This window comes from Palleniella muris (assembly GCF_004792655.1).
In the GTDB taxonomy this organism is placed as follows: Bacteria; Bacteroidota; Bacteroidia; order Bacteroidales; family Bacteroidaceae; genus Prevotella; species Prevotella muris_A.
Map to the genome: position 1 here is coordinate 1 of NZ_SRZC01000027.1, position 48,063 is coordinate 48,063.

Here is a 48,063-nt window from a genome sequence, read left to right on the forward strand (position 1 = left end):
AATAATATAATAAACCTTTTGGAAAATACGCTGTATTTTTTGTATTTTAGCGAATAATTAACGAATATAAATTAGTTTGAACAAGTTCATTTTGTAACTTTGTCAACTGAAAAGATTCTGCAATATGACTAAAGACTCAAACAACATATTCGGGCGTCGGCTAAATCAAGCCCGCCTTATCAAAGGGCTTACGATGGATGAACTTGGGAAAGAAGTTCAGCCCGCCGTGACCCGTCAGGCCATAAACAAGTACGAGAAGGGACTGACCATGCCAGACAGCCGGATGCTGATAGCCTTCAGTATGGCGTTGGGAGTGAAACCGGATTATTTCTTCCGTCCGTTTACCGTCGCCGTTGACAAGATAATGTTCAACAAGAAGACCGGAGTATCGGAACGTGCAGTCTCATCAATACGCGAAAAAGTCAGGGAGGAATTGGAAAGATACCTCGAAATCGAGGAATTATGCGGAATCAGAACTGATTACACCCTTGAAAAAAGAGATGTGGAGAATGCTGACGATGTGAGGAGATATGCCGGTGAGGTGCGATCTATGCTCGGACTCGGGCATGACGGCATTTCAAACGTGATAGAGGTATTTGAAGATAACGGCATAAAGATTATCGAGATCTCCGAAAACAAGTCATTCGGAGGTCTCAGCGGCTATGCCAACGACAATATACCTGTAATTGTCGTAAACAGGAATCTGCCTTCGGAGGAGAAGCGTTTTACGCTGCTCCACGAACTCGGACATCTTATTATCGGGCTTCCCGCAGGATACGATGTAAAAGAGATTGAACGTCTGTGCAATGTGTTTGCCTCGGAAATGCTGGTGCCGTCATCGGTGCTGAAAGGACGCCTCGGCAATACTCGCCATGACATCTCATTGGCTGAATTATGCGATATTCAGAAACAGTATGGTGCTTCGATAGATACCATCATGTTGTCGCTGAAAGAACTCGGAGTGATAACCGGAAGAAGATATGAGGGATACCTTAAAAAGAAAAAGCTCTTCCCGGATTTCAACGCGATAGTCGAGAAATCGCTTTTTATCTCGGAGACGTCAGGCCGATTTGTGAGGATGGTATATCGCGCGGTTGCCGATGAGATTATCTCGCTGTCGAAGGCGGCATCGCTTCTCAACACCTCTGTTGACAGAGTGAGATCACAACTCCAGCTTGTATAAACGATGAAGATATTAGTCAACGATACAAATATCTTCATTGACCTCCATTCGGTAGGTCTATTGGAAGAAATGTGCAGGCTGCCATACGAAATTCACACTGTGGATTTAGTGGTGGCGGAAATTGCAGATGCCGACCAGCGAAGAATTTTTGATGAACTTGTTGCCCGAGGGGAAATATCCGTCGATGGATTCACTGCTGATGAAGTGATTGAAATTGTTGAGGAACACTCGTCAGTTTCCGGCAATCTCTCCATACCCGATTGCTCGGTATGCTATTTCGCAAGAAAGCATAACGTACCAATGTTGACGGGCGACCGACGGCTTAGACGCTATGCAGAAGAACAGTCAATCGAGGTGCATGGCATCCTCTTCATATTCGATGAGTTGGTCAGGCATGACATCATATCGACATCAATGGCGGCAGACCGACTTGAAGAATTATTCGCCATCAACGCCCGACTACCGAAGGCTGAAATCCGGGATCGTATCAACCGTTGGAGAAACAATTGAGATTACAAAATAAGAGCTTGATATGATAAACGGGAAGATACGATAATGAACCGAATAAGATTTTGTTAATTCGGCAATTATGATTACCTTTGCAGCAAATACGAGTATCTCTGCAACAACAAATACGAGCAATCATCCGTTAATAAATACGAGAAACTCTCATTGAACAAAGACTAATAAGATGTGACAATATGGCGACTATTCAAGAATTGCTGGCTGATTCGCTGGAGGTGCTTCGGCAGCTTCAGGATAAAGAACCAAATTTAATCCTGCGCGGTACGGAGGCCATTTCGCGTACCCATTTGAACCGTCTGTTGGCAAACGGATGGCTTCAGGAAGTGATGAAGGGATGGTATATTCCTTCACGACCGGGAAGCGAGGGCGACACCACCGTGTGGTACACGTCATATTGGCATTTTGTGCGTGCCTACGCCGATTCACGTTTCGGCTCTGACTGGAGTCTGTCTGCCGATTCTTCACTTGATTTCCATTCCGGCAAGACCACTGTTCCGGGCCAGTTGATTCTTAAATCTCCAAAAGCAAGCAATAACATAGTCAGTCTTCCATACGGCCACACCCTGCTTCCGCTTAAATCGGAACTTACACAAAATATTGTCGTAGACCCCATATATGGGTTGCGTCTCTATAGCCTTGAATCCGCATTAGTATACGCTTCCCCATCATATTATTCCAATGACCCCATGTCTGCACGGATATGCCTGTCGATGATCGACAACGCAAGCGAATTGTTGAAGATTCTGACTGATAAAGGAGCCACGACAAGAGCCGGACGCATTATCGGTGCGCTTCGGAGTGTCGGCAAAGGGGCTATTGCAGATGAGATACTGTTGACGATGAGAGATTTTGGATATGCTGTCTCTGAGTACAACCCATTTTCTGCCGAGACAGACACGACAGCCATATATGCCAAATCGCCATACGCGGCACGTATAAGAATGATGTGGGCGACAATGAGGGAACAGGTATTGGAAAATTTTCCGCAAACTCCTGAAGCGGTCGCCGACATAGAATCGTATCTCGAACATGTGGATGAAAAATATCTTGAAGACGCCTATCACTCTCTTTCCATAGAGGGCTATCAGGTATCGAGAGAACTTATCGAAAAGGTTAGATCGGGCAATTGGAAACCGGACAGTGACGACAAGGAACAAAAGAGCGCACTTGTGGCGCGTGGCTATTATCAGGCATTTCAGTCGGTAAAGGAGTCGGTCAGAAAGATACTTGCGGGACAAAATGCGGGCGGCGTTTTGGAAGAAGATCATTCCCGATGGTATCGCCAGATGTGGATGCCGTTTGTCACCGCCGGTATTCTTACAGCGTCAGACCTCATCGGGTATCGCACAAATCAGGTCTATATTCGAGGTTCACAGCACATTCCTCTTAATCCCCGCGCTGTGTCGGACGCCATGCCGGAATTGTTCCGACTGATAAGTGAGGAGCCTGATTCGAGAGTAAGAGCCGTGCTGGGGCATTTTATGTTTGTATTCATACATCCCTACATGGATGGGAACGGACGTATGGGACGCTTTATCCTTAACGCCATGCTTGCCTCGGGGGGCTATCCATGGACTGTTGTACCGTTAGAGAAACGTCGGGAATATATGTCCGCTCTTGAAAATGCAAGCGTCCGGGGCGACATATCGGATTTCACCAGACTGATTTCCGGTCTCGTTGCGAGGCCATAATATTTTAACAACCGGTCATAAAATTTTCTAAAATGAACCCTCGGACTTGAATATCAGTGGAAAAAGCATTAACTTTGCAATACCCTTAGAATCCCTTTGGGTCACGTGGCGAGCGGCTGCGTGAGGATATAGAAATTTAGGTTGCAAATTCGCTACACACGAATGTTAACCAATTGCAACTCGTTGATATGTGTACATTTGGAGCGTAAGGTTCAAGTTTCCCCAGCTCCACGAAAAGCAGATTTGGGAATATTCCTGAGTCTGCTTTTTAAATAAGTAACCCTTTCTCGCCATACAGAATGTCGGCTTTTATGTAACTTTCCACACCTAATCTCTTTCAAGACACTATGACAACGCCCAATGCAGAAATAAATATTTCCGATTTCGTCGTGCTCAATTTCGGGTTTGCAAGGACAATCCACCAATGGGAAAATCGCGACATCTCATCACCTTTCCTGCGCATATACTACGTAAGGAAAGGGCGTGCCGTGCTGCATCTTCCGGAAAAGGACTTGGAGGCTGTGGCAGGAAACATCTATATGGTGCCTAACTATATGCCGCACTCCTACGACTGCGACCCGGGTTTTGAGTTCTATTACCTGTTTTTCCTTGTCAGCAACAGAAACACGGCGGACATGTTCGACACCTATACTTTCCCAACGACAGTGCAAGGCAACCACGCCACCGAACTGTTGTTTGAGAACTACTGCAACCTCTATCCGCAGCTTAATCTGCCGACCATTACCGCAGAAGCGTTTGACAAGCACCCGTCATACCATTCGTACATAAAGGCGTACATGAAGATGGCGGACTATGAGAAGATGCAGCTGCATGGTTTTGTCGAAATCCTGATGTCCTATTTCGTCAAGCATGCCGAGGCGCGCCTCATCGTTAAGGACGAGAGGATAGGACGGCTGCTTGGCTATGTCATGGAACATATCAGTGAGGCAATAACCGTTAAGGACCTTGCCGACAGGGCATGCCTCACGGAATCCCACCTTGTGAGGACTTTCCGTCAAGGCATGGGTGTCACGCCGCTGCAGTATGTTATAAAGAAAAAGATACAGCATGCACAGACTCTCCTGCTGAGCACTGACAAAAGCGTGCAGGAGATAGGCAGAGCCGTCGGATTCCGGGACACGTCCTATTTCATCCGCCTGTTCAAGAAGAACATCGGATTCGCGCCGCAGGAGTACAGAAACGGGCTTATAGGATAGAACATTCTTATCCATGCGATAGCATATTTTAGGCGAAATGCAACTCCAAACAAGTGATTTTATAGCAGTTTTTTGGACATGGAGATAATAAAGGCTAATTTTGCACCCGCAACAAAAACAGCATTATCATCATCTGAAAAAGTATGTTCAAGAAACAAACAGTCTTCCTCTCGCTGTGCTTTCTCACAGCATCCAATGTCCTTGCCGGAGGACTTGTGACAAACTCAAACCAGAGTGCATCATTCCTTCGCAACCCTGCACGCGATGCCGTGATAGACATTGACGGCGTGTACACAAACCCTGCCGGCATATCCTTCATGTCACTCGGGTTCCACCTCGGGTTTACCTTGCAGCATCCCGAACAGGAGCGCAACATCACCACGACATTCCCCACTCTCGCACAGAACATCAACCATCTTGGGGAGAGTACACACAAGTTCCACGGAAAGGCGTCTGCGCCAATAGTTCCCAGCTTTCAGGCTGCTTATGTATGGGAGCGTTGGACGGCAATGGCATCATTCGCATTCTCCGGCGGAGGAGGAAAATGCGAGTTTGACAACGGCATTGGAAGCATTGAAAGCATTTTCTCGCTCTTGCCCTCTGTGGCACAAATGAACAAAATACCGGCAAAGGCCTATTCCCTCAACTCTTTCATGAAGGGCAGGCAGTACTATCTCGGTATACAAATGGGAGCCGGATACAAAATAAATGACCGCCTTGCCGTCTCAGCCGGACTGCGCGCCATAATCGGAACGGCGACTTATACCGGATATGTCAAGGACATCGCGCTGCACGCTGCTGACGGTACGAAACTGCCGCAGGCATACCTTAGCCCCATAATGCAAGCCATGGGCGACCCGTCAGGCACAGGAGAGATTGACATGACGACAGACCAAAGCTGCATAGGGTGGACTCCGGTCGTCGGAATCGATTGGCGCATAAATGACCATTGGAACATAGCTGCGAAGTATGAGTTCCGCACAAAGATGGCTTTGAAGAACAATTCCACCATGAATGACTTTGCACGCTCGCAGCCGACCCTTGACAAGTTCAATGACAGGAAGAACGAGAAGATACGCGATGACATTCCGACAACCATAACCTTTGGAGCGCAATATTCCCCAATCAGTACCGTGCGCATCAACGGTGGCTTCCATTTCTATGATGACTGCAATACCGTGAAATACAACAACGAGGAAGAACTCATAGATCACGGCACAGTGGAATTTCTCCTTGGGGCGGAATGGGACGCCACGAAATGGCTTACTGTCAGTGGCGGATGGCAGAACACAAGTTATGGACTCTCGGTCGAATACATGCAGGACATGAGCTTCAACTGTAGCAGCAATATGCTTGCCATTGGAGTAAGGCTAAAGGCTTCGGAGAAAATCAGCGTGGACCTTGGTTATATGCACAATTTCTACAAGGACAAAACTGTGGAGACAACAGTCAACGCCGCCGGAATGGAACTTGCGAAGAAGGACGTTTACGAGCGCACGAATGCTGTGTTCGCCATAGGAGTGAACATGGATTTCTGACATCATCCGACACATAATCCTTCAATCGTCATGCAGACCGGCATTGCCGGGAGATGGGGATAAGACAAGGGTGTACCACGTTGAAATATGGTACACCCTACATTCAGGAATAACTATTCCTGCACACTATAAAACCGTATTAAAACTCATCATCCCATATTACGTTGTCCTTGGCGCCCGTAATCTCATCGCCGAGGTCGTCATCCTCGTCTTTCACATCAAAATCCCCACTGCCGTCACCGGGCTTCCATTTGAGGCTTGATGACAAAAGCGTGCACTCGTCCATCTCGATGATTTCTATCTTTGGAGCTATATACTTTTTCTTCATTATTTCCTGCATTTATTATTTTACCACAAATTTCTTTCCATTCTTTATATATATGCCACGGTGCAGCATTGCATCGCCATTGACCTTCTGACCATTGATGTTGTAGACTGCAGCGTCCGTAGAGACATCCTCGCCGTCAATGCTGTCAATCGCCGTGACATTGCCCATATCGTCCACAAGAGAGAATGTCATCTTCGTAGGCAGAGGCTTCCCGTCATCGGCGGAAGTGAACCAACAACGGTAACCACGCATCCAGTGGGTGTCTTTTGTAAGGTGGTACATGTCGCCATTGTTGAAGATGTAGTCACCCGCCTTCAGCAACTGCTTGCTGGCAAAGCTGCCTTTGAACACTATCGGGGTCTTGATAATCTCTTCCGGGACATTACCATCATTAGCTACACCAACAGAGACTATACCGGTATAATCCTTGTACCCATCACCGGTATTATAGTCCACACCACCGGAAGTCACCACAAAGATTGTACCCGTGAAAGTCTCGGAAGGCGTGTGTTTGGGATCATCTGCTGCCACAGCATGGTTGTTTCCGTTGATGAGCGCATCTCCGGAAGTGTACATATTCAGCTTCTTGTCGATTTCTTTTCCCGAAATGTTTATGATGTAAGGCACATTCTTTTTCAGTCCGTTTAGATGCGGATTGGCATCCTTGAACCTGATGACAACATTTCCGTTCCCATCAGTCTTGCCGGCAATCTTTTCTATCTCCGAGAGCTTCGCATCCGCACCGAAAGCCTGGGCAAACTGTTCTGCAGTCAAATCAACAGGCATAATCAGTGAGTTCCACTTGTCAGCGACAAACTTGCGCTGGAAATAAAGATTAGCCTTGCTATATTGTTTTCCATCTTTATCCAAGTCGTAATTCTCATCAAGCACAAGCTCCGGTGTCACATCACATGGATATGGATGCGGGTCGATAATATCAGGAATACCGTCATTATTGGAATCATCCCTTATGACAAGACCGTATATCTTTTGGTTTTCGAGCACAGACGCACCGGAGCCGAATTTCAGGACAATCTGATTGAATGGCACGTTCGGAGTGAACGACATATAGTTGTGGTTCTCCTTTATCTTAAGCACATTGGCACCAAGAACATGCCATGAGTTTATCTCCTCCTGGAGAACGCCGTCCAAATATGTCTCCGCCTTTATCACATCAGTGACATTAGCACCGAGAAGTCTTGCAATGTCAAGCTCGCCCATGACAACAGTAAGCTGCTGGCGCGGACTGGCAGTCCTGCCCACATTCACGGCAAGCAACTGTGCGCCTGCCACATTCACACCTGTTGGCAATTCAACGCATGTATTAAGGTCGTCATCAATGAGGGCTGACCATCCGAGAGTTCCGCTGCTTATAGAAACAAGTTTGAACTCTCCGCTCTGACTCCAATCATAACTTGCACCTGTTGAAGTGGTGGACACAACGGTAGAGCCATAATATGGGTCTTGTGACTGAGAATACTCTGTTGACTCTACGAAGACATGATATATCTTTAGTGCAGACAAGCGCGCAGACAACACACCGGAACTGAACAGCACAACCTCGTCAAAATTGATGTCTGGTTGGTCCACCTCTATCGTTATACGATATTTCTGCTCATTGTCTGTACCAATGAGCGAGGCATCGACAGCATTCTCCTGCTTGACAACAGCCCGGTGTACTTCAACGCCATCATTGAGCAGCATTATGTTCATAAACTTCAAGGCATCGGCATCCAACACATTAACGCCCGAAGAGACAACGAAGCCGACACGGAACTTTCCATTAAAGCCGTCCGCAAGGTTCCTGTTTTGATTGGTTGTTCTCACACCGATTATTCCCGCATTTGCAGCAAGATCCACTCCTGCACCCAAAGTAGCATAGTCTGACAGCTTTGCTGTAAGTATCCTGTCCGGATTATCAGTAGTGGAAGGACCCAATATGATGCCGCCACCCATCTTGTCTGAAAGCTTGTAGTCCGGCATGGCGTCTGTATTGACGAGATAAATCTCACCATTCTCCTGTGGATTAGGATTGTATGGTTTTGCCGTACCGAAATTGACGGTTGTCTCCTCATGGCAACCATCTTCAGCAGTAGCACGGAAGACATACTGCCTATGGATAGTGAACCCTGTGACCTCAACAACACCGTCATTATCAGCCACATTGCTAATGGTTAGTTGATTCTTAGCCTCATCACTTGGAGCAGACACACACTCCCATGTCACAGGCATGCTCGCACGCAAAACAACATTGTCGTCACACTCGCTTGCCTCCACATCCAAAGTAGCGTTGATTGGACAATGATGTTTGTCAGAAACATCAGGTGCTATACGGGCGAAAGCATAATGCAGACCCATATCAGGCACTTGTATACCGCCAATTTTATAAGATAAACTTGAACAATCAAACGGTGCTATTACAGATGATTTGAGTCCCTTGCCAACAGATAGCAGGCTAAGGCTAAGGTATCCGTAGAGACTTTCAATGTCACAGGATCTTTTGTATAATCTTTAGGATAAAGCACAAATGAAACAGATGTACCAAGCTCCAAACCAACGACCTTCACCTGGTCGTAAACGAAACCAACTTCAGTGCCGTCAGGAATGAAGCACTCCCCATTATCTGATTTAACAGAGACATTATACTCATTACCTGACAACGGAACAACCTTACTGCCATTTGCCAATACCAAATCCGGTTTATTAGTAGTAGCCCCCAACGGTGTAATTACAGTTCCTTTAGCCACCCATTTTTCCGGGTTTGTCTCAATGTTGCAGTTATTCTTGAGATAAGTTGCATAATCCTTCAAGTTGTTTGCAGAATCATCGTTGACAAGGTTAAATTCATTAGTCTGTCCGACATACGCATACTGCACATTGAATTTCTGATAAAGGATATTTGCACCTACTCCTCCGACAACTACAAAGAAACCGATTTCATCAAATTCCTCATCTGCCGGAGACATTGCATAGAAATCTGTGAAAGTATTGTTCACCACATTTTCACTAACACCCAAACTCAATGTTGTAAAAGAAGATACACCTTTCGTGGCTTTCACAGGCTCTCCTACTTTTTCGCCCTCGCAATAAAACTGGATGTAATAACCATCTGCCGCTGCCAAATCCAATCCTATGGCTGCAGTGGCATCTGACACACGAAAGCCTGCATAAGTATTTTTGTAATGATGACTAACGTCTCTGACAGACAGGACAGGGTTTGCACCAATTGATGCAGTAACCGCACTTTCAAAAGACATGCAGTTCTCCAAATCAGTATCACAAAGAGCTCCGACATCCTTAATGCCACTTATGACATCAACCTTACCGCCATAGATTTTGTTCAGCATACAATCTTTGCCTACCAATGTCCTGCGGTTGGCAGGCGTCAGGACTTCCTTTGCCGTGCGGCAGGCACAGACTCTTTGGGGACATTTTCTTGTCCCCATGCAGTTCCCCATGCCATTAAAATGGCAAGAAACATGCAAATCTTCGCAAACTTAAAATTCATACTCGCTTAAACTTAATTATTCTTTTTGTATCCTACCGTAATCCGATTAATATCCTATCCCTTAAATTCCCATACATTATAATAAAAACAAATGCAAAATTAAAATTCATGCAAAGGTAGCAATTTTACAACTGCTTAACTACCCCCCCCCGGTTTATTAATACAGTTTAACGGAGAATGATACAGTTTACATATATATTAACACTGCATGTGCATATTACTGATTCTATAAAAAATCGGGCAGACACAAGTAGTGAATAGTCCATACATAACGTGTGGCAGCGCCACACTCCTTTATGATTCATCTTCGCACAAGTGTATGAAAGTGGATTGTTGAGGTTCGTGCCATCTGTCTTAGCTGTAAAGGAATGTGGTTCCACCACACAGTATAAGAGAGTTTCTTTACTGTCTGCAGGGCTGAAGCCCGCAGTTACCGTAAGGGTTGTGGCTCCGCCACATTTTGCATGGAAATGTTGACAATAAGACAATGAGTGTTTTCGCAAATCAATTTTGTTTGATTATACGTTTTCCGGTCGTCAAATGGTTCAAAGAAAGTGGTGATTAAGTAAGACGTTGTCTATGCCGGATGCGGGGCTTGTCTTGTGTGTTGGCTGCCATTGCATACTTGGCTGATTGTTATTGCTGCTTCAGCCTACTATAGCAAAACAAGATAACTGCAAATGAAAAATGTAGGCAAATGCTAATGATTTGCATTTGCCTACATTAATGTATTGTATTGTCTCAATAGGAATGGGCTATGTTAACTTCTTATTCAGAAAGTGCAGCCCGCACTTTTGCCTCGATTTCCTCGCAAAGTTCAGGATTGTCGAGAAGGAGCTGCTTCACAGCATCGCGTCCTTGCGCAAGTCTTGTCTCCTCATAGCTGAACCACGAGCCGGACTTCTTGATGATGTTCTTGTCGACAGCGATGTCAAGAATCTCGCCAATCTTGGAGATTCCCTGTCCGAAAAGTATCTCGAACTCAGCCTTGCGGAAAGGAGGAGCCACCTTGTTCTTGACGACCTTTACCTTTGTGAGCTTGCCGAGCACCTCGTCGCCGTCCTTGATTGCCGTGGAGGGACGGATGTCAAGGCGTACGCTGGCATAGAATTTCAGCGCGTTACCGCCGGTGGTTGTCTCAGGGTTGCCGAACATCACGCCGATTTTCTCACGCAACTGGTTGATGAAGATGCAGGTTGTGTTTGTCTTTGAGATTGTGGAAGTCAGCTTGCGGAGAGCCTGTGACATCAGTCGTGCCTGCAAGCCCACCTTGTTGTCGCCCATGTCGCCCTCTATTTCCGCTTTCGGGGTCAGTGCCGCCACAGAGTCGATGACCACGATGTCCACGGCAGCGGAGGAGATGAGCTGGTCGGCTATCTGCAAGGCCTGCTCGCCGTTGTCAGGCTGGGAGATGAGCAGATTGTCCACATCGACACCAAGGTTGGCGGCATAGAAGCGGTCAAAGGCATGCTCCGCATCGATGATTGCCGCCATGCCACCCTGCTTCTGCGCTTCCGCAATGGCATGGATGGCAAGTGTTGTCTTACCGGACGACTCCGGTCCGTAAATCTCTATGATGCGCCCCTTTGGATAGCCGCCTACGCCGAGGGCGATGTCAAGGCTCAACGAACCGGTCGGGATGACATCCACCTTCTCGACCTGCTGCTCCCCGAGCTTCATGATAGAGCCTTTTCCGAAATCTTTTTCTATCTTAGCCATGGCGGCTTTCAACGCCTGTAACTTTGCTGCCTTAGGGTCGTTAGCCAACTCTTCTGTTTCTTTCTTTGCCATATTTGTTGTGTGATGTTTTGGTTTTTCTTTCTTCTTTTGCAAAGTTACGAAAATTAATGCTTATTCCAAATCTTATGACAGAAAATTGTGTTAAAATGCAATAAGTTTGCCTTTTTAGTGCCGATTATTTGGTGGGCTCATGAAAAATGTGTATTTTTGCAGATGTATTTATTTGTGACTGCACGTTAAAAAATGAAATTAAGAGAACTTAATCTTGTTAGCCGCAGGTCTGATTTGAGAGAGATTCCCTCAGGAAAGATACTGATTAATACCATAAACGCATATTCCTATGTCTGCGCACAGAAAGATGAAGAGTTTGCAGAGGCGCTTATGGGTGGCGATTATTTGGTGCCGGACGGTGTCAGCATAGTAATGGCGACATGCTTTGTCGGCAATCCTAATCCTCCTCAGCAGCGCGTGCCGGGGTGGGATGTGTTCATGTATGAGATGGAGAAGCTGCACTCTTCCGCAAAAGAAAATGAAGGGAAGCGCAAGACAGTGATGTTCATGGGCTCCTCGGAACATGTCCTTTCCGCTATCCGCGAAAGGGTGGCAAGAGAATATCCCGGGCTTGACGTCATCACTTACAGCCCGCCGTTCAGGGAAGAGTTCTCGGAAGAGGACAGCGCACGCATGGTCGCGGCTGTCAACAATGCCAATCCTGACTTGCTCCTGATAGGAATGACGGCACCGAAACAAGAGAAATGGGTAAGCAGGCATTGGAGGATGCTGGACATAAACTGCAATGTCTGCACCATTGGAGCCGTCTTTGATTTCTATGCAGGCACAAGCAAGCGTGCTCCACTGGTGATGCAGAAGTTCGGCTTGGAATGGCTGCACCGCCTTTGTTCCGACCCGCGCAGGATGTGGCGCCGCTATATAATAGGCAACACAAGGTTTGTCATGGCAATGCTCCGTGAGAGGCTGCTTCCGGGAAATCGGGAAAAGACAATTCCCACCCCCCCCCTATAGATGGTTCAGGCAAAAGCGATTGCAGCGTTGTTGCTGGAAGGAAGGGTGCGCGAAATTAATCAAGAATATACATATTAATAAGAACAATGAACAATATAGTAAAGGCATTTGCCATTATTCTCGTTGCTGTCGGCATGTGGTCATGCTCCACGCCAAAGGACATAGCATATTTTCAGGACAAGAGACCGGGTACCTCAGAAGCTGTGGCAGCTTATAAGTCCATCCCTTTCAAGTTGCGTCCCGGTGACCGCGTCAGCATATATGTCAAGTCGCGCAATGAGGATTTGACCAAGCAGTTCAACATCAATGACAACAGTATGCAGGGTTCACAGAATGGGAACAAATATGGATACCTTATCGACAGTAATGGCAAGGTCGATTTCCCTGTGCTCGGCAAAATACAGGCGGCAGGAATGAACCGCCAGGAACTGACCGACTCCCTTACAAAGGTGCTCCGCACCACAAAACTGGTGGATGATGCCATTGTCAAGGTGGAGTATACGGGACTTTATGTGACAGTCCTCGGACAAGGCGGCGGCAGGCGTGTCAACATAGAGAGGGACAACATGACATTCTTCGAACTTCTCGGTGAAGTGGGGGATTTGGACATCGATGCCCTTCGCAAGAACATCCTTGTCATCCGTGAGGAGGACGGTGTGCGCAGCCAGTACGAACTGGACATGACAATGATGAAGAACGTCTATGACTCTCCTGCATACTATGTCCATCAGAATGACATCGTCTATATAGAGCCGAACGACAAAACAAAGAGAAACTCTACCGTCAATGGCAACCTGTTCCAAAGCTGGGGCTTTTGGACCGGAGCTTTCAGCCTTGTACTGACGATATTGTCCATCTCCGGAGTGCTTTGATGCATGATTTTTACAGAACCTACCTTTAGTGAAAATAAAATATGGAAAAGAAACTTACCGCACGGCAGAAACAGTTGCTGAAGCAGCAAGAGGATAACAATACGTTGAATCTTGTTGATATATTCGGGCTTTGCATGAGCAACTGGTACTGGTTTGCCTTGTGCCTTGCTGTCACAATGATTGCCGCAGCACTGTATCTTCGTGTCACTTCGCCGATCTTTACCCGTTCCACATCCATCATTGTCAAGGAGGATGCCAGCGGACGTGAACTGGACAACGTTTTCAGCAAATACCGTGGAGCGCGCTCACAGACTTCGGTGTCCCTCAACAATGAGATGATAGCCCTGCGCCAGCCGTCATTGATGGCAAAGGTCGTCAACAGGCTGCACCTGGATGTGGGTTATGAGATACGCGGACGTTTGCGCAATACTGCTCTTTATGGCTCAAGTCTGCCTATCGAAGTGCAGTTCTCCAACAGGGAAGCCCTTGACGACTTGCAGTTCAATGTACGTGTGAAGGATAAGAACACGGCAATCGTCATCTATGATGATGACGGCAAGGAAAAAGAGTTGGAGGTGCAGCTGAACCGCTCTGTCAAGATGCCGTTCGGATATATAACCATAAAGCCAACAATGGCTTTCAAGGCGCGCACCGATGATGAAATCACTGTGACAAAGACAACTGTCAATCGGGCGACCGGACGCTTCCTTGCAGGCTTGGAAGTGGCAAACACCAATGACGAGTCTTCTGTGATTGACTTGTCTTTCTCAGACGTGAACATAGAGCGTGCGGATGATGCGCTCAACACATTGATTGCCGTATATAACGAAAAGTGGGTGGAGAACCGCAACCTGATTGTTGTGGCCACAAAGAAATTTATCGATGAGCGACTTCAGGCTATAGAGGTGGAGCTTGGTGATGTGGAGAATGAAATGACATCCTACCAGGTGGCTAACCGCACTCTTGACTATACTGATGAGGGCGCATCGTTCATGGCACGCTCTGCACAGTATGAGGCTGAGGGAGTGACGATGGACAACGAACTGACTCTGGCAAAGTATTTCCGTGACTATATAAACGGCAAGGCGGACATAACGCAGACACTGCCGCTTAGCGCGGGAATCAATAATCCGGCACTGGCACAACAGGTCAACCAATACAATGCTCTCGTGCTCCAGCGCGCAAACCTTATCTCTGCATCGTCGGAAGCAAACCCTCTTGTCTCTGACCTTGACAAGCAGCTCAGCGTTCTCCGCCATGGCATACTTGTCACCGTGGAAAACCATATAGGGACGCTGAACACGCAAATCGGGCTGCTGAACAGGACAACGGAGAAAAACAATGCGCGTATTGATGCCACTCCGGGGAAGAAGAAGCTGTATGGTGACATCGAACGCCGCCTTAAGATAAAGGAACAGCTGTACACATATCTCCTGCAGACACGCGAGCAGAACGAACTGAACCAGGCATTTGCCGCATACAACACCCGTATCCTGCAACCTGCCGGTGGCTCAAGCCAGCAGTCTTTCCCGAATGTCAGAAATGTACTTCTTCTGGCATTCAGTATAGGCATTCTCGTCCCATTCCTGTTCATCGTCATCCGTGAGTGGTCGAACAGCAAAGTGCGTGGCAGAAAGGACATTGAGAAGCTCACGACACCATTCATTGGCGAACTTCCGCACATTGATTTCGATGAAAGCAAAACACCGTCCTTGTGGGAGAAAATGCTGGACACCGTCAATCTGCTGTGGATGTGGCACTGGATGAAACGTTTCTATAGGAAGAACTCACGCATGGATGTGAAGGAGGAACATATCAACCGTATAGTTGTGGAATCCGGCTCGCGCAATGTCATCAATGAGGCGTTCCGTGTCCTTCGCACCAATGTGGAGTTTGTGATAGGCAAGAAGTCTGACACGAAGGTTATCATGTCTACCTCCATGAATCCGGGTTCGGGAAAGACATTCGTGTCGTACAACCTTGCACTCTGCATGTCGTTGAAGCGAAAGAAGGTTGTCGCGCTCGACCTTGACCTTCGCCGAAGAAACCTCTCCTCTTATGTGGGAAAGCCGTCAAAAGGTATATCTGATTATATAAATGGCGCAGTGAAGGATTGGCGTGACATCCTTGTGAAAGCAGAAAACTCGGACTATCTGTATGTCCTTCCTGTCGGCACTCTTCCCCCTAACCCGGCGGAAATTCTTGCTTATGACCGTTTCGGGGAACTCATAAAGGAGTTGCGTGAAGAGTTTGACTATGTCTTCTTCGACTGCCCTCCGGTGGAGATTGTCGCTGACACATCAATCATAGCGAAATATGCTGACATGACACTCTTTGTCATCCGTGTCGGTCTGATGGAGCTGGACTGCCTGCATGTTATTGAGGAATATTACAATGAGCAGAAGTTCAACAACCTTGGAATCATCCTTAATGGTACTCTGACGGCAAATTCCCGCTATGGCTACCGACGTTATGGTTACCGCTATGGCTACGGCTATGGCTATGGCTATGGTGGCTATGGTTACGGTACGGCATATTCAGACCATTATGCCAACGGTGATAAATAATGAATTTACAAACAATAAAATACAATGCGGAACAAACCTTGTTACAGGCGGTTCCGCATTGTATTTTATTGTTTGCGAAAAGTTGTTTGATAAAAACTGGCAGATATTCCAAACTGGCTGGATTATTTCCAAGAATCATTCCTCAGCCGGCACCATGAACGCTGCAGGGATATATGCTGTAGCATAGGAGACGATGCCCTCCAATGTTACTACGACACGCGTCTGGGAATGCACTCTTGCCACCCGTCCCACAATCCCCTCGAATGCACCATGGATGATGCGCACCTTGCCTCCTTTGCGGAAATGGCACTCTTCGGCGGAGACAGAGTAGGCTTTTGTTGTCTCAATCTCCGCAAGGCGCATGAAATTAAGCATCTCATGGCAAGGAATAGTCATGATGGTGTCTGTCCCCGATGAGTTTTTTGTAGTATGGTCATAAGCGAAATTCATGAAAGGCTGTGCTCGCGTATCTGTTGAACGGTGGGTGAACAGGAAGGCGTCTTGCTCGCTGCCATAGAAGAATATGAATCCGGGGACGCATGCCACATACTGTTTCGTCCTTTTGCCATTTTTGAAAACAAATTTTGTCTCATGAGGCGTGTAGGCGAAATATGGGGCACTTTCATTTTCTCTGTTTTTCTTGTCTTCCAATGCGCAACTGTTGATGTGCGCTACAGCTTTGTCCGCACGTCCGTAAGTGACTCGCATCACATACCACTGGCTTCCGTCTTGCTGACAGAAGTCCGGCGAAAGGAAGCCGTCCATGGTCTCCTTTTGGAATTTGGCGAGCTTGCGCTTTTCCTCTTTGTCTGTGATATTTTCCATATCTGCTCTCTCTTCTGTGAGGTGTTGTGTTTTTGAAAGGTGTTTTTTTTATATGGTTGCAGACACCAATTGTGGTTTTATGTTGCAAAGAAAATGCAAACCGAACGCAATAGAACTTGTTCTAAATTGCTGAGGTGCCGCTTTTCTTATGCAAAGTTAATGAAAAAACATATAATAATGTCATCACCGGCTTAGAATTTATGGATATTTTACTTATTCTCCCGATTATACAAGCGTTTGACATAAGGGCAGATTATGAACAGTTTCCAAATCCCCTGCCTGTTACAAGTCAAAAGAAAATGTATAGCTTTGAAAATCAGGCAGTAATGGAGTATAAACAAAAGGTGACACATTACCGTGCAAAATGTCACCTTTTACCAAGCCAAGGGATACCTTTCGCACGACAATGTGTCACCCTTTTTCGGCATAATCCCAACCGCAGCATTCTTGCAGTTTTACTCAGGAAAACTGTAATGCAAACGAGTGTCCTGACTTGCGGAACAACTTATTTGCATGTTTTTTTGCACTTGTATTGAGAAAAATGGAGAAACACTTTCGTAGTTAACTTTTTTTTTAGTACCTTTGCAATGATTATTCATTGAGGCATACGATATATTGTGGTTTTTGATTGTGTGCTATTTGGTAATTATCATGTTGAAGGAGACATTGTCACACATAAATGTTCCTTTTGCTCCCCCCCCCTATATTGGGGTTTTCGTGTAAGATTTGTCTCTTATGCAACTGCCGAATCGGTCTCTGCGCTGATAAAGGGGTGTCCCTGAGAAATACAGATACGTGATGCCCAAAGACAGTTTTTTCTTACCATTTGCCACACTTCTTTTATGTTCTATACAATTTTGAAAGCCTTCATCATTTCCTTTGTTTTTGCACTCGTGCCGTTTGTTTGCGCATCTGCACAAGGAACATCCGACACTCCCGTCTATACTGTCGCTGAAGCAGTGGAAATGATAGAGAAAGGGCACACAGGGCAGGAGGCTTATGTGAAAGGGATTGTGAGTCAGATTGTCAGTGGTAATGTTGCAGCGGATGGTTGGATTACTTATGACATCTCGGATGATGGAAAAAGGAAATCCAAACAGCTACGGTTACTGCGCAACTATAAAGGTGCAGACAATGAGAAATGGACGGATATTTCAGAGGTTGGAGTAAAAGACAATGTCATAGTGTCTGGGAAATTGGGTGAAGCCGTTGCCAATTTGGACAATACAGGGTCACTTGAATATGAAAACTATCTTGTAGAACACAACAGTTTCTCTCCTATACCTATGGAAAGTGAGACTGTGGACTTTACAGATGTGTATTACAGGGCGTCTGGTGACAAAATTATCGGAACATATTCCGGAATGTCGTTTGACGCTGTATTTGAGAAAGGTAATAACAAGAGTACTCCGAGATTTTATATAAATAACCAAAGTGTTTCTCTTTATAAAGGCAATGTTATAACCATAAAAAGCACGACAACAAACTTAATATCAAAGGTGGAAATTGAATATGCCAAAGGGCATAAAGATTCAAGTCCGCAGGTAAGTTTGGGGAGTAAGCTGGTTTATGATGAAAATAATGTTTTGATTTGGGAACAGGAAGAACCTGTGCAGGAATTTCCGCTTACGGTAGGGATGAACTCTCAATTAATTTTAATCACGGTTTATTACGAGAGTGACTCTGAAACTCAGGCTTATACTCGTGAAGTTATTCCCGGAAGAGTAGGGACAATTTGCTTGCGTTATGCTGTTGAGCCCGGTGACTTTTCAGGCGCACGATGCTATGAGACAGACCATGTGGCAAACGGAAAACTCTATTTCTCAGAGGTGAATCGCCTTGAAGCAGGCATGCCATACATCTTTTTCGCAAATGATGACGCAACAGAGATTGTTGCGAAATATTCCGGAGAACCTGTAGCAGAGGCAGGAACCAAGAATGGTCTCCATGGCACGTTTGAGAAAATAAGCATCAATGAGCGTGACAATATCGTAGTTCTCTCAGGCAACCGCCTTGTCCTTTGTGGCGACAACAGTTCCCTTGCCGCAAACCGTGCCTATCTGAAAATCGACGAAATATCCACATCGCCAACACACTCAGTAGAAGCCAAGCGCGTCAGTTTCAATTTGGATGGCACTCCTACAGGCATCGAAAATGTGTACAGTGCTTCACGCACATCCCTGCCCGCAGTTTACAATCTTACCGGGCAGCGTGTCACACCGGCAGCCAAAGGCATACTGATAAGAAACGGCAGGAAATATGTAAATATGCCTCCATGCTCATACGGACAATAGAAATCATGAAAAAGAAATATACCCCTCCCACCATAACTGTTATGTCCATCGAATGCGATGGCAATCACCTTCTTGCAGGCAGTGATAACCCAAATACAGGAATGAATATTCCGACAGAATCAACTCCCGGTGTAGAAGGAGATGCAAAAGAAGGCTTTTTCGATTTTGACGGTTTTCATCTGGAAGAAATCGAGGAATGATGTTTGCCATTGTATTATGGTGTACGGTTATTTACAGTTCTGTTATCCTATTCCACAGTGAGTCGCATTATGGTATTAGGTCTCGGTGGATGCAGTGAAATGATGCTTTTTATGTCATTTAGCTGTATTCTGTGTAAATATTTGTGCAATTTGTCATTAGAGTCTTTCTTGGGTTGGCGACTAATGTTCAGGTATTAACAAACTATATATGAAAGCTTTTGGTGATTTGTTTTGTTGGAATCTCGTGTGAAAAATAAAATAAACACCAAAGGGGCTTAGGAAATTGTGTGGATGACATGGAGAAATGCGCACATATATGCTAAATAGATATAATTTGTTCTGTAACAATATTCATCATTGTTTTTCATAGCAATGGCAGATAGTAGTCAAAATATAAAACAAAAAGCTAAAAAAGGTGTATTTTGGAATACATTTTCGAATATAACCAATCAAGGAGCACAGTTTGCTATAGGAATTGTATTAGCACGCTTATTGTCTCCTGAAGACTATGGAGTCATAGCGTTGCCGACAATATTTCTTGCGATAGCACAGTGTTTCATTGATAGTGGATTTAGCTCAGCACTGGTACGTAAGGAAAAATTGACAGAGGATGACTTGACGACAGCGTTCTATTTCAATATTGGTGTCGGCATTTTCTTCTATGCGCTATTGTTTCTCTTCTCTCCGATTATTGCAGATTTCTATAATACTCCGGTATTAAGTGATGTCTTGAAAGTCATAGCTTTGGGACTTTTGTTCGGTCCATTGCAATCAGTTCACTTTGCACTTTTTTCAAGGAAACTTGACTTTAGGACCCCTGCTCTGATTTCTGTATCCACTAAATTTACAACTGGTGCTGTCGGCATCGGATTGGCTTTCCTTGGTTTTGGTGTTTGGGCACTTGTCTTTCAAAGTATTGCAGGAAGTCTGCTGACGCTTGCCATTGTCTGGATGAAGTCAGACTGGCGTCCTAAAGGCAAATGGTCAAAGGCTTCTTTCACATATCTTTGGGGCTATGGAAGTAAGTTGTTGGCTTCAGGTATTATTAATATCGTGTATGAAAATATTCTTCCTGTATTTGTAGGGAAAGTGCATAGCCCACGAGATTTGGGCATATTGAACAGAGGAACCGGTTATGCGACTTTGCCGCATAACCAATTGTGTGGAATTATCGGACCACTGATGTTTCCTATTTTTAGTCGTGTGCAAAATGACAAAGAACAACTTGATAATTATTTCAGAAAATTCCTTAGGTTGGTGATATTTGTACAGGCTCCAATCAATTTACTGCTGGTTGCTTTGGCAAAACCTTTGGTCGTTTTCTTCATAACAGACAAATGGATAGATTGTGTATTCATTCTTCAAATGGTAGCCATAGCTGCTGTTATTTGGCCACTACAGTCTCTTAACATGGCACTGTTTAATGCAGTAGGAAAATCAGAACTTGTATTGAAAGGTAATATAGGTGTTAAAATTATAAATGTTTGTATACTTATACCATGTCTTCCTTTTGGTATAAATTTCATTACAGCAGTGGGCATATTTCGTGGATTTCTTGCTGTTTCATGGATGGCATATTATGCAGGTAAAGTAACAAAGTTTGGAGTATTTCAACAGTATAAAGAGATATTGCCATCTATTTTTCTTGCTTCAACTATGTGTGGAATTGTGTTTATAGTAAATTCGTTTATAGGAGATACCTTTGCGCAACTTATAGTAGGAAGCATCATAGGGAGTGTTTTTTATATAGGTATAGCATATATATTCAAGTTTCAGGAATTACATGATTTACTTTCACTTGTCAGAAAAAGATAGTGTTAGATAACCTATTTACTATCAAAAAATGGAGTCGACTGGAACATATTTTGTATAGATAGCTTCCGTGAATGGAGTCGCGATTCTATTAGTTGTAATTGGACATAATATTGCACAGTTTTTATAGATAGGCAGGTCACTTTACAAGAATCTCCAATTGAAATGTATGAAGTGATATTAGTTATTATGTATTTCAGAATTATTGGATAATAAACAGCAGAAGAGATGGTTCCAAATCTAATTGATTTTTTGAAGACAGTCAAAGGGATAATATTTACCAAGCGTGTATTTTTTAGCATAGTTTTCCTTTATGTTATTTTGGAAATACTATATGTGGTAAAATATGCTGACGAGATATTGGTTTCTGACCCCGGTTGGTATGTCTATTATGCAGAGGAATGTGTAAAGCATGGCACAATGTACCCTGATTACTCAAACTATCATGATGAGTATATATTTGCCCCAGGGTGGGTTAATTTTATTATTTTGGGTATAAAATTATTGGGGGGGGTAAATTGGCTTCCATTGGTTAATGTCGCATTTGATTCAGGTATTATATTAATCTTATATCTTACAGGACGTAGTATTTTTGAAAATAAGAATGTTGGTTATCTGGCATGTTATTTATATATGTTGCTACCGACATTTTTCACGATGTCGAATCACTTGTTTACTGAACCTCCATTTGTATTCCTGATATTACTTTCGTTTTACCTTGTATGGAAATGTAAAAATGTGTATACTATTCTGATTGCAGGGGGGATTATTGCTGTTGCTAACTGGATCAGACCTCTTGCTTTAGCCTGGATGATACCTGCTGTCCTACTTTTGGTATTCTATAATAAAAAAATAAGTTATGCTTTTTCATATATATTCGGAATAATCTCTGTTTCTGTTATGATTGCATTTGTCACACATATTAATTTCCCGGACTACATATATAAATCAACAACAGGTGGCGTTAATTTAATAATGATAGCAGATTCAGAAAATATAGAGGGCGGCTTTAGTGAGACATCAAGAGAGAAAGGTGGATTAGGGTATCTTGAAGGGGCAACTGATAGCTCAAGGGTAACAAATATACTAAAATATGCAACAGAAGATGTGTATTTTTACAGACAGACAAATAAATACACTTACTATCAATATGATAGTATATATAAATGCAGAGCTATGAATTGGATTATCAATAATCCTGAATTGTATGTGGCTCAAATCCCATATAAGATAAAGAACTTATTTAAGCCATATTATTTGACATATTCAACAAAACCGAAACATATAAAGTCAAGTTATTTCGCATTTCCACAAATATATGTGAAATATTTGGTTTTAATACGAAATATCTATTATATATATATGCTTTTTTTTATAGGTTGGGTGTGTCATACTTGGCGAAAGAAAGAAACACAGTATATTGTGCTTCCTGTTATCCTATCAATGACGGCAACTGTTATTATTGTGACCATGAGCAGGTATAGTATTATCATATTGCCATTTATCTATCTTGGAGTCTCGGATTTCCTGAGAAATATTTATTATAAAGTAAGAGATATGAATACTTTATCAAGCGGAGATAGATATTAACGAATGTGCAACTACTGCTAAAAAAAACGTTTAGTCTCAATGGCTGAAATACAAAAAAAATATATATTGTTTGTATTGCCTTTTCTTCCATATCCTTTGACAAGTGGAGGACATCAGGCATTGTTTAATGGCATTATGGCTGTAAATGCCAGTTATAATGTTTTTGTGGCTTATAAAGGTGTGGATGATGAAGATCACTTTTCTGCACAGCAAGAATTCCTGCGATTATTGCCAAATGTCACTTCATGCCCTTGCCTTATGCCAAAGCCGGAGCGTCCGTCATGGAAAATCCGTTTTATTTGGACTGTTAGGCATATATTGGACAGACTGTTGGGAACTACGGATTCACATACTAAGACTGTTGATGCCACTTTAGGAAACTGGTGGTTGAAGTCTGTAACGCCAACGGACAGGAAATGGGCAGAGCATATAGACGCGCTTTGTAAGAAATATAATTTCGATATTATACAAGTGGAAATGCCATGGATGATATCTGATGTATTCTGTTTGCCGAACAATGTCAAGAAGATTTTTGTTCATCATGAATTAGGTTTCGTAAGAAGAGAACTTGAAATAGTAAATGCAGGGAATAATGCTTATGCAGAGGCTTGTAGAAGTTTTGCTGATTTTAATGAAATAGGGCAGCTGAACAAATATGATGCAATTGTCTCGTTGTCGCCTATAGATAGCGAAAAGTTGCATGAAGCCGGAGTGACTGTTCCCATCCATACGTCATTTGCAATAGTTGATACTTCTAAAGAACTCGTTTTACCGTCAAAAGTTGAGAAACGTTTGACATTTATCGGTCCCGACGCCCATACCCCAAATTTTGTTGGAATAAAATGGTTCTTGGAAAATTGCTGGGGCAAATTAAAAGCGGCAAATGGAGAATATACTCTTGACATCATAGGGACATGGAGTGAGGATAACAGAATGTTATTCTCTGAAAAATATCCAGATATACATTTTCTGGGATTTGTTGACAATCTGTATGAAGTGTTGAAAGGTAGTGTGATGATTGTTCCAATTACCGTAGGAAGTGGCATACGTATGAAGATACTTGAAGCCTGTTCGATGGGTATTCCTTTTGTGAGTACGACTGTTGGTGCGGAAGGCATTCCGGTAGATAACGGCAAACATTGCTATATAGCGGATGATGCAGACACGTTTATTTCATATATCAGGAAGATGGATTGCCTCCAACATCAAAAGGATTTAGTTTCAAATTCCTATCAGATGGTAAGAGATAATTATTCTTTGGAAGCGTTGACAAAGAACAGAATGGATATTTACAGCAGTGTACTTTCATGAGCGAACAGCACAATAATTTCATTGTTACATATCTAAAGGCAACAGGAATAATATTGATGGTCATCGGGCATAGTGGATGTTCAGTTCCTTATGCTGTGCAGATTATTTATATGTTCCACATGCCATTATTTTTCTTTGTGTCCGGGTTCTGTTTCAAGCCGAAATATCTTGACGCTCCATTAGTGTTTATATGGAGGAAAACAAAAGGAATATATATCCCTTATGTAAAATGGAGTCTCTTGTTTCTTGCGTTGCACAATGTATTCTTTGCTGTGAATATTTATAACAACCAGTATGGTTTTACGAATGCTCATGTTTATTCAGTAGAAGAAATTACCCAACGTGCAATGGCTATACTGACAACTATGAGTGGGCATGACCAACTTTTGGGAGGATATTGGTTCTTGAATGCACTGTTCTTTGGCAGTCTTATGGCATTTGGGATGATGTTTCTGATGAAAAAAATCGGGGGGGGTAAAAAAGAGAGCTCTATAATTGGCGGAGTATTTTTGTTTGTTGTGACACTATTGGTTGATAAATATGATTTTTGGTTTCCTGTTGTGCATATAGGAGCTCAGGCTACAATCGGAGGGACATTCTTCATGATAGGACATGTATTCTCTGCATATAATATAAGACAATTTAATGTCTGTATGATAATCGTTAGTTTAGTAGCGTTGGTTATTGGCTCTTTTTTATGGTCAGTGAGTCTTGCAGATGGTTCGTATGTTAATTTCAGTAATAAGGTAATTGTACCTTATATGATAACAGCTGTCCTCATTGTCTGGAGTTTGTACAGCTTACCGTGGCATAGGCTTAATGATTTGGTGAAATCCATTTTTGAATATATAGGGGAGAATACGATGACGGTACTGACTTGGCATTTCTTGTGTTTTAAATTTGTGTCATTATGGATAATATGTATTTATGGCATAGATATTAAACATTTGGGAGAATTTCCTGTCCTCCATTATTTCGCAGGAAATGGTTGGTGGATAGTATATGTCATAAGTGGAATACTGTTGCCATTGTCACTTACTTATGGATGTCAAATTGTTAGAAAAAGTATTTTTAAGGAAAAACATATTGTATGAGAGATACAAAATATACATTTTGTTTACCAGCTTATAAAGTAAAGTTTCTTGCTGAAGCTCTGAACAGTATAAGGGGACAGACGTTTACTGACTTTACATGCATAGTGTCTGATGATTGCTCTCCGGAGAATATAAAGGAAGTATTTGACAAGACCGTTGGTGATGATTCTCGTTTTGTTTATCGTCGTAACGAAAAGAACATGGGAAGCAAGAGTCTTGTCTCTCATTGGAATCTCCTTGTTGATATGTGCGATACGGAATACCTTATTATGGCAAGTGATGATGATGTGTATGATATAGGTTTCCTGCATGGAGTAGAGTCTATGTCGGAGAAGTATCCAGAAGCAAATTTGATTCGTTCTCGTGTCAGAATGATTAATGAAGAGGGGAAAACTCTATTTTATGATGCAATCTATGAAGAATATGTTGATAATCAACATTTTTTTCGTCAGACATTTGCAAGTAATTCTATATCTTGTGAAGCTAATTATTGTTATAAAACGGATGTCTTGAGAAATAATGGTGGTTTTGTTGTATTTCCAACTGCATGGTTTTCTGATGATGCTACACATCTGCTCATGGCAAAACACGGATGTGTTAATACAAAAGATTTATTGTTCTCATATAGAATGTCTGACATTAGTATCTCAAATACTTGGGGGGATGCGGATGATTCCTGTAAGAAAGTTGAAGCATCACTTCTGTTTTGGAAATGGGTTCATGGCTATATAATGGATATGGATTGTAGAACGGAACCATGGCTTATGAAAATGGCATTAACAGATTGTAAACGAAAGCTCATTCGTAATATAGAAAATAACTTGCAACATTGTAGCTGTAGGGATTTCGTACGTTTGCTCAATAGGAGTAACATGGAAATTGGAATCTCGAAAGTTACAAGTATGTACAATTGGTTACGTGTGCATCTTCATTAATTAAAAGTATGAATCAGCGTCAAAGTAATATAGAGCTATTAAGGATATTATCAATGTTTTTGATAATTATCTATCATTTGTTTATTTTTGTTTTAATGGAGCTGAATCCTGATACGAAAATATATCGAGCGTTGCAGATACCTTGTCATATAGGAGTGCCTTTGTTTGTAATGATAAGTGGCTATTTCCGTATAAGATGGTCTTTGCGTGGTTTGGTCAGACTTCTGTCTAAGGCATATGTGTTATTTGGTTCATTGGCGGTATTGACATGTGTTGTAGTTGGTAATATAGGGATTAGAAATATTGTTCAAAATGCCATGGTGATAGGTTTTAATAACCTATGGTTCTTGAATGTTTACCTATATCTGTTTCTGTTTGCTCCTGTAATTAATAAATTTCTTAATAACATACAGACTCTGCATAGGATATATCTACTGTGTACATTAGCATTTATGGCAATATATAGGCAATGTGACACATAGTGACAGTGCGCTTGTAGACGGAAAAAATCTTACAAATTTCATGCTGCTGTATGTTGTAGGTGATACAGTGCGTAATTATCAGTATAAGATTAATAGGATATCTATGGGAGGAATAATTGCAGCGTATTTCTTATTAAACTTTTTCCTTGTTCTTGGAGTAATGTATATTCCTTTAATGGAAGGGAATATATGGAAATATGCTTTTGGTTACAATAGTCCGATAATGTATATAAATTGCATCCTTGTACTTGCTATTTTTAGTAAGATAAATATAACGAATAAATTTGTAAATTGGGCTGGAGGCTCCATTTTTGCGTGCTATCTTCTCCAATGTCCAGGTATTTTATGGGAGAATCTGTTTGTTATACCTGTGCGGCACTTGGATGCCATTTTGACTACTCCTTATCTCACAATTCCTTGTATCTGTGCATACTCTCTATTTATAATGCTGGTATTTATTTGTGTAGACAAAATTTTATCTCCATTGTGGGATGTTTTTACAGGTTTTGGACAAAAGTTGGATGCCAGATGGCATACTAATGTTATAAATTCTTAAAAAATGACATTACTTAATCTGTTACGTTCAATATATTTTAATTTTCGTTATCTTCCTTTGGGTCAAGCGATATATTTGCCGATTTGGATAACAACAAATTTCAGGTATAAACTGAGCAGAGGACAGTTAGTGCTTAGCAAACCATATCGAAGAAGTGTATTTTTGGGAGACTGTGGTAGTTTTGGATTACAACAGTTTCACGGTGGATTATATCTTGCAGAGGGGGCTAAATTGATTTTACATGGAATGACCGTTCTTGGAGAAGGTACTGTTTTAAGATGTGATAAAAATTCTGTTATAGAATTGGGCAATAATTTCTATTGTAATAAGAATTGTTTTCTGCGTTCTTCGGAGTTGATACAATTTGGGGCCGAATGTTCTCTTGGATGGAATGTGCAAATAAATACTAATGATGGGCATGTAATCGTACATAATGGAACTCGTTCCGACTGTATTGGTGCTGTAAAATTTGGTAATAATGTATGGCTGACATCAAATGTTATTGTTACAAAGGGTGTCAAAGTTGCAGATGGATGTATCATAGCTCAAGGTGCTGTCGTTACGAAATCTATTGAGGATAATAATGTCTTGGTAGGCGGTGTTCCTGCAAGGGTCATAAATCAAAATGTTTATTGGGAGAAATGATAAAATTTTCAATAATAGTTCCTGTGTTCAACAGACAGTCTTCTATTGGAAAATGTATAGAGAGTATTCAAAATCAAGATTACTCAAATTATGAGTGTATTCTTATTGATGACGGGAGTACTGACCATTCTTTACAAATCTGTAAAAAGTATGCGGAGAATGATAAGCGTTTTCTTGTTTTACATAAAGAAAACGGTGGGGTCAGTTCTGCACGGAATATGGCTTTGGACAGGGTGCACGGAATATGGCTTTGTTTTGTGGACAGTGATGATACGATAAAGCCGAATCATTTGTCATCATTGTTGAAAAGAGATAAGGATGGGGTAGATATAGTATTTTGTGGTTATCAAGATACATATATAGATAAAGTCATTACACATTCATATAATGATATTGTATATATAGGAAAAAACTCTATTCGTGATTTCTTAAGAGATACAGATGTGTTGTGGCACATGATTCCATGGGATAGAATGTTCCGGGCTGATATTATAAAAAAGAACCACATACGTTTCAATGAGAAACTTTCAATCTCAGAAGACCGATTATTTTGTTATAATTATCTTGTGCATACGAGAGGAATAGCGACTATTTCTGATGTTACTTATGTACATGATTCCACAGATTCGAATAGTCTAAGTCATAGGAGTGTGCCTATAGATATGCAAAAAAATAGATATCGTTTAATGGCAAAAGCCACGAAAAAGATAATTGCTGTTTTTAATATGAATAAGAAGGACTCGGTCATGTTGCATTCGTATAATGAGGGGTTGTTGATATTAATGCAGAAAACAACGGATTGTTGGTGGATAGTGTTGACAATTATAGGCTGTGATGCTTTTGGAATAGTTAAATTGATTACAAAACAAATATTACACAGGGTTCTCTTAAGAAAGGAGTATCCGTAAATATTATTAGATGAATATACAAATTGTATATGTACTTGTAGCCAACAGGAAAAACTTGTATCTTGAGGAATTATGGGTATCATTGTATTCTTTGAGACGGTATCATCCGGATGTTGTTGTAAAGGTTCTTGTAGATGACTGTACCGGGAAGTATTTGCAATACTTCCCGCAGCTTTGTGCCATGGTAACTGAAATTTGTGTAGTGCCTGTTCCAGAAGCATATAATGCAAAGCAACGTTCACGACAGATTAAAACTACAGTACGCAATGTTATAGACGGAGATTATCTTTTTATTGATACAGACACTGTAATATGTAAACCTTTGGATGATATTGATAATCTGAGTTGTGATATTGCGGCAGTGCCGGATGGACATTTGCCTGTAAAATCCTGTATGTTCCCGCCTATTGACCAAATGCAACGAATATTCGGTATAAATGTGTCTGACAGTAAATATTGGTTCAACTCGGGAGTGATGTATGTGTCTGATAATGTCAAGACGCGCAAATTTTATAAGAGGTGGAATGAGAATTGGACATATTCATGTTTTGAGAAGAACTTTAGTCAAGACCAGCCAGCGTTGTGGAAGACGAATGTGGAATTTGAGGATTTGATAGAAGAACTGCCAGGAATATACAATGCACAGGTAGCTATGAGTCTTAAATACTTTGCAGATGCAGTCATTGTGCATTGGTGGCACATGGATTTTATAGAGAATCAAGACTATTCTCCATATTTCTCATTGGAAATATATAAAGAGTTAAAGGAGGTAAAGGCTGTAACACCACATATTGCAGATATGATAGTGAACTGTAAGCAAAGTTTTGTATCTCCAACAATGCCAGTTGGTAAGGAACAAATTTATTTCCTTTTTTCTCCCGCAGGAAATATTTTTAACCGTATTTACAAAGACGGTGGTGCTGCCAGCTGGCTGATGGTTAAGGTTGCAGGCTGGTTGGAGAGGTTACATAAATATACAAAGAAGAAATGATAAGTGTAATCATTCCATTATATAACAAAGAAGCGATTATTGGGCAATCGTTACAAAGTGTTTTGTCTCAGGATTACGATGACTTTGAGGTTATTGTAGTTAATGATGGTTCTACAGACAGAAGTGCCGATATTGTCCATTCAATAACAGACCCTCGTGTTCGTATTATAGAGCAGGAAAACGGCGGGCCGAGTAAGGCGCGAAATACAGGAGTGAGGAATGCTAAGGGTGAATGGGTTGTATTTCTTGATGCAGACGATGAATTGTTGCCTGCTACCTTGTCATATTTTGATGGTTTGATAAAGACGCATGGAAAAGCAAATTTCTTCGCATGTCCTTTTTATGTCAATGACGGCAAATCAAAAGTTTTGTATTGGCAGTGCAGGAATGGTTTTGTAAAGAATCCGTTCAAAGCCCATTTCCTTGGGTTGTTTCTCCCTCGCACTGGAACATGTATATATACAAAAGAACTTGTAGATTCTTGTATGTTTAATGAGGATATACGACGTTATGAGGATTTTGATGCATTGTTTAGAATGTACAGGTCTGCTACAATCTATTTGGACTCTCGTCCTGTAATGGTTTTTAATGCATCTTATGTTTCTGCAAGCAAAAAACGTATAGACATTTCTGAAGACTTCTTAGGATATCTTGACTTTAACGGAAAATGTTTTTGGGAGCGTTTGTCTTTATATAAATTGTTTATAGAAGAGCGTGAATATTATATGGAACAGGTAAAAGAATTATATCCTCATTTGTTTTACCGTTATGATTTGTTCCTTATATATAAGATTTTTAGCAATTTGAAAAAAAGTAAATATTTGTGGAACCTGTATTTGCGCTTGTCTGGGCTTTCCCTGTTTAAACATGAATGAATTATATCCATCTGTTCAAAATGCAAAAGCATATTGTGATATGGGGATAAAAAGCAATATTGTGTACATTTCTTAATAATTGTGGATATAATTCCGTAGATTTACATAGATTCTCACAGAGAATAAGCAAGACAGCATGATAAAACAATTAATAATAAAGTTTTTTAATGTTCTTAATACATTACGCATCAGATTATCGCCAGACTATTACCGTCTGTTATTTTGGTTGAAAGGTGTGAGTTTCGGGAAAAATATGCGCATTCTCGGAAAAATCAGCATAGTAAATTTGGGAAAGATAACTATCGGTGAGAATTTCCTGATGACAAGTGGTAATTCTGTAAATCCGATATGCAGTAATATCCAAGGCTGTTTTTATACAGAGCCTGGGGCAAGAATAACGATTGGTGATAATGTTGGGATGTCGTCAACTCGTATGTGGATAAAAGAGTCATTGACAATAGGCTGTAATGTGAAGATTGGTGGTAATGTGTTATTGATAGATACAGACTGTCATCCAATGGATTATGAGGTGCGTAGATTTTCCAATGAAGGAACGAAATCCTCTCCTATAAAAATAGAGGATGATGTTTGGATTGGTGCCCATTGTATCGTGCTGAAAGGTGTAACTATTGGAGCACGTTCCATTATCGGTGCAGGAAGTGTTGTGACAAAAAGTATTCCTGCTGATTGTATTGCGCCGGGTAATCCTGCAAAGGTTATCAGACATATATAATAGTAATAACACTTTATTAAAAATGCGAATACAATATGTTGACAGACTAAAAGGGCTTGCCATAATATTGGTAGTCATGGGGCATGTGGGAGGTTTCTGTTTTCAGGAAGGTGTTGAGATGCTGAGCCGTTTCGTCGGTTCGTTCCATATGCCGTTGTTCATGTTCCTGTCTGGTTTTGTATTAAAAAGAGAATCATCCATGCAATTGAAACGTTGGTATCGCAGAATAGGAGGCTTGATGTTGCCGTTGATTATCATAGGATTGTGCTTCTCTATGTATATAATGCATATTCAAGATATGTCTGATGTCTTGAGGTTATAGAGACCTTTATAACTTCTGATAATAAAATGGGGTATTGGTATCTGTTCGTTCTGTCATTATTTTATATGACCATGCCGTTATATGCCCTGAATAAAGGAAATCGTTGGTGGCTGGATATGGTTCTGGCAGTTGGCATAGAGGTCGTGTTTTATATAGGCTGGATGAGAGACGATACCTTTGCCGATACGTTATGTCTGCTTAATGCTGCCAGCTTCTATCCGTTCTTCATAATGGGGTATATGGTGAGGAAATATAATATGATGGATTGGCTGCGTAAACAGAATTGGATATTCACTCTTTCATTGCTGACTTTTATAGTTCTCTTTGCTTTTGAACCGAAGAACCATGCCATGCATACACTTTCGTGGAGACTCATACAACCTATAACAGGAATATTGATTTGTTTATATTTCTTTGAAAAAAGGGAGAATGAATCGTCATTGTTGGAAAGTCAATTGTCATTTATTGGGAAACACACGCTTGATGTTTATGTCTTACATTATTTCATCGTTTTCAGCATAAATCTAAAGGTAATTGGTTTATGGCTGAAGGAAACAGACAATGCCTTGCTTGCGACAACTCTTGCCATTGTTATAACGGTTCCTGTAACTTACTGTTCTGTATATGCAGGAAAGTTCATTAGGAAGAGCAAATTTGTAAATGAAATCGTTTTCGGAGATATTTTCAGGAAGAAATGAAGATAGTTAAGGCTGTTGCTCCATATATCCATCCGGGACATCTGAACTTCAAGACTGCTGCGTATGAAGCATGGATAAAGGCCGGCGGACTGACTGCGGATAGCCATTATCCTGCCCGTGCACTGCATGGTCTGGCATTCCGCTATGACTTGCCGTCTGTGATGAAGAACAGTAAGGAAGCCCGTCTGCGCTTTGTAGAGCCGGTGTCTATAAGGTTTGATACATTCCCTGATTATCTGAGGTATGAGATTATACCTCTTGTATGGGACTGCTGGCCTTGTTATTTTGACAAGCTGGAACGCTGGATGTGTAAGTATGATGTCCGTACGGCTATATTTACATCTTCTCAGGAAGCGGACGAGATGCGCCGGAGATTGCCTGATGTGAATATTCTCACTATTACTGAGGGAATAGATACATATTTATATGATAGAGGAAAAGAACTTACAGACAGGATAATTGATGTTCTGGAGTTTGGACGAAGCAATCAAAGAGTGTTCAATTCTGTATTGCCGGAAACAATAAATCATATATGCACTAACGTAAATGGTAAGTATCTCTATGATAATGAGCAGTTGTTTCACGCCATGGGAGATGCGAAGATTACAGTCGCTTTGCCACGGTGTGACACTCAGCCGGAGATAGCCGGAGGCATTGAAACTCTGACACAGCGTTATTGGGAGGCTATGTTGTCACGCATGATTATGATTGGCCGCGCTCCGAAGGAACTTACAGATTTAATCGGATACAATCCCGTCATAGAGTTGGACGGGAACAATGCCAATGAGCAGATAATGGAAATTCTCGCACACATAGAGGAGTATCAGCCATTAGTTGACAGAAATCGCAAGACAGCATTGGAACTTGGAGACTGGAAGGTAAGAATGACAGCGATAATGGAATGGCTGATTAGTTTGGACTATAGGATAAGATAATGGAACATTTCAGTTATATTGATAAAACAAAAGGTTTGGCCATGCTGTTTGTGATCATATGTCACATCTATATCTTCTCGTATGGCAACAGTAATTTTGATGGCTTTAGGCTTGTAATGTCTATGGAGCTTCAGGTATTTATGTATGTGTCAGGTTTCTTGATGTACAAACCAGAAAGTACCATGCCATATACAAATGTTTGGAATAGCAGACTCAGACGTAAAATAAGGAGCTTATTGTCTCCATTTTTCTTTTATGGAATATTGTTTACTTGCTTTCTTGTGACAAAAGAAAATGGGGGGGTAAAACGTTACTTTATCATCATATAGTGGATAAGTTTCTTTTCGCAGATATAAAAAACGGATATTGGTATCTGTGGGTACTTGCCATATTTACAATAAGTGAGCGGTTGTTTAGGCTATGTAAACTGAAATGTTGGGTACAAGATGTTGCTTTAGCCCTTGGCATATATACGGTGTTTTGTTTCTTATGGAAAACGTTGGGCATATATTCGTCTTTAGTGAGTATCTATATGTGTGTGCTATATTTCCCATTCTTTATATTTGGATATCTGGTTCGAAAATATAATTTACAAAAGAAATTACTGTCTGATAATGTTTTCACTGCAGCATTGGTAGGCTTTGTATGCGCATTTTACTTATTGCATTTTTCTGGAATCGTTTATACGGTGTCCAACAGACTGATAGTGCCGCTATGTGGTATAATTATATTGCAGAGAATAATGGTTGACCGTGAAGGGAGACATACCATTCTTGACAGAGCATTAAGTTTTATAGGCATCCACACATTGGATGTTTATGTACTTCATTATTTCATTGTAACGTCATTGAACCTGCAGAGTATAGGCTGGTGGGGGATGAGTACGTCTAATGATTTGCTGTTATTTGTGTTAGCTTGCGTTATTTCATTGCCTATTGCATATATGACGATAGCTATAGGGATGATTGCAAAGAAAAGTGAGCTGTTAAGAAAATTAATATACGGATAAAATGATTGGATGTGAAATTTCAGGTGGGCTGGGAAATCAGTTCTTTCGTTATGCCTACGCCCGGTGCTTACATGAGAGAAGGCGCAAACAAGGAATGAATGATGAGTTGGCAATAAACTATGCTGCAATAGAAAATCATGGTTTTGCAGGAGATTTGAATGATTTTCGCATAACAGAGCATAGTAAGTATAATTGTAGGAGGGTCTTGCTGGAGAAAGGTTCTTTTCTCCAAATAATTGTATATGCAGTTGTTACAAGAGTATTCAGTGTTGTGGGTGGATTGTGCAAGTGTAGTGCCTTAGATTTGAAATGTAGAATCTTAGGTGCATTTGGGATCGTGATTTCAGAAGACCCGGATAATGAGAGGCTATACTGCAATATGAAAGTTCCTAATCTGTTCCCAATAGGAAGTTTTGAAAATGTAAATTATTTTAATGAAATAAAGGAAATCCTGAGTAAAGAGTTTACTCCTGTTTGTGATGGGATTCCTGCGAATAAAAAACTTTATGATGCAATTAGAAGTGAAAACACTGTATGCTTGGCTGTCAGGCGAGGCGATTTTATGAAAGAGGCGAACAAAAAGAATTTTTATGTATGTGACCTGACATATTTTCAGAAAGCCGTTAATTACATACGGCAGAACGTAGAAAATCCAACTTTTATAGTATTTTCCAATGATATAGCATGGGTGAAAGCTAATTTAAAAATAGGGGGGGGGAAGTGTCTTTTATGAATCAGGAAACGATCCTGTCTGGGAAACTTTCCGCCTTATGAGAAGTTGTAAGCATTTTGTTATAAGTAATAGTACTTTACATTGGTGGGCTCAGTATCTGTGTGAGAATCAAGATAAAATAGTAGTTACGCCTGACAGATGGTATAATTATCCTGCATGGAAGGAGCATCTGATGCTTGATTATTTTGTTAGGATAAAAACAGGAGTGGAGAATCCGTATGAGTCATAATTGCTCTTAATGATGAATGAAAGGAAGGACAATGTTACCAAAGATAATACATTACTGCTGGTTTGGGCGCAATCCTTTGCCTGCGGAGGCAGAAAAGTGCATTGCGTCATGGAGGAAATATCTTCCGGACTATGAGATAAAGGAATGGAATGAGGATAATTTTGATGTGAATATCATTCCGTATACAGCTGAGGCGTATGAAGCAGGGAAATATGCCTTTGTGAGTGATTATGCACGTTTCTGGATATTGTACAAATATGGCGGTGTCTATTTCGATACGGATGTGGAGGTGATACGCCCATTGGATGATATAATAGAAAAAGGAAACTTTATGGGTTTCGAGACTGACCCAGTGAAAAGGTTGGCAGGAAGTGTAAATCCTGGTCTTGGTATTGGAATGGTATCCGGTAACAAATTGGTTGAGAAGATGCTTGCTACTTATGAAAATCGGCATTTTGTCTATGAGCAGGTGATGAAAAATCAGATTACCGTTGTTCATATCGCTACGCAGATCCTGAACGAGTCTGGACTGCGCCCTATACAGGGCATACAGGAGGTGGACGGAGTGTGTGTTTACCCTTCGGAATACTTCTGTCCGATAAAGGTCACAACTGGACGTATGCATATTACGGAGAATACAAGGACAATACATCATTATGCAGGAACATGGGCAGAGGAATCGTTCTCTATTAAGAGAATGATACGCCGCTGGTTGCCGGAAAGTTTGCTTGTGGCGTTCAGCAATTTGAAAAGTAAGTTTACGAGTAGATGAATCAGATAGCAAAATTTTTCACATTATTCTGGGTGGTGTATTTCCCAACCTGTATTGCATATAATGACTTACCGGGATTCATGTATGTGGACGAGGTGATGACATTGATACTGGTGGGGTACACTTTTTTGACTAGAAATGTGTGGTCGACAAACAAAATGCCTTGGAACGAGTATTACGTCTTCTTGGTAATATTGATGTTCTTTACAGTCTATGGACTGACAATAGGGCGTAATCCTGACGGAGTATGGTTGGACTTTATTCAGGAGATACGCCCTTATTCTGTTATATATTGCACTTGGATTCTCAACCCGCAGTTCACAGACAAGCAGAAGAGACTCATGCTTTCTGCAATGGTTGTCACGCTGTTCTCCTGGATAGTTCTCCATCCTGTTGGTGAATACGAGGCGGAATCTGGGGTGTCGGCGGAATTCCCTGTTTTGGGACAGCTGGCAATATGTACCGGTATGAGTTGGTATCTTTTCACGGAAGAGTCGCAGAAGAACAAGTTTATTGCCCTTGCGTTGGTCTGTACAGGACTGATAGCTCCGAAATTCAAGTTTATGGGTGAGGTCGTTGCGTTTGTGGCAATGCTGTTTTTTATAAAGAAACAACTTGATTTCAAGTCGTTTAAGACTATTTTGATAATATCACTGTTGATGGCTGCAGTGCTTTATGTCACTTGGGAACGTTTTGACGCTTATTATGTTTCCAGTTGGAATAATGACGTGAAGTTGGCGCGTCCGGAGACATACAAGACTGCTTGGGCTATTCTTTGGGATTATTTCCCTTTTGGTTCCGGTATGGGGTCGTTTGCATGTAATGGTGCATGGAAATTTTATTCTCCAATCTATCCAGAGTATGGTTTGGATGAAGTCTGGGGCTTGGATGCCGGTGGCGGCTTCATTTGTGATGCCTACTATCCGACACTTGCGCAGTTTGGTGTTGTCGGAGTGGTATTCTTCTTCATCTTTTGGAAGCGCCGTCTTGTTGCGTTCAGCCGGATAAAGGACATGAGATATTACAAGGTCGCAATGATGTCGTTTTTCTGTCTTGCCATGGAACAGACGGCAGACTCTTCGTTTCTCTCCGGCAAAGGAATGGGATTCTGTATGTTGATAGCCTTGTGTCTTAACGCCAATGATAATATGGAGGAGGAAGAGGATGACGACGAAGAAGAGTTTGAGGAGGAATGTTTGGAGGAAGACGATACTTTGTGTTGCAAATCTATATCATGAGAGGTTGCATGCCATTGAAGATTCTACATTAAAGAGAGATAAATTAAAAATAACCACAGACAAAGGAAAAAATGGGCATAAGTCCAAAATGTAATGTTAAGGATACTTATTAATTTATACGCCTGTTGCCCGGGGATGGGTAGCGAGCAGGGGATGGGCTGGAACTGGATTCTGGCTATAGCCAAGCATAGCGAGTGCTATGTCATTACGGAAGGTGAGTACCGCCCAGAGATAGAAGCATGGATGAATTGCACAGAGAATGCGGAACTCGCTTCAAGGATACGTTTCTATTACAATGAGGTGACACCGGAGATTCGTCGCAGATGCTGGAACCAGGGTGATTGGCGCTTTTATTTCAGTTATAGGAAATGGCAGCAGAAGACAGCAGAGATAGCAAGGAGGATAATCAGTGAGCAGCATGCCAAGGGACAGGACATAGATCTCATTCACCAGCTGAATATGATAGGGTTTCGTGAACCGGGCTATCTTGCCGGGGTGTCAAAATGTTGTGAAATTCCATTGGTCTGGGGACCGATAGGAGGCATGAAGCTGTTTCCGATGTCTTATGCCAATGGAGCAAAGATAAAGCTTTTCTATATTGTCAAGAATGTCGTGAACCGTTTGCAAATGGTGTTTTACCCACGTGTCCGCAGGACATTGTACCATGCATCCGTCCTAATCAGTTCTATTCCTGCCAGCTATGTTGCCATAAAGAAATATTATGGCAGAGAGTCAGCCCTCATTCCTGAGACCGGATTCTATGCATGTGACATGGACAATCATGTGACATCTCCGTCACGTTTTAAGGGTGATGTCTTGAATGTTATTTGGGTTGGAAAGTTTTCATATCGGAAACGGCTTGATATAGCCTTGAATGCAATGATTTGTGCAGACAATCCTCATATCAGATTGCGGATATACGGTACTGGCAATGACCGCCAAGTTGCAGAGACCAAAGAATTCCTTAAAGTGCATGGATTGTCAGGGACTGTGGAGATGATGGGGCATGTCAGGGCAAAGGATGTCCATGAAGCAATGCTTGAGTCAGATGTGTTCATGTTCACCTCTGTTGACGAGGACACCTCAACTGTTGTCCTTGAAGCCATCTGTGCAGGACTGCCGGTTGTTTGCTTTGACACTTGTGGCATGGCGTCGGTTGTGGATGAACATGTCGGTGTAAAAATCCCATTGACATCCCCGAAACAGTCAGCAATGCATTTTGCCGAAGAGCTGAACCGCATGTATCGTGACAGAAGCCTTCTTGCCGGATATTCCCAAAACTGCAAGAAAAAGGCAGTGGAACTGTCATGGGAAAGGAAATCTGAGCAGATTCTTTCGCTGTATAAGGACGCTCTTGATAATACGGGACATTAAATTTATGGGATTATTTCAAATATTGCAAAAGGCCAGTCTCCTGCCTTCATATTTATGGGACATGATGTGGGCATCTGTGTGGAAACGGTGCATGAAACATTGTGGCAGAAATGTCTACCTCCGTCCCATGTCAAGTGATATAAAAGGTTTGTGGAATCTTTCTGTTGGTGACGGCACATCCATTCCTAAAGGCAGTACTTTCTATTGCACCGAAGCACCGCTGACAATAGGGCGTAAAGTAATCTTCGGCCCTTGCCCGACAATTATCACCGGCGATCACCGCATTGATATTATAGGAAAATATATAATAGATGTCACAGCCAAGGAGAAACTTCAGGAGAACGACCAGCCTGTCGTTCTTGAAGATGATGTCTGGGTCGGTGCTAATGTCACCATACTCAAAGGTGTCACCATAGGTCGTGGCTCTGTTGTCGCCGCCGGTGCTGTCGTTACAAAGTCTTTTCCTCCATACTCCATTATCGGCGGTGTGCCGGCACGTCTGCTGAAACGGCGTTTCACAGATGAAGAAATAACACGGCACGAAGCGGCTGTAAACAGGTTGTAGGTCTTGGGATTAAATTCGTAGACATTTGCTGTAGATATAGGGAATCTGTCCCATATTTATATAAATTCATCCATCTCTGAAGTTAAATGAAGAAAGTTCTTGTCATAGGTTCGGCACGTCAGTCAGCCGGCGGTGTCTCCTCTGCCATAAAGTTGATGGAGAAGATGCCTGTATGGAAAGAATACTCCTGCTATTGGCTGGGCACACAGATACAGCGCAGTTATCTGTGGAAATTCTTTTATGCCCTCCGTTCATGGCTTGTGGCACTGATTATTGTATGGAGATATGATATAGTGCATTTCCATACAGTGCCGGATAGAATATGCCTTATAATACAGATGCCGATTTTCTTGCTTGCACTTGTTGGCAGGAAGCGCATAATAATGCATATTCACATGGGAAACCAGTTGCGTAACCATACAAACAACAAACTGTTTCTATGGCATCTTAAAAAGGTAGACCTTGTTACCCTCCTTGCCAAAAAGTGGGAAAGGCTTTTCAAGGAAGAATATTCTTGCATAAAAACAAGAACCACAGTATTGTACAATGCTTGTGAGGAAGTTTCGCCTGTTTATCCGGCAGAAAAAGAGAAACTTATAATCATGGCTGCATATTTCACTGACAACAAAGCTCCGGAGTTGTTGTTGCAGGCATGGCATAAACTGAAGGACAAATATCCGGATTGGAAAGTTCGGATGCTTGGCAATGGTGAGGTCGAGAGATACAAGCAAATGACAGAAGACATGTCTTTGTCTTCCGCAGTAAAGTTTATGGGATATATCACGGGAAAGGCGAAAGAAGACTATTTCCGTAAGGCTTCTATTTACTGCATGTGTTCTTATGAGGAAGGCTTTCCTATGGTTGTGCTTGAGTCTTGGGCTTATGGCATCTGTGTTGTCACGACACCGGTCGGCGGTCTTCCCGATGTGATAGAGGAGGGGAGCAACTGTCTTACGTTCCCATTTGGAGATTCTGATGCTTTGGCTGAGAAACTTGAACTCCTGATAGAGAATGAGAATCTCAGGAATGACATGATGAAGAATGCTCGCGAATTTGTTCTGAAGACATTCTCCACAGATAAGATAAACCGTGACATCTGTGGGATATATGAACAGTTGCAGTCTTGAATTTGACCATTGCTGTTGTATTTATGAATAACGAAAATCAAAATACAGAATACAAGCGTGTTTGGAAGGATGACTACCTAAAATGGGTATGTGGCTTTGCGAATGCGTATGGCGGACGAATCTTTATTGGTATAGACGATGATATGACTGTTGTTGGTGTGAAACATCTGCCATCAGCAACTTGAGGATATTCCTAACAAGATAGTTTCCATTCTCGGTATAATGCCGGAGACAAACCATCTTGTAATGAACGATAAGGATGTTATTGAAATTATTGTTGAACCATGTGGCATGCCTGTTTCCTATAAAGGCGTGTATTATTACCGTTCAGGAGCCACAAAGCAAGAACTGCGTGGCGTGGCACTTCATCAGTTCCTTCTTAAAAAGATGGGACTTAATTGGGAGGACATTCAGTGTGCAGATATTACATTGGATGAGATTGATGATGAGGCTGTTGCATATTTCCTGCGTAAAGCCATCATTTCGGGGCGTATGAATCCGGAAGTGATAAATTCAACCAAAGAAGAGGTGCTGTCAAATCTTGGTCTTTTGGTTGGAGGGGTACTGACAAATGCTGCAGTATTGTTGTTTGGCAAGTTCCCTCAGCGCAAGTTTGTTACCTCAGGTTTCAAGATTGGACGCTTTGGCATGAATGATGCAGACCTACTAAGCCATGACCTGATAGAAGGAAATCTTATTCAGATGACGGACAAAATAATGCAGGTGCTCAGTGATAAATATCTTATCCGTCCTATCCGTTATGAAGGTCTTGAACGGCATGAACCGTTTGAGATTCCGGAAAGTGCCTTGCGTGAGATGATTTTCAATTCTATTGTCCACAAAGTGCAGTCTGGCACATGGAATCAAATGAGCATATACGATAGTCATATCCGTTTGTGGAATGAAGGCGAATTGCCGGAAAACTATACAGTAGAAACTTTGCTTGGTAAACATACCTCAAAGCCTCGAAACCCGAAGATAGCAAATGTGTTTTTCAAGGCAGGCTTTATTGAGTCATGGGGACGTGGATATGAGAAAATCATGACAGCTTTTGATGCAGAGAATCTTGTTCGTCCTACATTCGTATTAGAACAGGGTGGAATTACAGCCAATATTCCTCGCGAACGTTTTATGGCTATACGAGGAGGAAATGCTGTAAATGTTAACGAAACCGATACGAAACCGATACGAAACCGACTGATAGCAGAACAGAAATCAAGAATACTGGAATTGTTGGGAAAAAATCCGGACATGTCTATGGATGCTTTAGGAAGGATTTTGGCGATTTCAAAAAGTAGTGTCCAACGTCGCATTGATTCTCTTGCTCATGAAGGACGTCTTCAACGTGTTGGCAGGTATTGGAATGTTTCGGAATGAGGTGAATTGTTTTCAACTGTTAATTGACATGGGCTGTTGTCCAAAATATTAAAACTATTTCAATGAAAAATAAACTCAGTATAGTGATTCCGTGCTACAATGCAGAGAAATACATACGCAAATGTTTGGATTCATTGCTTGTTGCTGTTGCAAAGGTTGATAGGGAGTGTTGTGAAATCGTTGTGGTAAACGACGGGAGCACCGACGGTACTCTTGATATATTGCAGCAATATGGGACAAATATAAAGATTTTGACAACAGAGAATCAAGGCGTTTCTGCTGCACGAAACCATGGTCTGGCAAATATAAATGGGGGGGGGTACATCTGGTTTGTTGATGCCGATGATGAAGTGGACGAGCATTGCCTCCAATTCATATTCAAATCACTGCAACAGAACCCTGCTGATGCCATAGTATTTGATTTTGAATATGTCAAGGGCGAAAACAAAAAAGAAACTGTTAGAAGGAACCTTGCAGACGACAAGAAGTTTCGAGTACTAAAAGATGATGCTGTTTTTACCGAAGCGATAACACCTTTGTTCGGGCTGTCACAAATGAATGTTGACAGATTCTTTGAAGGGGAATCTCCTTATGTCTCAGATTTCCTATGCAGAGGATATGTGTGGCATTATATTCTTAAATACTCTGTATTGCAAGAAAATAATCTCTTTTTTCGGGCAGACATGAAATTCGGTGAGGATGCAATGTTATTTCTGCGCTATTTATGTTATGCAAAAGAGATAAATGTCATTAACGAAAAACTGTATTATTACTATGAGCGCACTTCCGGAGCATTGGAACGTATAAAGGCTAATCCGAAGTTGTTGTTTGAGAGCAAGATGCAACTGGCAGAAGAGCGTACAAGCATCAACGAACTGTGCATAAAGCAGTTTGGCAAGGATATGTCACGATGTTATGACGGTAGTCTCTTGTTTTCAGCTTTAGAGCTATGCATAAAACTTTCTCGTGAGAAATACAGGGGGAATATAAATCTTTTCAGGCATTATGCATCCTATGCGCCCGTTAGTGAAGCTATCAAGAGAATAGAACTTGCGAAAGCTCCTTTGAAATACAAACTGCCGATAAAACTTCTTCAACTTAATTATTTGCGCCTACTGTACTCTTTAATGTATATAGCCCAGAGAATAGGGTGCAAAATTAATGTATAGATAGAATGTCAAAGTCAAATGTAAAGAGATTGCTTTCTGCAATGAGCAGGGAGGAAATAATCGAAATGGTCCTTGAACTTTATGATGTACGTAAAGAGGCTAAGGAATATTTGGATTATTATGTCAATCCTAATGAGAAGGCAAAATTAGAGGAGTATAAGACTGTCATAAAGAATGAATTCTTTCCAAAACGCGGAGAAGAGAAATGCCGTTTCAGTGTTTGCAGGAAAGCCATTGCCGATTACCGCAAGCTCCATCCCTCACCGGAGAATCTTGCCGACCTGATGCTTTTCCTTGTAGAGCAAGCCACAAAATTTACAGCCACGTATGGAGACATGTGGGGACAGTACTATACCTCTGTCGAGAACAATTTCGATGCCGCAATGAAGTTCATCAGCAAGAATAATCTCGTAAGGAATTTCCTTCCAAGGATTAACCAAGTATTGGAATGGAGTTCACAATGCGGATGGGGATTCGGAGATTCGATGCCACGCATTTTCTATGCATATTGTAAGGAAATGTATGACGGCAGGGATTAGATACAGTGTATCTGTTCTGAAAAAGTTAGTCCACAAAGCTAACAGACATTATCTTTCAAACGTTATTTATGGATTTGTTTCGTAGTAATGGCTATACATCATTTCATACTGACACGTTTCAATCTTACTCTTTGGACAAAGGACAAGAATGACAGCAGCATTGACCGTAACGAATGGTTGCGGGAAAGACTGAAGCTGTTCGAGACCTATTGCCTGCCGTCTGTAAAGGCACAGACATGCAGGGACTTCACATGGGTATTGTTATGTGAGAAAGAAGCCGGCACTGAAGAGGGCGGTAAATGGATAGAGGAAAAAATGGAGGAGTACAAGCGATTGTGTCCTCAGATACGTCCCGTATGGGTACGAAACAAATATGGCAGGGCTTTTGCCTCCATTTTCCGTAATGCTACTATCAAGTTGCTGCGTGAGCGCAGTCTGCAGAATGATGACCTGTGCCTGACTACCTACCTTGACAATGATGACATGCTGCATCCGTTGTATGTTCAGTTTGTACGACAGGAAGCAGCAAAATCAGGCGTGGGCACTGCCATTTCTTATGACTACGGTCTGCAATATTTCACCGAACTTAATCTTGCGACACGAGTGTCCTATCCGAACAATCATTTCATGACCTTTGTTGAGAATGTCCGCAATGTCCGTACATGCTACGGTTATGGCAGCCATTTCCTTTTGGAAAAGACCAAGGCTGTAAATGTCTGCCATATCAAAAACATCGGATGGCCTATGTGGGTGGAGGTCGTCCATGGCTCGAATGTGGATAATGATGTGAAGATGACATTTGACACATCTGTACTCGATACAGGAAGTGAGATGGCACGCGAGTTCGGGCTTGATGTTTCAGGATGCAGAAGAAAAGATTATTACAAACGCTTTATACAGCAGGCTATACGGCGGCTGCATGACAAGATTATACCAAGGAAGTGGGAATGAGCAGTATTTGCTTTTATTGTTGTCTGGTAAAAAACAATGACAAGCAGCAAAGCTCCTGCATATCACCATCTTATGAAGTTTTGCTTCAAAGGGGGCTTGGGAACCGCTGACGCGGTTCTCTGCACAGAAACATCCGTACAGTGCGTACACAATCAGAGATGCATTTTGCGTTTTATCGACATCAATAATTTGCTTTTCTAAAGGAAACGGTTACTCAATGGGAAGAATAGAAAGCATCTTCTTTGAACTGTTGCAGGTCGCTATCGACTGCCGTACAGAACTCTCCAGCGCATTGACGGCGGAAGAGTGGGAGCAACTGTATGCCATAGTGCAAAAACAGGCAATGGTGGGAATCGCTTTTGCAGGTGTGGTACGCCTGCCTCGTGAGCAGCTGCCTTCACGCAATCGCCTTATACAGTGGAAAGTGTATGCCGACAAACTGGCATTACGTAACAAAAGGGCGAATGAACTCTGCCGTATATTATATAAAGGTGTTGTACAAGCCGGTTTTCATGCCATGATACTGAAAGGGCAGGGTAATCTTTCCTATTACCCATCGCATTTGCGTCTTTTGAGAATGCCCGGAGATATAGACATCTTTGTGTACAATGACACGAAACATTCTGTCAGTGATGTGATAGAATATTGTACCGCCCGCAGGAAAGGGCAATTCGTATATTATCATAACCTTGACTGGCCGATATTCAAGGACATTCCTGTTGAGGTTCATTACAGACCGACTTGGCTTTTCTCACCGTTGAGAGACAGAAAACTGCAACGGTGGTTCCGTTCTCATCGTTCTATTGTGGAATATGACGGGTATGGTGTGCCGACAGTAGAGTTCAATGCTGTGTTCCAGCTGATACATCTCTACAAACATATCTTTGAGGAAGGAATCGGTTTGCGCCAGCTGCTTGACTACTATTATGTTTTGGAAAACCTTGACATCGAAAAATCCGGAAAGGATAGTCTGCGTCATACATTGGAGAAACTCGGGCTTAGGAAATTCGCCGGTGCGGTTATGTATGTCATGCAGCAAGTGTTTGCTATGTCTGAAGACAAATTTCTGTGTCCTTCTTGTGAGTCGGAAGGAAAAATGCTGCTTGCAGACATCCTGCATGGAGGAAACTTCGGCAAATATGATTCCGATAGGGTGTGGAATCTGCAACCGGACTCGGACATCATGACGCGCATACAGTATGCTTGGCAGAAATTACGGCATAATTTCAGGTATCTCCGCAGCTATCCGGAGGAGGTGTTGTGGGAACCTCCGTTCCGCCTGTACCATTGGATGTGGCGCACATTCCGTTTGTGGCGCTTCTGATAATAGTCACTATGTGATTGCCATACTATCATGTGTTTATGTTAAACATGTCAAAGAACGCTTGTTTGTAACAAAGACGATGCAAAGATAGTGCAAGGCGAACGCGATAAAGTTTACTTTAATTGCTGAGGCGCAGCCTATCTTCGCGATGCAAAGGTACAACAATTCACATGCGATTCCAAATCCCAATGGGGTATAAATAGGGGTATCTGAATTTGCTGATAGAATAGATGTGGTTGGTAAAGCATGTTTTATACCATAATAGTGGTGTCCAGTAAAATTCCACAAGTAATTTTGAAATCATATTTTTATCGAAAATGTTTCGCATAATATGTGGCTCCGCCACACTTTACAGCGAGATTCTGATAATGTGCACGAGGATAAAGGCTTGTTACACCAAAAGCTGATGAATTACAATGTGTTATGTATGTTTAGCGGACACCACTTGCCATAACTGTATTTAACGTGAGTTCAACGAATTTTTATATCGGAATTAAAAGAAAAATACCATTAAAAACATCGTAAAACGGTGCTTTGATAGCGTTTTTCTTCATTCTTCGGATAGTTGCAAATTCGCCTAACTCACTTTATTCTGCAAACGGAACTTTACCAGCCAATGACCTTCATTGTCTGAGAAAACAGCCTTTGGACGGCATCCGCCACTGTTTCCACTGTTGTAAAGCAATAATCCCGCATCTGTGTCCTGCTGTTCTTTCAGCACTTCCAATGCCTTTTTTTGTAACAAGTCAAAATCTGTGCTCTCTTTGCCGAGAATTGTTCCGTGCCTGACTTCGGTGATTCCTGTTGCTGGGTATTGACCAAACAAGTTGGGCATCGTTGTGGTTTTGTCCGTAGGTTCATAGCAAAGAGCTCCCATGCCATTGTTTCCCACCAAGCACAGTCGGTCAATGGAAGTCAGACTTCTGTCATCGATTCCTTCGTGTAGCAAGGCTCTGTGAAGGAGGTATCTGCCATATCCGTCAGGAAGACTGTCTTCAAAGATGCCAAAGTTTCCATAGAAAGGTGTAGGATTGGCAATGAACAAACCGGGTTTCAACGGCAATTCAAGTGGGGACAGGCTGAAGCCGTCTGCAAGCCATGCTTTGTCATACTCAAAGGCGCAAAGTCGGTTGTCGGGAGTCTGCGAGAGAGTGCCGACAGCTTTGCCATGATATTTTACTGTAAGTCTGTCAATCATACATTCTTTTTATAAGCCCGGCTTTTACCAGTGTTCTTGCGAATCTGTGTCAACTCTTCCATTGTGGAATATTTTGGTTGGCTGAAAATGTTTTTAATCTCCGAAGTGTAGTCCATTGCCGTAGCTAAGGCAATAAGGTTCTTCAGTGAGATTAATCCCTTCTGCTCGAATCTGACAATGTTGCCCATTGCAACACCAGAATGTTCAGCTATCTGCGCGCGAGTCAGGTTCTTTTCGATTCTGCGTTTGCGGAAATCCTCTGCCAATCCTTTGGCAATGTCGTCGGCATTGTCAAAGGTGTAGTTTTCCAATAATGATAATATATTGTTCATATCTATTGTATTTACATGGATAAAGATAAAATATTATCAGTTGCAAAGGTAATTATTTTATTTCAAAATTGAGTGCTTATCTTAAAAAATAAGGTGTTCTGACACATCATTTAACGATTATTGGTTTTTGACTGTCTGGTAAAATACAATGTATTGTTAATTGTGCACATTCTTTTCTCATCCATCTCTATGCGGAAACCGCGTTAGCGGTTACAAGAAAGTAGCCGTGGGTAGCACCCACGGAACATTGTAACACTCTGTGCACGACCGATTTATCGGTCGAATAAATAGGAATACAGCATACAATATTCGACCGATAAATCGGTCTGTATAGTCATGTCTGACAATTCGTACGCGAGTTCGGGATAAGAAAGTCCCCGAAAAAGTTGGTAATCTCGCAAATATTTTGTATATTTGTAAGTGAAAATCAATAACATACTAAAAACATAAGCGATGATTACCACTTGCAAAGTTACTGAAATTTTCTGTATTATCGACGAGTTTTCCAAGAAATTGCATGCAGAACTTGAAAAAAACATGTATTTGCGCCTTTCTGACATGGACGGGCGCAAGCGCAGGAAGTGTGAATGCATGATGTCTGAGAGCGAGATAATGACAATCCTTGTATGCTACCATTTCGGAACATTCGCCAATTTCAAGCACTACTACATGCTCTTCATCAAGGGGCATCTTGCCAAGGATTTCCCTTCCGCCGTATCCTACAACCG

General features: G+C 42.0%; 46 protein-coding genes and 2 pseudogenes. 41 read left to right on the plus strand and 7 right to left on the minus strand.

The features are described from left to right. The first annotated feature begins 124 nt into the window (after positions 1-124). The 5 genes from E5358_RS13110 (at position 125) to E5358_RS13130 (ending at position 6,154) form a co-directional block, all read left to right on the plus strand. Entirely contained in the window at positions 125-1,183 is a 1,059-nt protein-coding gene (locus E5358_RS13110; RefSeq protein WP_123486543.1) for a helix-turn-helix domain-containing protein, read from the plus strand. 3 nt (positions 1,184-1,186) lie between these two features. Next, a complete protein-coding gene (locus E5358_RS13115) occupies positions 1,187-1,693 on the plus strand; it encodes a PIN domain-containing protein (protein WP_123486544.1) in 507 nt (168 codons plus the stop codon). A gap of 191 nt (positions 1,694-1,884) precedes the next feature. Beyond that, positions 1,885-3,399 (plus strand): Fic family protein, encoded by a 1,515-nt coding sequence (locus tag E5358_RS13120; protein ID WP_135940631.1) that lies wholly within the window; start codon positions 1,885-1,887, stop codon positions 3,397-3,399. A 347-nt stretch (positions 3,400-3,746) separates the two neighbouring features. Next, positions 3,747-4,616, plus strand: a complete 870-nt coding sequence (locus E5358_RS13125; protein ID WP_135940632.1) for a helix-turn-helix domain-containing protein — start codon at positions 3,747-3,749, stop codon at positions 4,614-4,616. Between the two features lie 143 nt (positions 4,617-4,759). After that, a complete protein-coding gene (locus tag E5358_RS13130) occupies positions 4,760-6,154 on the plus strand; it encodes an OmpP1/FadL family transporter (protein ID WP_135940633.1) in 1,395 nt (464 codons plus the stop codon). A gap of 139 nt (positions 6,155-6,293) precedes the next feature. Here E5358_RS13130 and E5358_RS13135 read toward each other — a convergent pair whose 3' ends face one another. The 4 genes from E5358_RS13135 to recA form a co-directional block, all read right to left on the minus strand. Next, the gene (locus E5358_RS13135; RefSeq protein ID WP_135940634.1) at positions 6,294-6,482 is read right to left on the minus strand and encodes a hypothetical protein; all 189 of its coding nucleotides are present in this window, start codon (positions 6,480-6,482) and stop codon (positions 6,294-6,296) included. 15 nt (positions 6,483-6,497) lie between these two features. Next, positions 6,498-8,840: a hypothetical protein gene (locus E5358_RS13140; RefSeq protein WP_135940635.1), complete on the minus strand. Its 2,343-nt coding sequence runs from the start codon at positions 8,838-8,840 to the stop codon at positions 6,498-6,500. 59 nt (positions 8,841-8,899) lie between these two features. Beyond that, positions 8,900-9,829 carry a hypothetical protein gene (locus tag E5358_RS13145; protein WP_135940636.1) on the minus strand — a complete coding sequence of 310 codons (930 nt, stop codon included), beginning with the start codon at positions 9,827-9,829 and terminating at the stop codon, positions 8,900-8,902. Positions 9,830-10,758: 929 nt separating this feature from the next. Next, entirely contained in the window at positions 10,759-11,781 is a 1,023-nt protein-coding gene (gene recA / locus E5358_RS13150) for a recombinase RecA (RefSeq protein WP_135940637.1), read from the minus strand. Positions 11,782-11,973: 192 nt separating this feature from the next. On the opposite strand from recA, the gene E5358_RS13155 reads away from it, so the two are divergent. From E5358_RS13155 to E5358_RS13165, 3 genes are all read left to right on the plus strand, one after another. Next, the gene (locus tag E5358_RS13155; protein WP_135940638.1) at positions 11,974-12,753 is read left to right on the plus strand and encodes a WecB/TagA/CpsF family glycosyltransferase; all 780 of its coding nucleotides are present in this window, start codon (positions 11,974-11,976) and stop codon (positions 12,751-12,753) included. Between the two features lie 86 nt (positions 12,754-12,839). Then, a complete protein-coding gene (locus E5358_RS13160) occupies positions 12,840-13,625 on the plus strand; it encodes a polysaccharide biosynthesis/export family protein (protein WP_135940639.1) in 786 nt (261 codons plus the stop codon). Between the two features lie 41 nt (positions 13,626-13,666). Then, complete coding sequence (locus E5358_RS13165; protein WP_135940640.1) at positions 13,667-16,192, plus strand: GumC family protein; 2,526 nt, start codon at positions 13,667-13,669, stop codon at positions 16,190-16,192. A 135-nt stretch (positions 16,193-16,327) separates the two neighbouring features. Here the strand turns inward: E5358_RS13165 and E5358_RS13170 are convergent, their stop codons facing one another. Continuing rightward, positions 16,328-17,017 (minus strand): hypothetical protein, encoded by a 690-nt coding sequence (locus E5358_RS13170; protein ID WP_135940641.1) that lies wholly within the window; start codon positions 17,015-17,017, stop codon positions 16,328-16,330. 842 nt (positions 17,018-17,859) lie between these two features. Here E5358_RS13170 and E5358_RS13175 point away from each other — a divergent pair. From E5358_RS13175 to E5358_RS13330, 32 genes are all read left to right on the plus strand, one after another. Continuing rightward, entirely contained in the window at positions 17,860-19,311 is a 1,452-nt protein-coding gene (locus E5358_RS13175; protein ID WP_135940642.1) for a hypothetical protein, read from the plus strand. A gap of 5 nt (positions 19,312-19,316) precedes the next feature. Continuing rightward, positions 19,317-19,511 carry a hypothetical protein gene (locus E5358_RS13180; RefSeq protein ID WP_135940643.1) on the plus strand — a complete coding sequence of 65 codons (195 nt, stop codon included), beginning with the start codon at positions 19,317-19,319 and terminating at the stop codon, positions 19,509-19,511. A gap of 372 nt (positions 19,512-19,883) precedes the next feature. Further along, positions 19,884-21,326: a lipopolysaccharide biosynthesis protein gene (locus E5358_RS13185; RefSeq protein ID WP_135940644.1), complete on the plus strand. Its 1,443-nt coding sequence runs from the start codon at positions 19,884-19,886 to the stop codon at positions 21,324-21,326. Positions 21,327-21,551: 225 nt separating this feature from the next. Beyond that, entirely contained in the window at positions 21,552-22,913 is a 1,362-nt protein-coding gene (locus tag E5358_RS13190) for a glycosyltransferase family protein (protein WP_135940645.1), read from the plus strand. A gap of 39 nt (positions 22,914-22,952) precedes the next feature. Further along, complete coding sequence (locus tag E5358_RS13195) at positions 22,953-24,224, plus strand: glycosyltransferase (RefSeq protein ID WP_135940646.1); 1,272 nt, start codon at positions 22,953-22,955, stop codon at positions 24,222-24,224. Then, positions 24,221-25,318, plus strand: a complete 1,098-nt coding sequence (locus E5358_RS13200; protein ID WP_135940647.1) for an acyltransferase family protein — start codon at positions 24,221-24,223, stop codon at positions 25,316-25,318. Before E5358_RS13195 ends, E5358_RS13200 begins: the two co-directional genes overlap by 4 nt. Next, complete coding sequence (locus tag E5358_RS13205; protein ID WP_135940648.1) at positions 25,315-26,253, plus strand: glycosyltransferase; 939 nt, start codon at positions 25,315-25,317, stop codon at positions 26,251-26,253. The genes E5358_RS13200 and E5358_RS13205 overlap by 4 nt, the downstream gene beginning before the upstream one ends. Before the next feature lie 8 nt (positions 26,254-26,261). Next, positions 26,262-26,735, plus strand: coding sequence for an acyltransferase family protein (locus E5358_RS15600; protein WP_135940649.1), 474 nt, complete (start codon positions 26,262-26,264; stop codon positions 26,733-26,735). After that, a complete protein-coding gene (locus E5358_RS13215) occupies positions 26,725-27,291 on the plus strand; it encodes a hypothetical protein (RefSeq protein ID WP_135940650.1) in 567 nt (188 codons plus the stop codon). The genes E5358_RS15600 and E5358_RS13215 overlap by 11 nt, the downstream gene beginning before the upstream one ends. Before the next feature lie 3 nt (positions 27,292-27,294). Continuing rightward, positions 27,295-27,936, plus strand: a complete 642-nt coding sequence (locus E5358_RS13220; protein ID WP_135940651.1) for an acyltransferase — start codon at positions 27,295-27,297, stop codon at positions 27,934-27,936. Further along, positions 27,933-28,844, plus strand: a complete 912-nt coding sequence (locus tag E5358_RS13225) for a glycosyltransferase family 2 protein (protein ID WP_135940652.1) — start codon at positions 27,933-27,935, stop codon at positions 28,842-28,844. The genes E5358_RS13220 and E5358_RS13225 overlap by 4 nt, the downstream gene beginning before the upstream one ends. A gap of 10 nt (positions 28,845-28,854) precedes the next feature. Further along, positions 28,855-29,835, plus strand: a complete 981-nt coding sequence (locus E5358_RS13230; RefSeq protein ID WP_135940653.1) for a glycosyltransferase family protein — start codon at positions 28,855-28,857, stop codon at positions 29,833-29,835. Continuing rightward, positions 29,832-30,710, plus strand: coding sequence for a glycosyltransferase family 2 protein (locus E5358_RS13235; RefSeq protein ID WP_135940654.1), 879 nt, complete (start codon positions 29,832-29,834; stop codon positions 30,708-30,710). Before E5358_RS13230 ends, E5358_RS13235 begins: the two co-directional genes overlap by 4 nt. 136 nt (positions 30,711-30,846) lie before the next feature. After that, the gene (locus tag E5358_RS13240; RefSeq protein ID WP_135940655.1) at positions 30,847-31,443 is read left to right on the plus strand and encodes a DapH/DapD/GlmU-related protein; all 597 of its coding nucleotides are present in this window, start codon (positions 30,847-30,849) and stop codon (positions 31,441-31,443) included. 22 nt (positions 31,444-31,465) lie between these two features. After that, a complete protein-coding gene (locus E5358_RS15605; RefSeq protein WP_135940656.1) occupies positions 31,466-31,765 on the plus strand; it encodes an acyltransferase family protein in 300 nt (99 codons plus the stop codon). A gap of 26 nt (positions 31,766-31,791) precedes the next feature. After that, the gene (locus E5358_RS13250; RefSeq protein ID WP_135940657.1) at positions 31,792-32,463 is read left to right on the plus strand and encodes an acyltransferase family protein; all 672 of its coding nucleotides are present in this window, start codon (positions 31,792-31,794) and stop codon (positions 32,461-32,463) included. After that, positions 32,460-33,398, plus strand: coding sequence for a hypothetical protein (locus E5358_RS13255; protein WP_135940658.1), 939 nt, complete (start codon positions 32,460-32,462; stop codon positions 33,396-33,398). Before E5358_RS13250 ends, E5358_RS13255 begins: the two co-directional genes overlap by 4 nt. After that, complete coding sequence (locus tag E5358_RS15610; RefSeq protein WP_135940659.1) at positions 33,398-33,727, plus strand: acyltransferase family protein; 330 nt, start codon at positions 33,398-33,400, stop codon at positions 33,725-33,727. The genes E5358_RS13255 and E5358_RS15610 overlap by 1 nt, the downstream gene beginning before the upstream one ends. Then, positions 33,643-34,407, plus strand: a complete 765-nt coding sequence (locus E5358_RS15615) for an acyltransferase family protein (protein WP_422121086.1) — start codon at positions 33,643-33,645, stop codon at positions 34,405-34,407. The genes E5358_RS15610 and E5358_RS15615 overlap by 85 nt, the downstream gene beginning before the upstream one ends. Before the next feature lie 94 nt (positions 34,408-34,501). Continuing rightward, positions 34,502-35,140 carry an alpha-1,2-fucosyltransferase gene (locus tag E5358_RS13270; RefSeq protein WP_168354678.1) on the plus strand — a complete coding sequence of 213 codons (639 nt, stop codon included), beginning with the start codon at positions 34,502-34,504 and terminating at the stop codon, positions 35,138-35,140. A gap of 37 nt (positions 35,141-35,177) precedes the next feature. After that, on the plus strand, positions 35,178-35,369 hold the full coding sequence (locus E5358_RS15620) for an alpha-1,2-fucosyltransferase (RefSeq protein WP_135940661.1): 192 nt from the start codon (positions 35,178-35,180) through the stop codon (positions 35,367-35,369). Positions 35,370-35,400: 31 nt separating this feature from the next. Further along, positions 35,401-36,141: a glycosyltransferase family 32 protein gene (locus E5358_RS13280; protein ID WP_135940662.1), complete on the plus strand. Its 741-nt coding sequence runs from the start codon at positions 35,401-35,403 to the stop codon at positions 36,139-36,141. A 158-nt stretch (positions 36,142-36,299) separates the two neighbouring features. After that, the gene (locus E5358_RS13285) at positions 36,300-37,379 is read left to right on the plus strand and encodes a hypothetical protein (protein ID WP_135940663.1); all 1,080 of its coding nucleotides are present in this window, start codon (positions 36,300-36,302) and stop codon (positions 37,377-37,379) included. A gap of 93 nt (positions 37,380-37,472) precedes the next feature. Then, positions 37,473-38,753 carry a glycosyltransferase family 4 protein gene (locus E5358_RS13290; protein ID WP_135940664.1) on the plus strand — a complete coding sequence of 427 codons (1,281 nt, stop codon included), beginning with the start codon at positions 37,473-37,475 and terminating at the stop codon, positions 38,751-38,753. A 91-nt stretch (positions 38,754-38,844) separates the two neighbouring features. Further along, positions 38,845-39,318: an acyltransferase gene (locus tag E5358_RS13295; RefSeq protein ID WP_277821308.1), complete on the plus strand. Its 474-nt coding sequence runs from the start codon at positions 38,845-38,847 to the stop codon at positions 39,316-39,318. Between the two features lie 86 nt (positions 39,319-39,404). Further along, positions 39,405-40,445: a glycosyltransferase family 4 protein gene (locus E5358_RS13300; RefSeq protein ID WP_135940666.1), complete on the plus strand. Its 1,041-nt coding sequence runs from the start codon at positions 39,405-39,407 to the stop codon at positions 40,443-40,445. A gap of 23 nt (positions 40,446-40,468) precedes the next feature. Then, positions 40,469-40,630 (plus strand): AlbA family DNA-binding domain-containing protein, encoded by a 162-nt coding sequence (locus E5358_RS13305; protein WP_135940667.1) that lies wholly within the window; start codon positions 40,469-40,471, stop codon positions 40,628-40,630. A gap of 61 nt (positions 40,631-40,691) precedes the next feature. Next, entirely contained in the window at positions 40,692-41,822 is a 1,131-nt protein-coding gene (locus E5358_RS13310; protein WP_168354679.1) for an ATP-binding protein, read from the plus strand. A gap of 23 nt (positions 41,823-41,845) precedes the next feature. Beyond that, complete coding sequence (locus tag E5358_RS13315; protein WP_135940669.1) at positions 41,846-42,991, plus strand: glycosyltransferase family 2 protein; 1,146 nt, start codon at positions 41,846-41,848, stop codon at positions 42,989-42,991. 5 nt (positions 42,992-42,996) lie between these two features. Next, positions 42,997-43,530, plus strand: a complete 534-nt coding sequence (locus E5358_RS13320; RefSeq protein ID WP_135940670.1) for a DUF6155 family protein — start codon at positions 42,997-42,999, stop codon at positions 43,528-43,530. A gap of 87 nt (positions 43,531-43,617) precedes the next feature. Beyond that, positions 43,618-44,481 carry a glycosyltransferase gene (locus E5358_RS13325; protein WP_135940671.1) on the plus strand — a complete coding sequence of 288 codons (864 nt, stop codon included), beginning with the start codon at positions 43,618-43,620 and terminating at the stop codon, positions 44,479-44,481. Between the two features lie 217 nt (positions 44,482-44,698). Then, entirely contained in the window at positions 44,699-45,805 is a 1,107-nt protein-coding gene (locus E5358_RS13330) for a nucleotidyltransferase family protein (RefSeq protein ID WP_135940672.1), read from the plus strand. Positions 45,806-46,403: 598 nt separating this feature from the next. On the opposite strand, the pseudogene E5358_RS13335 reads toward E5358_RS13330, so the two are convergent. Then, positions 46,404-47,003, minus strand: a pseudogene (locus E5358_RS13335) (HipA N-terminal domain-containing protein); the annotation flags it as partial. After that, positions 47,000-47,335, minus strand: a complete 336-nt coding sequence (locus E5358_RS13340) for a helix-turn-helix domain-containing protein (RefSeq protein WP_135940674.1) — start codon at positions 47,333-47,335, stop codon at positions 47,000-47,002. The pseudogene E5358_RS13335 and the gene E5358_RS13340, both read right to left, overlap by 4 nt. 453 nt (positions 47,336-47,788) lie before the next feature. Here E5358_RS13340 and E5358_RS13345 point away from each other — a divergent pair. Next, positions 47,789-48,063 (plus strand): annotated as a pseudogene (locus tag E5358_RS13345) (IS982 family transposase); the annotation flags it as partial.

What these genes read in the sequence shown, in the direction of transcription:
- E5358_RS13110 (WP_123486543.1), top strand. Translation starts at nt 125, where the DNA reads ATGACTAAAGACTCAAACAACATATTCGGGCGTCGGCTAAATCAAGCC.
- E5358_RS13115 (WP_123486544.1), top strand. Translation starts at nt 1,187, where the DNA reads ATGAAGATATTAGTCAACGATACAAATATCTTCATTGACCTCCATTCG.
- E5358_RS13120 (WP_135940631.1), top strand. Translation starts at nt 1,885, where the DNA reads ATGGCGACTATTCAAGAATTGCTGGCTGATTCGCTGGAGGTGCTTCGG.
- E5358_RS13125 (WP_135940632.1), top strand. Translation starts at nt 3,747, where the DNA reads ATGACAACGCCCAATGCAGAAATAAATATTTCCGATTTCGTCGTGCTC.
- E5358_RS13130 (WP_135940633.1), top strand. Translation starts at nt 4,760, where the DNA reads ATGTTCAAGAAACAAACAGTCTTCCTCTCGCTGTGCTTTCTCACAGCA.
- E5358_RS13135 (WP_135940634.1), bottom strand. Translation starts at nt 6,482, where the DNA reads ATGAAGAAAAAGTATATAGCTCCAAAGATAGAAATCATCGAGATGGAC.
- E5358_RS13140 (WP_135940635.1), bottom strand. Translation starts at nt 8,840, where the DNA reads ATGGGTCTGCATTATGCTTTCGCCCGTATAGCACCTGATGTTTCTGAC.
- E5358_RS13145 (WP_135940636.1), bottom strand. Translation starts at nt 9,829, where the DNA reads ATGCTGAACAAAATCTATGGCGGTAAGGTTGATGTCATAAGTGGCATT.
- recA (WP_135940637.1), bottom strand. Translation starts at nt 11,781, where the DNA reads ATGGCAAAGAAAGAAACAGAAGAGTTGGCTAACGACCCTAAGGCAGCA.
- E5358_RS13155 (WP_135940638.1), top strand. Translation starts at nt 11,974, where the DNA reads ATGAAATTAAGAGAACTTAATCTTGTTAGCCGCAGGTCTGATTTGAGA.
- E5358_RS13160 (WP_135940639.1), top strand. Translation starts at nt 12,840, where the DNA reads ATGAACAATATAGTAAAGGCATTTGCCATTATTCTCGTTGCTGTCGGC.
- E5358_RS13165 (WP_135940640.1), top strand. Translation starts at nt 13,667, where the DNA reads ATGGAAAAGAAACTTACCGCACGGCAGAAACAGTTGCTGAAGCAGCAA.
- E5358_RS13170 (WP_135940641.1), bottom strand. Translation starts at nt 17,017, where the DNA reads ATGGAAAATATCACAGACAAAGAGGAAAAGCGCAAGCTCGCCAAATTC.
- E5358_RS13175 (WP_135940642.1), top strand. Translation starts at nt 17,860, where the DNA reads ATGTTCTATACAATTTTGAAAGCCTTCATCATTTCCTTTGTTTTTGCA.
- E5358_RS13180 (WP_135940643.1), top strand. Translation starts at nt 19,317, where the DNA reads ATGAAAAAGAAATATACCCCTCCCACCATAACTGTTATGTCCATCGAA.
- E5358_RS13185 (WP_135940644.1), top strand. Translation starts at nt 19,884, where the DNA reads ATGGCAGATAGTAGTCAAAATATAAAACAAAAAGCTAAAAAAGGTGTA.
- E5358_RS13190 (WP_135940645.1), top strand. Translation starts at nt 21,552, where the DNA reads ATGGTTCCAAATCTAATTGATTTTTTGAAGACAGTCAAAGGGATAATA.
- E5358_RS13195 (WP_135940646.1), top strand. Translation starts at nt 22,953, where the DNA reads ATGGCTGAAATACAAAAAAAATATATATTGTTTGTATTGCCTTTTCTT.
- E5358_RS13200 (WP_135940647.1), top strand. Translation starts at nt 24,221, where the DNA reads ATGAGCGAACAGCACAATAATTTCATTGTTACATATCTAAAGGCAACA.
- E5358_RS13205 (WP_135940648.1), top strand. Translation starts at nt 25,315, where the DNA reads ATGAGAGATACAAAATATACATTTTGTTTACCAGCTTATAAAGTAAAG.
- E5358_RS15600 (WP_135940649.1), top strand. Translation starts at nt 26,262, where the DNA reads ATGAATCAGCGTCAAAGTAATATAGAGCTATTAAGGATATTATCAATG.
- E5358_RS13220 (WP_135940651.1), top strand. Translation starts at nt 27,295, where the DNA reads ATGACATTACTTAATCTGTTACGTTCAATATATTTTAATTTTCGTTAT.
- E5358_RS13225 (WP_135940652.1), top strand. Translation starts at nt 27,933, where the DNA reads ATGATAAAATTTTCAATAATAGTTCCTGTGTTCAACAGACAGTCTTCT.
- E5358_RS13230 (WP_135940653.1), top strand. Translation starts at nt 28,855, where the DNA reads ATGAATATACAAATTGTATATGTACTTGTAGCCAACAGGAAAAACTTG.
- E5358_RS13235 (WP_135940654.1), top strand. Translation starts at nt 29,832, where the DNA reads ATGATAAGTGTAATCATTCCATTATATAACAAAGAAGCGATTATTGGG.
- E5358_RS13240 (WP_135940655.1), top strand. Translation starts at nt 30,847, where the DNA reads ATGATAAAACAATTAATAATAAAGTTTTTTAATGTTCTTAATACATTA.
- E5358_RS15605 (WP_135940656.1), top strand. Translation starts at nt 31,466, where the DNA reads ATGCGAATACAATATGTTGACAGACTAAAAGGGCTTGCCATAATATTG.
- E5358_RS13250 (WP_135940657.1), top strand. Translation starts at nt 31,792, where the DNA reads ATGGGGTATTGGTATCTGTTCGTTCTGTCATTATTTTATATGACCATG.
- E5358_RS13255 (WP_135940658.1), top strand. Translation starts at nt 32,460, where the DNA reads ATGAAGATAGTTAAGGCTGTTGCTCCATATATCCATCCGGGACATCTG.
- E5358_RS15610 (WP_135940659.1), top strand. Translation starts at nt 33,398, where the DNA reads ATGGAACATTTCAGTTATATTGATAAAACAAAAGGTTTGGCCATGCTG.
- E5358_RS13270 (WP_168354678.1), top strand. Translation starts at nt 34,502, where the DNA reads ATGAATGATGAGTTGGCAATAAACTATGCTGCAATAGAAAATCATGGT.
- E5358_RS15620 (WP_135940661.1), top strand. Translation starts at nt 35,178, where the DNA reads ATGAGAAGTTGTAAGCATTTTGTTATAAGTAATAGTACTTTACATTGG.
- E5358_RS13280 (WP_135940662.1), top strand. Translation starts at nt 35,401, where the DNA reads ATGTTACCAAAGATAATACATTACTGCTGGTTTGGGCGCAATCCTTTG.
- E5358_RS13285 (WP_135940663.1), top strand. Translation starts at nt 36,300, where the DNA reads ATGCCTTGGAACGAGTATTACGTCTTCTTGGTAATATTGATGTTCTTT.
- E5358_RS13290 (WP_135940664.1), top strand. Translation starts at nt 37,473, where the DNA reads ATGTTAAGGATACTTATTAATTTATACGCCTGTTGCCCGGGGATGGGT.
- E5358_RS13295 (WP_277821308.1), top strand. Translation starts at nt 38,845, where the DNA reads ATGAAACATTGTGGCAGAAATGTCTACCTCCGTCCCATGTCAAGTGAT.
- E5358_RS13300 (WP_135940666.1), top strand. Translation starts at nt 39,405, where the DNA reads ATGAAGAAAGTTCTTGTCATAGGTTCGGCACGTCAGTCAGCCGGCGGT.
- E5358_RS13305 (WP_135940667.1), top strand. Translation starts at nt 40,469, where the DNA reads ATGAATAACGAAAATCAAAATACAGAATACAAGCGTGTTTGGAAGGAT.
- E5358_RS13310 (WP_168354679.1), top strand. Translation starts at nt 40,692, where the DNA reads ATGAACGATAAGGATGTTATTGAAATTATTGTTGAACCATGTGGCATG.
- E5358_RS13320 (WP_135940670.1), top strand. Translation starts at nt 42,997, where the DNA reads ATGTCAAAGTCAAATGTAAAGAGATTGCTTTCTGCAATGAGCAGGGAG.
- E5358_RS13325 (WP_135940671.1), top strand. Translation starts at nt 43,618, where the DNA reads ATGGCTATACATCATTTCATACTGACACGTTTCAATCTTACTCTTTGG.
- E5358_RS13330 (WP_135940672.1), top strand. Translation starts at nt 44,699, where the DNA reads ATGGGAAGAATAGAAAGCATCTTCTTTGAACTGTTGCAGGTCGCTATC.
- E5358_RS13340 (WP_135940674.1), bottom strand. Translation starts at nt 47,335, where the DNA reads ATGAACAATATATTATCATTATTGGAAAACTACACCTTTGACAATGCC.